Genomic DNA, 56438 nt, shown 5'->3' with positions numbered 1-56438 from the left:
TTCAAGGTCGGGGACCAGGTACAGCTGACCGACCCCAAGGGTCGCCACTACACGTTCACGCTCGAAGCCGGGAAGAATTTCCACACCCACAAGGGCTCCTTCCCGCACGACGAACTGATCGGCGCTCCCGAGGGCAGCGTTGTCCGCACCACCGGCAACGTCGCCTACCTCGCGCTGCGCCCCCTGCTCCCCGACTACGTCCTGTCCATGCCCCGCGGGGCAGCCGTCGTCTACCCCAAGGACGCGGGGCAGATCCTCGCCTTCGCCGACATCTTCCCCGGCGCACGCGTCGTGGAGGCGGGAGTCGGCTCCGGCTCGCTCAGCAGCTTCCTCCTGCGGGCCATCGGCGACCAGGGCATGCTGCACTCCTACGAGCGCCGCGAGGACTTCGCCGAGATCGCGCAGCAGAACGTCGAGCGCTACTTCGGCGGCCCGCACCCGGCCTGGCAGCTCACCGTCGGCGACCTCCAGGACAACCTGTCCGACACCGACGTCGACCGCGTCATCCTCGACATGCTGGCTCCCTGGGAGTGCCTGGAGGCCGTCTCCAAGGCCCTCGTCCCGGGCGGCATCCTGTGCTGCTACGTGGCCACCACCACCCAGCTCGCCCGGACCGTGGAGTCCATCCGCGAGATCGGCTCCTTCAACGAGCCGACCGCCTGGGAGACCATGATCCGCAACTGGCACATCGAGGGTCTGGCCGTGCGCCCCGACCACCGGATGATCGGCCACACCGGCTTCCTGCTCACCGCCCGTCGCCTCGCCGACGGCGTCGAGCCGCCCATGCGCCGCCGCCGTCCCGCCAAGGGCGCCTACGGCGAGGACTACGCCGGCCCCAACGCCGACGGCGGCAGCGGCCGCTGACGGGCACGCACGCGTACAACGCGACAGCGCCGTGGTCGAGTTCCCCACCGTTGGCGGGGAACTCGGCCACGGCGCTCGCCCGTTGACCGGACACCCGGAACCCCACCTCCACGACCGGCGTCGCCGGGCGGCCCCCGCGGGCGGGGCGGCTGCACGAGCGGAGCGGCTGCACCAGCAGCCCGCACGAGCGGGGCGGCCTGCGAAAACCCCGCCCCCCGCCGTTCCCCCCGCACTGTGACGTGTGGCACCATGCTGGCCACCCACCGGCACAGCCCTCGCAGGAGACACTCCTAGTGCAGCAATCCGCCGTCCCGGAGCTCGCCCACACCCGGACCCGGCCCATCCACTGGGTCGCCACCGCCACCGCCATCGCGGGCGTCGTGGCCCTCTCCTCCGTCGTCCAGCCCGGATCGGCCACCGCGGCCCAGGCCGCCGCCGGCACCCGGTCCCAGTCGGCCCCCGTGTCCGCCGCACCGCCCGGCACGACCGGCGTGCACTTCCCGCTCGACTGCGGACCCGTGAAGGCACTCGTGGTCAAGAAGGCCACCGGTGACCTGGACGGCGACGGCCGGCCCGAAGCCGTCGCCGTCGTGCACTGCGACGCCCCCATGGGCACCCCGCCGGACGGCGTCTACGTCCTCACCCGGCCCGCCGACGGCGGCACACCGCGCGTGGTCGCCACCCTCGTGAACCCCAAGGACCGATCCACCGTCACCGACTTCGCGATACGCGCGCGCACGGTCACCGCCACCCTGCTCGGCTACTCCTCGGACGACGTGCCCAGTTGCTGCCCCGACGTGAAAACCCCGGCCAAGTGGCGGTGGAACGGCAAGGCGTTCGTCCGCACCACCCCGGCCGGGGCCCACAGCGTCTGAGACCCGGCTACTGCGCCTCGGGCCCGTACACCTCGACCTGGTCCTGGACCCGGCGGACATGGATGCACTCGCCGGGACACTCCTTCGCCGAGTCCACCACGTCCGTGAGCAGCGGCAACGGCACCGGCGCCGTCGCCCCACGGTCCACCAGCAGCACGTCGTCCGCGCCCTTCACATAGGCCAGCCCGTCGATGTCCAGCTCGAACACCTCGGGCGCGTACTGGGCACAGATCCCGTCGCCGGTACACAGGTCCTGGTCGATCCAGACCTCCAGCGCCTCGCCGCCCGGGGCCTCCTGCTGCACGGTCACCTCTCCTGCCTTCGGTTCGCCGCCCGGCCCCGCCGGCACGCAAGCCGGCCAGGTCCGCGTCAGCGGCTGTTGAACACACCCGACCCTACCTCCGCACGGATTCCGGCCGTCTTCCCCCGCCACCGGGTTTCCACCCCTGCCGCCTCGGGTACGAGCGCCCGACCAGGGCAGGGGAGCCCCGGCACCGGACCCGGCCGCTTCCGGCCGGACCCACGGTGACACCGACCGCCCGAACCGTCGCTCTGCGTGAAGACCGCGCGAGCGCTCCCCGTGCTGCCCGCGCGCTGTCGACATCCCGACGCGACGCAGGCCGAGCGGACGCGGAACGGACAACTCCGGCCAGTACTGAAGGGTCTTGACCAGACCGCGCACGGAACAAGCTGCTTCCACATCACGTTGAGTGGGTATCCCCTCCGTGCGAGGGAGAGCGCACCGGGTGACCGACGACACACCTTGACAGTCTTTGTGATCTAGGGGTTTCAATCGACACCCACCCAGGTAGGGTCTGGAAGCGTCCAGCTCCCCTTGGAGGAGGTGAGGACCGTGGCAGCCCACGACGACGACATGAACCGCGGCATCCGCCCGGGACGAGGGTCCGACGACCCGGCCGGGCAGATCGCCTACCTTGAGCAGGAGATCGCCGTCCTGCGACGTAAGCTCGCCGACTCTCCGCGACACACGAGGATTCTCGAAGAGCGGATCGTCGAGCTGCAGACGAACCTGGCCGGCGTGTCCGCCCAGAACGAAAGACTGGCCAACACCCTTCGCGAGGCCCGCGACCAGATCGTGGCCCTCAAGGAAGAAGTCGACCGGCTCGCCCAGCCGCCGGCCGGCTTCGGAGTCTTCCTGCAGGCGAACGAGGACGGCACCGCCGACATCTTCACCGGCGGCCGCAAGCTCCGGGTGAACGTCAGCCCCAGCGTCGATCTCGACGACCTGCGCCGCGGCCAGGAAGTCATGCTCAACGAAGCGCTCAACGTGGTCGACGCCATGGAGTACGAGCGCGTCGGCGACATCGTCACCCTCAAGGAGATCCTCGAGGACGGCGAGCGAGCCCTCGTGCTGGGGCACACCGACGAGGAACGAGTGGTCCGGCTCGCCGAGCCACTCCTGGACGTCACCATCCGCCCCGGCGACGCCCTCCTGCTCGAACCGCGCTCCGGATACGTCTACGAGGTCGTGCCCAAGAGCGAGGTCGAGGAACTCGTCCTCGAAGAGGTCCCCGACATCGGCTACGAGCAGATCGGCGGCCTCGGCAACCAGATCGAGGCCATCCGCGACGCGGTCGAGCTGCCGTACCTCTACCCCGACCTGTTCCGCGAGCACGAGCTGCGCCCGCCCAAGGGCGTCCTGCTCTACGGCCCCCCCGGCTGCGGCAAGACACTCATCGCCAAGGCCGTCGCGAACTCACTGGCCAAAAAGGTCGCCGAGGTCACCGGCCAGGCCGCGGGCAAGAGCTTCTTCCTCAACATCAAGGGCCCCGAGCTCCTCAACAAGTACGTCGGCGAGACCGAGCGGCAGATCCGCCTCGTCTTCCAGCGTGCCCGCGAGAAGGCCAGCGAAGGCACTCCCGTCATCGTCTTCTTCGACGAGATGGAGTCCCTCTTCCGCACCCGAGGCTCCGGCGTCAGCTCCGACGTGGAGAACACCATCGTCCCGCAGCTGCTCGCCGAGATCGACGGCGTGGAAGGCCTGCAGAACGTGGTCGTCATCGGCGCCTCAAACCGTGAGGACATGATCGACCCCGCCATCCTGCGCCCCGGCCGGCTCGACGTGAAGATCAAGATCGAGCGTCCCGACGCCGAGGCCGCCAAGGACATCTTCGGCAAGTACCTCACCGAACGGCTCCCGCTGCACACCGACGACCTCGGCGAGCACGGCGGCGACAGGACGACCACCGTCCAGAGCATGATCCAGACGGCGGTCGAGCAGATGTACGCCGAATCCGAGGAGAACCGCTTCCTGGAAGTCACCTACGCCAACGGCGACAAGGAAGTCCTCTACTTCAAGGACTTCAACTCCGGCGCCATGATCGAGAACATCGTGGGCCGCGCCAAGAAGATGGCGATCAAGGACTTCCTGGAGAAGACCCAGAAGGGCCTGCGCGTCTCCCACCTCCTCCAGGCCTGCGTGGACGAGTTCAAGGAGAACGAGGACCTGCCCAACACCACCAACCCCGACGACTGGGCCCGCATCTCCGGAAAGAAGGGCGAACGGATCGTCTACATCCGCACCCTCATCACCGGAAAGCAGGGCGCGGACACCGGACGCTCCATCGACACGGTGGCGAACACCGGTCAGTACCTGTAACGGCAGGGCGGCTGCGGGTGCCCTCACCGGGTACCCGCAGCCGACTGTTTTTCCGGCCACGACCGGAGCAGCCAATGACGCAAATGATCTCCCCACCAGCGCAAAGGCGTTCTAGGCTCGTTCCTGCCGCCTAGTCGCGCAGTGCGGGGACGGGCACCGCACACGCAACGGAGCGCCAGCGGTACTTGAGCAGCGCCCACGACCGAGGGTGCCGCCGGGCAAGGAGGGCCGCATGACCGTACGGCGAGTAATGGGCATCGAGACGGAGTACGGGATCTCCGTCCCCGGTCACCCCAACGCCAATGCCATGCTCACCTCGTCCCAGATCGTCAACGCCTACGCGGCGGCGATGCACCGGGCCCGCCGGGCCCGCTGGGACTTCGAGGAGGAGAACCCGCTGCGGGACGCGCGAGGCTTCGACCTCGCCCGGGAGGCCGCCGACTCCAGCCAGCTCACCGACGAGGACATCGGCCTCGCCAACGTCATCCTCACCAACGGCGCACGCCTCTACGTCGACCACGCCCACCCCGAGTACAGCGCTCCCGAGGTCACCAATCCCCGCGACGCCGTCCTGTGGGACAAGGCGGGCGAACGCATCATGGCCGAGGCCGCCGAACGGGCCGCACAGCTCCCCGGCGCCCAGCCCATCCACCTCTACAAGAACAACACCGACAACAAGGGCGCCTCCTACGGCACGCACGAGAACTACCTGATGAAGCGGGAGACCCCCTTCTCGGACATCGTGCGCCATCTGACGCCCTTCTTCGTCTCCCGCCAGGTCTTCGCCGGCGCCGGTCGCGTCGGCATCGGGCAGGACGGGCACGAACACGGCTTCCAGCTCAGTCAGCGCGCCGACTACTTCGAGGTCGAGGTCGGCCTGGAGACGACGCTGAAACGCCCCATCATCAACACCCGCGACGAACCCCACGCCGACGCCGAGAAGTACCGCCGCCTCCACGTGATCATCGGCGACGCGAACCTCTCCGAGATCTCGACGTACCTCAAACTGGGCACCACCGCACTGGTCCTGTCCATGATCGAGGACGGGTTCATCGCCGTCGACCTCGCGGTCGACCAGCCGGTCCGCACGCTGCACCAGGTCTCCCACGACCCCGGCCTCAAGCGCCTGGTGACCCTCCGCAGCGGCCGCACACTCACCGCCGTCCAGTTGCAGATGGAGTACTACGAGCTGGCCCGCAAATACGTCGAGGAGCGGTACGGCGCCGACGCCGACGACCAGACCAAGGACGTGCTCAGCCGCTGGGAGGACACCCTCGGACGGCTGGAGAACGACCCCATGAGCCTCGCCGGCGAACTGGACTGGGTCGCCAAGCGGGAGCTGATGGAGGGCTACCGCCGCCGCGACGACCTCGACTGGGACGCCGCCCGGCTGCACCTGGTCGACCTCCAGTACGCCGACGTACGAGCCGAGAAGGGGCTCTACAACCGGCTGGCCGCCCGCGGACGCGTCAAGCGCCTGCTGGACGAGTCCGAGGTCGAGCGGGCCCGGACACAGCCGCCGGAGGACACCCGGGCCTATTTCCGGGGCCGCTGCCTGGAGCAGTACGCGGACGACGTCGCGGCCGCCTCCTGGGATTCGGTCATCTTCGACCTCCCCGGCCGGGATTCGCTGCAGCGCGTTCCAACCCTGGAACCGCTACGCGGAACGCGAAATCACGTCAAGGAGCTGCTGGACCGCTGTCGTACGGCGGAAGACCTGGTCAGGGTTCTGTCCGGCAACTGAGCACGATCAGCGGGCGTACCAGCGGGTACTCGACCCGCCTCGGGCGGACGGGGTGGAAATCCCGCCGCCCGGGAATCATCGAGGTGGCCCCCACAGGTTCTTTCGGAACCGCGGGGCCGATGTCGGACCCGGCTTGTAGGGTCTGATCATCACCGATCGGCAGGCGAATCGAGCGGGGTGAGGTTAATGGCGACCAAGGACACCGGCGGCGGCCAGCAGAAGGCGACGCATTCCACCGAACAGGCCGAGGAGCAGACGCAGGAAGCGCAGGCTTCGGAGGACCTCAAGGAACGGCACGAGAAGCTGAGCGACGACGTCGACTCGGTTCTGGACGAAATCGACGATGTCCTCGAGGAGAACGCCGAGGACTTCGTGCGCTCATTCGTTCAGAAGGGCGGGCAGTAGGTCGCCTTTGCCTTCGAATCTGAGGTTCGCGGGCTCGGGGGTGAGGGTGAGCGAGAAGCAGGGAACGAAGCGTTGCTCGCGGTGCGGGAAGGTCGTGCCGCGAGCGGCCTTCGCTCGTGACGAGCCGGTGCGCGACGGATCGCAGTCCTACTGCCGGGAAACGGCCTCGGACGGTCTCTCCGGCAGCCGGCGCGACGGCCTGATCGCCTCTCCAGGGGGCGTCTGCCGGGTATGTCCGGCGGTCCCGGACGCACATGTGGATCACTGCCATGAGACGGGTAGGGTCCGTGGCGTACCGTGCCTCAGCCGCAACGCGGCGCTGGGGCAGTTCAAGGATCAGCCCGAGGCCATCAGGCGGGCTGCTGCATACGTGGAAGGAAACGCGTGGAAGCCAACACTCGTAGCACCGGGCGTCTGCCAGCTGCCTTCCTGACGCCAGGATCCTCCTCCTTCATGGACTTCCTCTCCGGGCACCAGCCGGAGCTGCTGCCCGGCAACCGGCAGTTGCCGCCCACCCAGGGGGTGATCGAGGTGCCGCACGGCACGACCATCGTGGCCGTGACGTTCGCCGGGGGTGTGGTGCTGGCCGGTGATCGCAGGGCGACCATGGGCAACGTGATCGCCCAGCGGGACATCGAGAAGGTGTTCCCGACGGACGAGTACTCGGCCGTGGGCATCGCCGGTGCCGCCGGTCTCGCCGTGGAGATGGTCAAGCTCTTCCAGCTGGAGCTGGAGCACTTCGAGAAGGTCGAGGGTGCCCAGCTGTCGCTGGAGGGCAAGGCGAACCGGCTGTCGACGATGATCCGGTCCAACCTCGGCATGGCCATGCAGGGGCTGGCGGTGGTGCCCCTGTTCGCCGGGTACGACGTGGATCGGGAGAGGGGCCGGATCTTCTCCTACGACGTCACGGGCGGCCGTTCCGAGGAGCACAACTTCGCGGCGACGGGCTCCGGCTCGATCTTCGCGCGTGGTGCGATGAAGAAGCTGTTCCGTGAGGAGCTGACCGAGGAGCAGGCGGCCACGCTGGTGGTCCAGGCGCTCTATGACGCGGCAGACGACGACTCGGCGACCGGTGGTCCCGATGTCGCCCGCCGGATCTACCCGATCATCACCGTGATCACCGAGGACGGTTTCCGCCGGCTCACCGAGGAGGAGACGTCCGAGCTGTCGCGTTCGGTGCTCCAGCGGCGTCTGGAGGAGCCGGACGGCCCGAAGGCCGCCCTGCTCTGAGCGCGGGCCCGGTTCTTATCAAGGTGATCCAGTGACCATGACAGAAAGGGACGGATAACCGGTGTCGACGCCGTTCTATGTCTCACCTCAGCAGGCCATGGCCGACCGGGCGGAGTACGCCCGCAAGGGCATCGCCCGTGGCCGCAGCCTGGTCGTGCTGCAGTACGCCGACGGCATCGTGTTCGTCGGCGAGAACCCGTCCCGCGCGCTGCACAAGTTCAGCGAGATCTATGACCGCATCGGCTTCGCGGCGGCCGGCAAGTACAACGAGTACGAGAACCTGCGCATCGGCGGTGTCCGCTACGCCGACCTGCGGGGTTACACCTACGACCGGGACGACGTCACCGCGCGCGGTCTGGCGAACGTCTACGCCCAGACGCTGGGCACGATCTTCTCGTCGGCGGCCGAGAAGCCGTACGAGGTGGAGCTGGTGGTGGCCGAGGTGGGGGAGACCCCCGAGGGCGACCAGATCTACCGGCTGCCGCACGACGGTTCCATCGTGGACGAGCACGGTTCGGTCGCGGTGGGCGGCAACGCCGAGCAGATCGGCACGTTCCTGGACCAGCGGCACCGTGACGGCATGAGCCTCGCGGAGGCGCTCGAGCTGGCCGTGCAGGCTCTGTCGCGGGACACCAACGGCAGCGAGCGGGAGATCCCCGCCGAGCGCCTGGAGGTCGCGGTGCTGGACCGGACGCGGCCGCAGAAGCGGAAGTTCAAGCGCATCGTCGGCCGTCAGCTGGGGCGCCTGCTGGAGGCGGGCGGGGCGTCCACGGAGGCGGAGAGCTCCGAGGAGGAGTAGTCGGCGGGGGAGCGGTCCCGGCAGGGTGTGCCGGCGCCGCTCCCGTCGTGTGTGCCCCGGCCGGTCTCCGGTCGGGGCACACGGCGTTCACCGGGCCGGTGGGGGCGCCGTGGAGCCTCGTACGACCAGGTGGACGGGGATGTCGTCGCCCTCGGGCGGGCGGCCCTCCAGGACGGCGAGGAGGGCGTGCATGCCGCGTTCTCCGAACAGTTCGGCGTCCAGTCGCACGGTGGTCAGTTCCGGGTCCAGGGCGGTGGCGAGGGCGAGGTCGTCCAGGCCGGTGACGGAGACGTCGTCGGGGACGCGCAGGCCGAGCCGGCGCAGGGCCTTGTAGGCACCGGCGGCGAGTTTGTCGTCGTCGCAGATCACGGCGGTCGGGCGGGGGCCGGGCGCGGTGAGGGCGGCTTCCGTGGCGGCGAGGGCGCCGTCGATCGAGATCGGCGCGGGGGCGGTGGTGATCCGGGTGCCGGGTACGGCGGACAACCGGGCGGCCAGTTCGCGTGCGCGGACCTCGAACGTCCAGGAGGGTACGTCGGCCGCGAGGTGGAGGACGTGGCGGTGGCCGAGGTCCAGCAGGTGCCGGGCGACCTGGCGGACGCCGTCGGCGATGTCGAGGTTGACGGTGGCGGCGCCGAGGCTGCCCGCGGGGTCGCTGTCGAGCATGACGAGGGGGAGTTGGTCGCCGCGGATGGCGGTGAGGGCGTCGGCGGCCATGGAGGAGGCGAGGACGCCGTCCAGGGCGGCCTGGGCGGAGGCGAAGGGGTCGCGGGCGGGGCCGATGCCTTCGGGGGAGGGGTAGAGGACGACGCCGAAGCCGTGTTCGGCGGCGACCCGGGCGGCGCCGGTGTAGACGCCGGCGAAGAACTCGGTGGTGAGGGCGGGCACGACGAGCAGGACGGTGCGGGTGCGGCCGAGGCGGAGGTTGCGGGCGGCGAGGTTGGGGCGGTAGCCGAGGTCGCGGGCGGCTTCCCGGACGCGCAGGGCGGTGGCCTCGGAGACCCGGCCGCGCCATTTGTCGCCGAGGACGAGGGAGACGGCGGCCTGGGAGACTCCGGCCGCGTGGGCGACGTCACGGCTGGTCGGGCGCGTGCTGCTGCGTGCCACCGCGGGCGTGCTCCTCATTCGTGTGGTCCGTCCGGCTCCGGTCGCCTGGACGTGTGAACAGCGCACATGGTACGTATGGGAGAGGACGTTATACGTAACACTTCTGGTCGTCGAGGCGCCGGGGGCGAGTCACTGGAGGACTGGGGATGGCCACGGGGTACCTGGAGATCCTGCGGGCGAGGTACGCGCTGCGGCTGCTCACCGGCACCCTGGTGGGCCGGTTGCCCAACGCCACGGCGGCGATCGCCCTGGTGCTGTTCGTGCGTGCCGAGGGTGGCACCTACAGCCTCGCGGGCGCCCTGGCGGCCGTGTACGGCGTCGCCAACGCGGTGGGCCAGCCGGTGCTGGGCCGGCTGGTGGACCTGTACGGCCAGCCGCGGGTGCAGCTGCCGGCCTCGGTCCTCGCGGCGCTGGCCATGACGGTCTTCGCGGTCTCGGGCACCGATCCGCTGCCGCTCGCCTACGCGGCCGTCGCGGCGGCCGGTCTGTTCACCCCGCCGCTGGAGGGCGGTCTGCGGGCCCTGTGGCCGTCGGTACTGCGCCGGGAGGAGCAGGTGCACACCGCGTACGCCATGGACGCGGTCGCGCAGGAGATCATGTTCACGGTCGGGCCGCTGCTGGTGACCCTGTGCGCGGCCGTGTGGGACGAGCGGGCGGCGCTGCTGGTGCTGAACCTGCTGGGCGTGCTGGGCGCTCTCTCGGTCGTCCTCTCGCCGCCCTCGCGCGCGTGGCGGTCGGCTCCGCGCGAGGCGCACTGGCTGGGTGCGCTGCGCTCGCCGGGTCTGCTGGCGCTGCTGGCGGCCTTCCTGTTCGTCGGGATCGCGCTGGGTTCCATCACGGTCGCCTCGGTGTCGTACGCCGACGGGCACGGTGGTGACGCGGTGTACGGCTGGCTGATGGCCGGTCTGGGGCTCGGGGCGCTGGCCGGTGGCACGGTGTACGGGGCGCGCCGGTGGGAGGGTGTGCCCGAGCGGCGACTGCGGGTGCTGGTGGCGCTTCTGGCGGTGTGTTACCTGCCGCTGACGCTGGTGCCGGGGGTGGTGGCCATGGTGGCGCTCAGTGTGGTGTCCGGGGTGTTCCTGGCCCCGTGCATCGCGTGCGCGTTCATCATCGTCGACCGGCACGCGCCCGCCGGGACGGTCACGGAGGCCTTCTCCTGGCTGGTGACGACGTTCACGGTGGGTGCGTCGGTGGGAACGGGCCTGGCGGGACCGGTGGTCCAGGCCGGTGGCACGGTGTGGGGTTTCGCGCTGCCGGGCGCGGCGGGGGCCGTGTCCCTGCTGGTCCTGCTGGCTACCGGAGGGGTCCTCGCAGCTCCCGCGCGCGGGGCGGTCGTTGCGGCTTCATCGGAAAATGATCCAAATCGTGCTGCCGAACCCCGTTTCAGCGCAGGGGATCGGGCGTAATGTTCAGTCATGGACCGCCGCATTTTCGGGCTGGAGAACGAGTACGGCGTCACGTGCACGTTCAGGGGACAGCGCCGCCTGTCTCCTGACGAGGTGGCGCGGTACCTCTTCCGCCGTGTCGTGTCATGGGGCCGCAGCAGCAATGTCTTTCTGCGAAACGGCGCCCGGCTCTATCTCGACGTGGGCTCACATCCGGAATACGCGACACCCGAATGTGACAACGTGACCGAACTGGTCACCCACGACAAGGCCGGCGAGCGCATTCTCGAGGGACTCCTGGTGGACGCGGAGCGACGCCTGCACGAGGAGGGAATCGCAGGCGATGTCTACCTTTTCAAGAACAACACCGATTCGGCGGGCAACTCCTACGGCTGCCACGAGAACTATCTGGTGGCACGGCACGGGGAGTTCTCCCGGCTCGCGGACATCCTCATCCCCTTCCTGGTGACCCGGCAGCTGCTGTGCGGCGCGGGCAAGGTGCTGCAGACACCGCGCGGCGCGGTGTACTGCGTGAGCCAGCGCGCGGAGCACATCTGGGAGGGCGTGTCCTCGGCGACGACGCGCTCCCGGCCCATCATCAACACCCGGGACGAGCCTCACGCGGACGCGGAGCGTTACCGTCGGCTGCATGTCATCGTCGGTGACTCGAACATGTCCGAGACGACGATGCTGCTGAAGGTCGGTGCCACCGATCTGGTGCTGCGCATGATCGAGGCGGGCACGGTGATGCGGGACCTCACGCTGGAGAACCCGATCCGGGCGATCCGTGAGGTCAGTCACGACATCACCGGGCGGCGCAAGGTGCGTCTGGCCAGTGGCCGGGAGGCGTCGGCGCTGGAGGTGCAGCGCGAGTACTTCGACAAGGCGGTGGACTTCTGTGACCGCCGCGGCATCCGCACGGGTACGGTCGCGCAGGTCCTGGAGCTGTGGGGCCGCACCCTGGAGGCGATCGAGACCGAGGAGCTGGACCGGATCGGGACCGAGATCGACTGGGTGATGAAGTACAAGCTCATCGAGCGGTACCGGGCCAAGCACAACATGACGATGTCGCATCCGCGGGTCGCTCAGATAGACCTCGCCTACCACGACATCCACCGTCGTCGCGGTCTGTACTACCTGCTGGAGAAGAAGGGTCAGGCCACTCGGATCTGCAATGACTTGAAGATCTTCGAGGGCAAGTCGGTTCCGCCGCAGACCACTCGCGCCCGGTTGCGCGGCGACTTCATCCGGCGGGCACAGGAACAGCGCAGGGACTTCACCGTCGACTGGGTGCACCTGAAGCTCAACGACCAGGCGCAGCGCACCGTGTTGTGCAAGGACCCGTTCCGGTCGGTGGACGACCGGGTGGAGAAGCTGATCGCGGGAATGTAGCGAAAAGCGGACGAGTCAAGCGTTTGGGCGCCGAAATGCCGGAACGCCACACGGGCGCCGTACGTTTCCCGTACGGCGCCCTTCGCACGCCGTAGAGTTGCGCGCACGCCATCCACAAGATCGACCGATTACGAGGCTCTTCCGTGCGCCGACGCTCACTCCTCCTCGCCGCCCTTCCCGCCGGACTGGTCACCCTCGCCGGATGCGGAGACGACAAGTCCGGTTCCAGCAGGGCCAGTGCCTCGCCGTCGCCGTCGAGCTCGCCGCCGCCGAAGATCGTCGACGGACCGCTGCCGCCGGTCACGGCGGGGGTGAAGTTCGGTGAGAAGCCGACCGTGGCCAAGGGGAGCGGCGAGCCGTCGAAGAACCTGGCGGTGAAGACGCTGATCGCGGGCAGCGGGCGCCCGGTCGCGGAGAACGAGTTCATCCAGGCGAACTACCTGGGGCAGATCTGGGACACGGGCAAGGTCTTCGACAACTCCTACGACCGGGGCAGCCCGCTGCTCATGCAGCTGGCCCAGGGCACCATCATCGACGGCTGGCGGTACGCGCTGCTGGGCAAGAAGATCGGCAGCCGGATCGAGATCGCCGTGCCGCCGGCCTACGGCTACGGCAAGGCGGGCCAGCCGCAGGCGGGCATCAAGGGCACCGACACGCTGGTGTTCGTCATCGACGTGGTCAGTTCGTTCAACTCGGGGAGCTCCGCCAAGGGCAAGGCGGTCCCGCAGAACGACGCCGCGCTGCCGAAGGTGGCCGTCAACACCGACGGCAAGGTGCCAAAGGTCACCGTCCCGAAGACGGACCCGCCGAAGAAGCTGGTGTCGGAGTACGTGCTGGAGGGCGACGGCCCGAAGCTCAAGGCCGAGCAGACGGTCCTGTGCCAGTTCCAGGGCCTGGTCTGGGAGAGCGGCAAGACCTTCCAGCAGACGTACGGCACGGGCCGGCTCAGCCAGTTCTCGATCGAGCAGATGCAGCAGACGGTCAAGGGTCTGGCGCAGGGGCTGACCGGCAAGAAGGTCGGTAGCCGGGTCCTGATCGTGGTGCCGCCGGAGCTGGGCTACGGGGACAAGCCGCCGAGCGGTGGGCTGATCAAGAAGGGGTCCACGCTGGTGTTCACGGTGGACATCCTCGCCGCGATGTAGTGCCGGGGTCCCGTTGGCGGGCGGGAGAGCCGCGGGGATGAAAGACTGTCGCCGTTTCGTGTCGTACACAAGCAGGAGCTTTTGACGTGAGCATCGAGAAGCCCGAGATCGACTTCCCCGAGGGTGACGCCCCGAAGGACCTTGAGATCAAGGACATCTGGGAGGGTGATGGGCCGGTCGCGCAGGCGGGCCAGACCGTCACCGTGCACTACGTGGGCGTCGCGTTCAGCACCGGCGAGGAGTTCGACGCCAGCTGGAACCGCAATTCCCCGTTCCGCTTCCCGCTGGGCGGTGGCCGGGTCATCAAGGGCTGGGACCAGGGCGTGCAGGGCATGAAGGTCGGCGGCCGCCGTCAGCTGACCATTCCCGCGCACCTCGCCTACGGCGACCAGAGCCCGACCCCGGCGATCAAGCCCGGTGAGACCCTGATCTTCGTGGTGGACCTGCTCGGGGTCTGATCCATTCGGCCAGGTCCGACCGGATCTGATCACCTGGGGCCCATGCCTGTTAGGGCATGGGCCCTCGGCTTTTGTCTCGCCACCGAGGAGCGGTACGGTCATCGGTCAGAAGCACCATAGGGAAGGCGAAGGGCGTCGATGGCCATTGCCAAGGCCGAGCGGCTGATGAACCTCGCGCTGTGTCTGCTCGGCACGCGGCGGCCGCTCAGCAAGCGCGAGCTGCGCGACTCGATCGAGGCTTACGTCGAGGCCGCCAGGCCGGACAGGGGTGCGGCCGCCAGGCCGGACAGGGGTGCGGCCGGGGCCGACGACTCCTTCAACCGGATGTTCGAGCGGGACAAGGACGACCTGCGCGAGCTGGGCCTGGTCATCGAGACCGTGGAGAACCTCGACGGCGAGGTCGGCTATCTGGCCCGCCGCGACAGCAACCGGCTGCCGCCGATCACTCTGGACGCCGAGGAGGCCGCCGCCCTGGGCCTGGCCGCCAAGGTCTGGCAGCAGGCCCGGCTGGCGGGCGCGGCCAGTGGCGCGCTGCAGAAGCTGCGCGCCGCGGGTCTGCCCGAGGGTGTCGACCCGTACGAGGCGCACGGCGCGCTGGAGCCGCGTATCCCGGTGCACGAGGCCGCCTTCGAGCCGCTGATGCTGGCCTGCCGCGACCGCCGTCCGGTCGTCTTCGACTACCGCAAGGCGTCCGCCGCGCATCCCGAGCCCCGCCATGTCGAGCCGTGGGCGCTGGAGTGCTGGCGTGGCCACTGGTATCTGGCGGGGTTCGACCGGGACCGGGGCGCCGAGCGTGTCTTCCGGCTGTCCCGGATCACCGGCCGGGTCCGCTCCCGTGGCACGGGGTTCACCGCGCCCGTGCCGGACGTGGTGACCGTGCGGGAGACCGTGGCGGGGTGGGCCGGTGAGATCGCCGACCGCTCGGCGCGGATCCGGCTGCGTTCCGGCTCCGGTTACCCCCTTCGGGCGAAGGCCACCGCGGTCCGGGAACTCGGCGACGGCTGGGACGAGTTGGAGATTCCGTACGGGCACGGTCTGGACGCCTGGCTGGTGGAGTTCGGGCCGGACGTGGTGGTCCTGGAGCCGGCCGAGCTGCGCGCGGACGTGCTGGACCGGCTGCGCGCCGTGGCCAAGGGCTGAGGGGGAGCAGGACTGTGGCAGGCAAACCGGTCAGGCCCGTGAACGCCATCGACCAGACCCGTCGGATGCTGTCCCTGGTGACCTATCTGCGGGAGCGCCCCGGCGCCCGGATCGCCGACGTCGCGCGCGCCTTCGGGATCACCGAGGACGAGCTGGTCGCCGATCTCGATCTGCTGCCCATGTGCGGCACCAGTTTCCGGGGCGGTGACCTGCTGGACATCGACACGGACGGCGAGCGCATCTGGTGGCACAACCCGGCCGCGCTCGGCGAGGAGGCCGCGGAGCCGCTGCGGCTGGCCGCGGACGAGGCGACCGCGTTGCTGGTGGCCGCCCGGGCGGTCTCCACTCTTCCCGGTCTGCGGGAGGGGGACCGCCAGGCGCTGCTGCGGGCCACCGCCAAGGTGGAGACGGCGGCCGGTGAGGCGGCCGGCGCCAGTTCGCGGCTGTCGGTGACCTTCGAGTCCGAGGGCGGGGTCTTCGCCGACGTCGACCGGGCGATCTCCGAGCGTCGGCGGCTGTGGATCCGCTACTACTCCCCGGCCCGTGACGAGGTGACCGAGCGCGAGATCGATCCGATCCGGTTGGTCAGCGTCGGCCACACCTATGTCGAGGCCTGGTGCCGCCGCTCCGAGGCGCGGCGCACGTTTCGGCTGGACCGGGTCGCGGAGATCAGGATCCTCGACGAGCCGTCGGCGCCGCCCGAGATAGAGCTGCGCGACCTGTCCGAGGGACTGGTGCAGCCGGCCGCGGAGGATCCGGAGGTGGTCGTCGAGGTCGGCCCCGGTGGCCGCTGGGTCGCCGAGTACTACCCGCACGACAGCGCCGATGAGCTTCCCGACGGGGGGCTGCGTATCACCCTGCGGACACCGGAGCCGGCGTCCCTGCGCAGGCTGGCGCTGCGGCTCGGCCGTGACGGCCGGATCGTCTCGCCGGCCGCGCTGGCCGACAGCGCCCGCCGGGCGGCCCGTGAGGCGCTGGCGGCCTACGACAGCGCGCCGGACGCGGTGCGGGGCGTGGGTGACGGGCAGGACGAAGGACGGGAGCCGGTGCTTTGAGCGAGTCCGCGGTGTCCGGTGCGGGTGAGATGACGGTGGCGGCCGCGTTCGCGGGGATGCGGCGCGTGGTCCCCGTGGTGTTCAGAGCCGGCTGCCCGGACTGCCGGGGCCGTTTCGAGCTGGCCGCGGGTGCCCTGCGCCTGGCGATCGGGGCGAGCAGCCGGACGACGTTCTACTCCTTCACCTGCCCCGAGTGCGGTGCTTCGGTCCGCAAGCCGGCCGGTGAGCGGGTCGTGGAGCTGCTCACCGGTGGGGGTGTCCGCACCCTGCGGCTGCATCCCACGGCGTAGGCGGCCGCGTCCGGCGCCCGGGACGGTCTAGGCTCGGCGTCATGTTCTGGCCGATGTTCGCGGTAGCCGTGGGTTTTCTGAGTCTCGCCGTGCTGGGGGTGCTCGCCGTCCGGGTGTTCCTGGAGGCGCGGCGGCTCGGGCGGCAGGTCGAGGTGGCCGCGAGCCGTATCGGCAGGGCGGCGGAGAACCTGGAGCGGGCGGCGGTGAGCGCGGCCCGCGCGGCGGACACGCTGTGACCGTGGGTCCGGATGACCTGGGAGTCTCGGACGCGCGTGCGCCGTGGGTCACTTCGCCCTGTCACCTTGCCCACCCGGCCAGGTACGCTGCTGGTCGCGGCCCGAGAATGAGGCGCGGTCCGCGGAGTGAGAGTACGCCGGGGGATTGTTCCGCGTTCATCCCCAGGCGTTACGATCGCAGCCAGCATGAGATTCGGACGAGTGTCCGGCCTGTCGGACATGCCCGCCTCGCTGAGAAGGTGAAGATTTATGTTCCGCAACGGACTTGAGCCGTGGCACCTGCTGATCCTTGTTGTGGTGATCCTCCTCGTGTTCGGTTCCAAGAAGCTGCCGGACATGGCGCGCTCGCTCGGCAAGTCCGCCCGCATCCTGAAGAGCGAGGCGAAGGCGATGAAGGACGACGGCAAGCAGCCCGCCGACACCGCCCACCCCGCCGAGGACCCGGCCGCCGCTCAGCGCACGATCCAGGCCGCGCCCGGCGACGTGACCAGCGCCCGCCCGGTCAACGAGCCGACGGACACCACCCAGCGCTGACGCGAGGACCGGGGCATCCGGTCCTCTGTACGAGATGAGGATGTGGGTTGCTCAAGTCTGCCCGCAAAAAGGAGAGGGATTCCGAGGGGCGGATGCCGCTCGGAGATCACTTGCGTGAGCTGCGCAACCGGCTCGCGAAGGGTGTCCTGGCGATCCTTGTCGTCACGATCGTCGCGGCCTTCTTCTACCGGGACATCATCGACGTCATCACCCGGCCGATGCTCGACGAGATCGGCTGCCACCAGTCCTTCGGGGAGCTGGCCGACGTCAAGAACGCCAGGTGTGCGCATCTGATCGTCAGTGGCCTCATCGCGCCGTTCACCCTGGCCCTGAAGGTCGCGCTGACGGCCGGTGTCGTGCTCGCGTCGCCGGTCTGGCTCTACCAGCTGTGGGCGTTCGTCGCTCCGGGCCTGCACCGCGCGGAGAAGAAGTACGCCTACGGGTTCGTCGGCTTCGGCTTCCCGCTCTTCCTCGGCGGCGGCTACCTCGCGTTCCACGTGCTGCCGACGACCGCGAAGGTCATGATCGGCCTCACGCCCGCCGGCGCCGAGAACCTGTTGCCGCTGGACGATCTGCTGGACCTCATCACCCGCATGATCGTCGTGTTCGGCCTCGCCTTCGAGATGCCGCTGCTGCTGGTCATGCTCAACCTCACCGGGGTGCTGTCCGGGCGGCGCATGCTGGGCTGGTGGCGCGGCATGGTCGTCGGTATCACCATCTTCGCCGCCGTGGCCACGCCGAGCCCCGACCCGATGACGATGCTGGCGCTGGCGGCACCGATCTGGGCGCTGTACTTCATCGCCGTGGCCATCGGGCTGCTGAACGACCGGCGCCGGGCACGCCGCGAGGCCGAGGGCCCCGGCGACGACGAGGCGTCCGAGCTGGACCTCACGCCCGAGGACATCGGCGCCGTCGAGCCCGTCCCGGCGGCCCGGGCGCTGCCCGAGCAGGCGAGCGGCGAGCGGATCAACGGCTACGACGACGTGACCTGAGTCCTCACCGAGCCTTGCCGTGACGCCCCCGTCCCGTGGTGGACGGGGGCGTCCGTCTTCCTGCCGACGGGCGATCCGGATAATGATCGTCACGTTGTCAGTGGCGCCCGGTACGCTCGAAAGTACGATGACAGAGGACCTCTCACCGGCCGAGCGGTACGCGGCAGCCCGTCTGCGGGCTGCCGAGCAGGCCACCGCGCTCGCGTCCTTCCGCGAGATGTACGACTTCGGCCTCGACCCCTTCCAGATCGAGGCCTGCCAGGCACTCGAGGCCGGCAAGGGCGTCCTGGTGGCCGCCCCGACCGGCTCGGGCAAGACGATCGTGGGCGAGTTCGCCGTTCACCTCGCCCTCCAGCAGGGCAAGAAGTGCTTCTACACGACGCCCATCAAGGCGCTGTCGAACCAGAAGTACGCCGATCTGTGCCGCCGCTACGGCGCCGACAAGGTCGGGCTGCTGACCGGCGACAACAGCGTGAACTCCGACGCCCCCGTGGTGGTGATGACCACCGAGGTCCTGCGGAACATGCTGTACGCCGGCTCGCAGACCCTCCTCGGCCTCGGGTATGTGGTCATGGACGAGGTGCACTACCTCTCCGACCGCTTCCGTGGTGCCGTCTGGGAAGAGGTGATCATCCACCTGCCCGAGTCGGTGACCCTGGTGTCGCTCTCGGCGACCGTGTCCAACGCGGAGGAGTTCGGCGACTGGCTGGACACCGTCCGCGGTGACACCGAGGTGATCGTCTCCGAGCACCGGCCCGTGCCGCTCTTCCAGCACGTGCTCGCCGGGCGCCGGATGTACGACCTGTTCGAGGAGGGCGAGGGCCACAAGAAGGCCGTCAACCCCGACCTCGTCCGGCTGGCCCGGATGGAGGCCACCCGGCCGTCGTACCAGGACCGCCGGCGCGGCCGGGGGATGCGTGAGGCCGACCGGGAGCGGGAGCGCAGGCAGCGTTCGCGGGTGTGGACACCCGGCCGTCCCGAGGTCATCGAGCGCCTGGACTCCGAGGGCCTGCTGCCCGCCATCACCTTCATCTTCAGCCGTGCCGCCTGTGAGGCGGCCGTCCAGCAGTGCCTGTTCGCGGGCCTCCGGCTCAACGACGAGGAGGCGCGCGAGCAGGTCCGCGCCCTGGTCGAGGAGCGCACCGCCGCCATCCCGACGGAGGACCTGCACGTCCTTGGCTACTACGAGTGGCTGGAGGGTCTGGAGCGCGGTATCGCCGCCCACCACGCGGGCATGCTGCCGACCTTCAAGGAGGTCGTGGAGGAGCTGTTCGTGCGCGGCCTGGTGAAGGCGGTGTTCGCGACCGAGACCCTGGCGCTCGGCATCAACATGCCCGCGCGCTCGGTGGTGCTGGAGAAGCTCGTCAAGTGGAACGGCGAGCAGCACGCCGACATCACGCCGGGGGAGTACACCCAGCTGACCGGTCGTGCGGGCCGCCGGGGCATCGACGTCGAGGGTCACGCGGTCGTGCTCTGGCAGCGCGGTATGAGCCCCGAGCACCTGGCCGGTCTCGCCGGCACCCGTACGTATCCGCTGCGCTCCAGCTTCAAGCCGTCGTACAACATGGCGGTCAACCTGGTCGAGCAGTTCGGCCGGCACCGTTCGCGCGAGCTGCTGGAGACCTCCTTCGCGCAGTTCCAGGCCGACAAGTCGGTCGTCGGGATCTCCCGGCAGGTGCAGCGCAACGAGGAGGGCCTGGACGGCTACAAGGCCTCCATGACCTGCCATCTCGGTGACTTCGAGGAGTACGCGCGGCTGCGCCGTGAGCTGAAGGACCGGGAGACCGAGCTGGCCCGGCAGGGCGCCGGTGAGCGGCGGGCCGAGGCGGCCGTGGCCCTGGAGAAGCTCAAGCCGGGTGACGTCATCCATGTGCCGACGGGGAAGTACGCGGGGCTGGCCCTGGTGCTGGACCCGGGTCTGCCCGCGGGCCGGTCCAACGGCCACCGCGGTTATGACCACCACGACGGCCCGCGTCCGCTGGTGCTGACCGCCGAGCGGCAGGTGAAGCGGCTGGCGTCCATGGACTTCCCGGTGCCGGTGGAGCCGCTGGACCGGATGCGGATCCCGAAATCCTTCAACGCCCGTTCGCCGCAGTCCCGTCGGGACCTGGCCTCGGCGCTGCGGGCCAAGGCCGGGCACATCCCGCCGGAGCGGGCCCGCAAGAAGCGTTCGCAGGCCGCCGACGACCGGGAGATCGCCCGGCTGCGCACCGCCATCAGGGCCCATCCCTGCCATGGCTGCGACGACCGCGAGGACCACGCGCGCTGGGCCGAGCGCTACCACCGGCTGCTGCGGGACACCTCGCAGCTGGAGCGCCGGATCGAGGGCCGTACGAACACGATCGCGCGGACCTTCGACCGGATCGTGGCGCTGCTGACCGAGATGGACTACCTGCGCGGTGACGAGGTCACCGAGCACGGCAAGCGGCTCGCCCGGCTCTACGGCGAACTCGACCTGCTGGCCAGCGAATGCCTGCGGGACGGCGTCTGGGAGGGTCTGGCACCCGCCGAACTCGCCGCGTGCGTCTCGGCGTTGGTGTACGAGTCACGGGCCGGTGACGACGCGATGGCGCCCAAGGTGCCCTCGGGCAAGGCGAAGGCCGCGCTCGACGAGATGGTCCGGATCTGGGGCCGGCTCGACGCGCTGGAGGAGGATTTCCGGATCAACCAGGCCGAGGGCGTCGGGCAGCGGCAGCCGGATCTCGGGTTCGCCTGGGCCGCGTACATGTGGGCGTCGGGCAAGGGACTGGACGAGGTGCTGCGGGAGGCGGAGATGCCGGCCGGTGACTTCGTGCGGTGGTCCAAGCAGGTCATCGATGTGCTCGGGCAGATCGCGGCGGCCGCGCCCACCGAGGGGTCGAGCGTGACGAAGGCGGCGCGCAAGGCCGTGGACCAGTTGCTGCGGGGAGTCGTCGCCTACTCGTCGGTGGGATGACCCCGCCGGTGGGATGAACCGACCGAGGGGCCCCGTCCGGGTTGCGGACGGGGCCCCTCGCCGTCCCCGGATCCGCCGTACGGGCGAGGCGGGCGGCCGCGCGGGTTGACGCGCCGCCGCGCTCGCGCGGGACCGCGCACCCCGCGGATCCCGATCGCGTTCACTCTTCACGGTGAGTGAGATTCGCATGCTCGTGCACCGTGACCGAACGTGTGCGAATGGAGACGGCCCGTGTAAATGGGGCCGAGAGTACTCCTGCCCGGCAAGCGATTTCAGGTGCTTGCCGAATATGACACGGCGATGATCCGGTCGGACTAAGCTCGCCCGCGACGCACCGAGTTGAACAGAATTCGTGCGCTTGTTCCCAAACGTCCGGAAGATCCGGTCAGTTCCATGAATCTTCCCCCCGGAAGCTCCCCCGACACCCAGCCGATTCGTCTCAGAAGGCATCCATGGTGAGTGTTCAGAAACCTCACGGTCGCCGTGAACGTCCCTATGCCCGCGTCCTGTTGCCGCCGGCCATAGTGATGGCCGCCGCCGGCGGAGTCGCCGTGGCCCTGGTGCCGGCGTCGGCCCGGCTCGCCGTCGCTCTGTGCGGGGCGCTGGCGGTGCTGCTGATCCTCGTCACCGGCGCGGAGGCCGCCCGGCGCGGCCGCGCGCTGCGCGAGGCGCAGTCCGAACACGCCCGTCACTGCGCGTATCTGGAACACCGGCTCGCCGCCCAGCACGAGCTGATCACCCGGTTCGCCGCCGACATCCTGCCCACCGGGCTGTACCGGCTGCGCGCCGGGGAGCCGCTGCGGGACGTGCTGAGCAACGTCTACGACAGCGACCCGGAGCTGCGCGGCCTGCACGAGTCGTACCGCGAGCTGTTCCGGGTGGCGCTGCGCGGCGCCGACCACGAGATCTCGATGCGCGACGCGACCGAGCGCTCGTTCGTGAGCATCGCCCGCCGCGTCCAGGCCATCGTCCACCAACAGGCCAAGGAACTGCGGGAGATGGAGGAGGACCACGGCCGCAACCCGGAGGTCTTCGATGACCTGCTCCGGCTCGACCACGGCACCTCGCTGATCGGCCGGCTCGCCGACACCATCTCCGTCCTCGGCGGCGGTCGGCCGGGCCGTCAGTGGCCGTTGCCGGTCTCGCTCTACAGCGTGCTGCGCGGTGCCATGTCGCGCATCCTGGAATACCGCCGTATCGAGCTGAGCTCCATCGTCAACATCAACATCAAGGGCACCGCCGTCGAGCCGGTCATCCACGCCGCCGCCGAGCTCCTCGACAACGCCACCCGCTACTCGCCGCCCTCGAACAAGGTGCACGTCACCGCCTCCGAGGTGCAGGCCGGCATCGCCATCGAGATCGAGGACGCCGGCGTCAGCCTGAGCGAGGAGTCCCGGGCCCGTATCGAGCAGATGATCGAGGACGCCAAGAACGGCGACGACGCGCAGAACCTCGGTGAGAACCCGCGCCTCGGCCTCGCGGTCGTCGGCCGTCTGTGCAAGCACTTCGACATGGAGGTCTCGCTGCGCGCCTCGGCCTACGGCGGCGTCCGCGCGATCCTCATCGTCCCGCGCGTCATGACCACCACCGAGCCCGGCGTCGGCGCCGCGCACGGTATCGGCGCCACCGGTGTGCCCCAGCCCGAGCTGGGTGCCGTCGAGGGCCCCAAGCGCCCGCCCAAGAGGCGCCGCCCCACCAGCCCGAAGATCCCCGCCGGGATCTCCATGGAGGACGACGTCCCCGAGGTCACCGAGTGGACCGCGGGCGGCCTGCCCCAGCGCCGCAGCCGCGTGAAGACCCCGCTCAGCCAGCGGATCGCCGAACAGGCGGCCATCGAACGCGCCGAGCGCGAGGGCAGGCCGACCGTCTGGTCCCAGACCAGGACCGAACCGGAGCCCGAGCCCGAGATCGACCCCGAGCGCAAGAAGCTCATGGAGCGGCCGCCGGGCATGTGGGTCGACGCCTTCTGGGACGGCCTGAAGAAGGGCATGCCCGAGGGCGCCACGGCCTCCGAACTGACCGACTTCACGCGGAACCCGACCGCGTACCTGCACCTGATCGACGATGCGGCCACCGACGACGCCACGGCCGACGACGAGGGGAACCTCAAGTGATCCAGCAGCGAGCGAACCTGGACTGGATGCTCAAGCAGCTCAACGACGGTGTGCCGGGCATCGAGATGATCGTGGTGCTGTCCGCCGACGGGCTGCGTATCGCCCGCTACGGCGGCGACCCCGACGCCGCCGACCGCGTGGCCGCCGCCTGTGCGGGCATGCAGAGCCTGGCCGGTGCCGTCATCCAGGAGATCCCCGGCGCCGGCGACATGAAGCTGGTGGTCATCGAGATCGACGGCGGCTACTTCTACCTGATGTCCGCCGGTGCCAACGCCTACCTCGCCGTGCTCGCCGACGTCACCTGTGAGCCGGGCCGGATGAGCGGCATGATGCGCGACCTCGTCGTCCGGATCGGCGCCCACCTGACCAGTCCGCCCCGGAGGAACGGGCAGACCGTATGACTCCTCCACGACGCCAACGGCGCCCGCCGCGGCACCTGCCACCCCCGCCGCCGCAGGCGGCCAAGCCGCAGAGCGGCGGGGAGCCGCCGCCCAAGAACCCCGAACGGCTCTACACCATCGCCGGATCGGGCGAGGGCGGCCGGGCCGAACTCGACCTCGTGACGCTGGTCGTGGCGCGCTCCGCGCCGCCACCGGCCGCCTCGCCCGAGCAGACGGCGGTGCTCCGGCTGTGTACCGCCCCCCTCTCCGTGGCCGAACTCTCGGCCTATCTGCGGCTGCCGTTCAGCGCGATGACCGTAGTGATCACCGAGCTGATCGCGGCCGAACAGGTGCAGGCGCGCGCCCCGATCGTCCGCCAGGCGCTCCCCGACCGTTCACTCCTCGAAGCGGTGATGCATGGACTTCAACGGCTCTGAGATCCTCCCCGGCCCGCGCACCGAGGAGTATCTGCCGCACACGACCCAGGCCGCGGTGAAGATCGTGATCGTGGGCGGCTTCGGCGTCGGCAAGACCACGATGGTCGGTTCGGTCAGCGAGATCCGGCCGCTGACCACCGAGGAGACGATGACGCAGGCCGGGATCGGGGTCGACGACAACTACGGCTCCGACTCCAAGACGGCCACCACCGTGGCGATGGACTTCGGGCGCATCGGCATCACCGACAAGCTGGTGCTCTACCTCTTCGGCACCCCCGGCCAGGAGCGCTTCTGGTTCCTGTGGAACGGCCTGTTCGAGGGCGCGCTCGGCGCGGTCGTCCTGGTCGACACCCGGCGGCTGGAGGTCAGCTTCGACGTCATGGGGCGGCTGGAGGAGCGCGGTGTGCCCTTCGTCGTCGCGGTCAACACCTTTCCCGACGCGCCCCGCTACCCGGTCGAGGAGCTGCGTACCGCGCTCGACCTGTCCCCGGACATCCCGATCATCGACTGCGATGTGCGCCGCCGGGCCTCCAGCCGGGACGTCCTGATGACGCTCATGCGCTTCCTGCACTCCCTCGCCCTGTCCGGCGCCCTGACCTGAACACCCGAAGCCCAGCAGACCGACCCCACTCCATCCGTTCCGGAGCGATCACCGTGACGCCTGAACCCTCGTCTCTCACCGGCACCGACCCCCTCTCCGGCCCCCCGCCGGGCTGCCCGGCACACGGCCTCGGCCCCGGGGGGCTGCACCGGCTCTACGGCCCCGAAGCGGACGACCTCGGCAGCCTGTACGAGCGTCTGCGCGAGCAGCACGGCTCCGTGGCCCCCGTCCTGCTCCACGACGACGTGCCGATGTGGGTGGTGCTCGGGCACGCCGAGAACCTGCAACTGGTGCGCAGCCCCTCGCAGTACACGCGCGACAGCCGGATCTGGACGCCGCTGCTGGAGGGCACGGTCAAGCCCGACCACCCGTTGATGCCGCACATCGCCTGGCAGCCGATCTGCTCGCACGCCGAAGGCGACGAACACCAGCGGCTGCGCGCCGCGGTCACCGCGGCCATGTCGACCATCGACCACCGCAGCGTCCGCCGCCATATCGGCCGCTCCACCCAGGCCCTGGTCAACGGCATCTGCGAGCGGGGCCGGGCCGACCTGGTCTCGCAGTTCGCCGAGCATCTGCCGATGGCCGTGATGTGCGAGATCCTCGGCATGCCCGAGGAGTACGACGACCGGATGGTGCACGCCGCCCGCGATGCCCTGAAGGGCACCGAGACCGCCATCCAGAGCCACACCTACGTCATGGACGCGTTGAGCCGGCTCACCACCCGGCGCCGCGCCCGGCCCGAGGACGACTTCACCAGTCACCTCATCACCCACCCGGCCGCCCTCACCGACGACGAGGTCCGCGAACACCTGCGGCTGGTGCTGTTCGCCGCCTACGAGGCCACCGCCAACCTCCTCGCCAACGCGCTGCGCATGGTCCTCACCGAGCCGGGCTTCCGCGCCCAGCTCAACGGCGGCCAGATGACGGTGCCGGAGGCGATCGAGCAGTCCCTGTGGGACGAGCCGCCGTTCAGCACCGTCTTCGGCTACTACGCCAAGCAGGACACCGAGCTGGGCGGCCGGCACATCCGCAAGGGCGACGGGCTGCTGTTCGCCCCGGCGCCGGGCAACCTGGATCCGCGGATCCGCCCCGACCTGTCGGCCGGCATGCAGGGCAACCGCTCCCACCTCGCCTTCGGTGGCGGCCCGCACGAGTGCCCGGGCCAGGACATCGGCCGCGCCATCGCCGACGTCGGCGTCGACGCGCTGCTGACGCGTCTGCCGGACATCCAACTGGACTGTCCGGAGGAGGAGTTGAGTTGGCGGGCGTCCATCGCCGCCCGGCACCTGGTGAGCCTGCCGGTACGTTTCGAGCCCAAGCCGCAGCAGGACGTCGACCTGCCGCCGCGGGCCATGCCGCTGCCCGCGCAGCGCGGCACCTGGCAGGTGGGCGGCCCGGGCGGCGACCCGGCGCCGAGCACCGCGGCACGGCCGGCGGCTGCGCTGTCCGCGCCCGAACGCGAGCCGGTCCGGCCCGGCGGCCTTTGGCAGCGCCTGCTGCACTGGTGGCGCGGCGAATGACCGCGGGACGGGGAGTCCCGCGGCAAGGCCCTAGCGGCCGGTCGCCCACGCCTCGTGGGCCGACCAGGCCCGCAGTTCGCGCCCGCTGACGAAGGAGTGCCGTGCCCCGGTGACCGGATCGGTGAACTCCAGCCCCCGTGCCAGCAGTTGCAGCGGGCGCCGGAAGTCGTCCGCCGGCACCGGGGCGGTGACGTCCGGATACAGCGGATCGCCGAGGATGGGTACGCCGAGCGCGTTCAGATGCACTCGCAGCTGATGGGTCTGGCCGGTCTTCGGCACGAGCCGGTAGCGGCCCAGCGCGCCCCGGTGGGCGATGAGCTGCACCCGGGTCTCGGCGTTCGGTTCGCCCTCGACCTCCCGTGCGGCCTGCACCCCGCGCTCCTTGACGATCCTGCTGCGCACGGTCCGGGGCAGGCCGAGCGCGGGGTCGTACGGGGCGATCGCCTCGTACTCCTTGTGCACGCGCCGGTCGGCGAACAGGGTCTGATAGGCGCCGCGTTCCTCGGGGCGTACCGTGAACAGCACCAGTCCGGCCGTCAGCCGGTCCAGGCGGTGCGCGGCCGTCAGCGCGGGGATGCCCAGCTCGCGCCGGAGCCGGGCCAGCGCGGTCTCGGCCACATGGCTGCCGCGCGGGGTCGTGGCGAGGAAGTGCGGCTTGTCCGCCACCACGATGTGCGCGTCCCGGTGGACCACGGTCACCGGGAACGGCACCGCCACCTCGGCGGGCAGCTCGCGGTGGAACCACACGAACGTGCCCGGCCGGTAGGGCGCGTCGGGTGCCACCGGCCGTCCGTCGACGTCGACGACCAGGCCCGCGTCGAACATCGCCTCGACCGCTCCGGGGCCGGCCCCCGTCAGCCGCTGCACCAGGTGTTCGCACACGGTGGCCCACTCGCCGGCCGGCAGCCGCACCCGCACGGGGTCCACGCCCTCGCGCTGGGGGAGCGGGGCGGGCGGTGGCGGGGTGCGGCGTCTCATCGGGACAAGGGTACGAGGCCGAAAACGGGTGGGGCGCCGGCCGTGCGGTCGGCAGGATATGGATCATGCCGTTCCTCATCAGCCCGGTGCTGACCCCCGGAGCCCTCGCCCGTACCCCGCAGCCGGTCCTTGCGACCGGTGACGGTCTGCTGCTGCGCCCCTGGCGGGCGGAGGACGCGCCCGCCGTCCACGCCGCCTTCCAGGATCCGGTGCTGCGGCAGTGGCACCTGAGGTCCTGTGACTCCGAGGAGGAGGCCGCGGGCTGGATCGCGCAGTGGCGCGAAGTGTGGGAGGGCGAGTGCGGGGCCCAGTGGGCGGTGGTGGCCGAGGGGACGGACGAACTGGTGGGCCGGGTCGCGCTGCGTCAGATCCTGCTCGCCGACGGCATCGCGGAGGTGGCGTACTGGACGGTTCGGTCCGCGCGCGGCCGGGGTGTCGCGGTCCGGGCGGCCAGGACCGTGACCCGCTGGGCCCTGGAGGAGATCGGCTTCCACCGGCTCGAACTCTTCCACGCCACCGCCAACGAGGCCTCCTGCCGGGTGGCCACCAAGGCCGGCTTCCGGGCGGAGGGCACCAAGCGCAGCGCGCTGCTGCACCCGGACGGCTGGCACGACATGCATGTGCACGCGCGCGTGCACGGCGACTGAGCGGTCGCGCCCGCGTGGTGCGGCCGCCGGCGGGGTGTGGCGGCCGCGGGGGCGCGACGGCACCCGCCGCCGGACGCACGAGAGCGGCGGCACCCGCCGGGTGCCGCCGCTCCGGGTTCGCTCACGCGGCCGCCGGGCGGCCTTCCTGCTCGGCCTCGATACGGGCGTTCCACTCCCGCTTGGAGGCCTGCCAGCCGTCCTCGTCGTGGCCGAGGCGCCAGTAGCCGGAGATGGAGAGGTCCTCGCGCGGGATCTGCAGCTCGACGCGGAGCATCCGGCGCAGTTCCTTCACGAAGCCCGCCTCGCCGTGCACGAACGCGTGCAGCCGGCCCTCGGGGAACTCCAGCGACCGTACGGCCTCCAGGAGGGCCTCGCCGACCGGTCGGTCGCCGCGGTGCAGCCAGCCGACCTGCACCTCGGAGTCGATCTTCTGCTCCTCCTCGGGGCCCGAGATCTCGACGAAGGCGTGGGCGCGGGCGGCGGCGGGCAGCGTCTCCAGGGCGCGGGCGATCGCGGGCAGCGCGCTCTCGTCGCCGACGAGCAGATGCCAGTCGGCGTCCGGGTCGGGGGTGTAGGCGCCGCCGGGGCCCATGAAGTGGATCGTTTCGCCGGGCCGGGCGTGGATGGCCCACGGTCCGGCCAGGCCCTCGTCGCCGTGGATCACGAAGTCCAGGGTGAGTTCGCGGTGTTCGGGGTCCCAGGCGCGCACGGTGTAGGTCCGGGTCACCGGCCACTGCTCGCGCGGATACTCCGCCCGGATCCGCTCCAGGTCGAAGGGGGTCGGGTAGGTGACGCCAGGGGGGCCGAACAGCAGCTTCACATAGTGGTCGGTGCAGGTGTCCGCCGCGAATCCGGCGAGGCCCGTCCCGCTGAGCACCACGCGCTGCATGTGCGGGGTGAGCCGCTCGGTACGCACCACCTGGGCGGTATGGACCTTGCGCGGCTTTCGTCCCGGACGCTCTGCCATCACGGCCTCCTGCGAAATTGGTTAGGTTTACCTAAGTTAGCATCCCACTTCGCCTCGGCACCCCACTCGTCGGGATCGATGTCAGCCTTTCGCCGCCATGTTCCGGCCAAGATCACTTCTCCAGCGTGCTCAGCAACCGCTGCAGGGAGCCGCCGAGCCCCCACCGCTTCGCCAACTCCTCCAGCGCCGCCGGGTCGCGCGGTGTGTGCGGCAGGGCGGTGTCGACGTCCGGGAGCGGCACGTCGTCGGCCACCCGCACCACCTTCGGCGCGACCGCGACATACGGCCGGGCCTCGGTGAGCCGCTTGCGCTGCGACGGCGTGAGCCTCGACCTCGGGTCCTCGACCGCCGTCATGATCCCGGCCAGGTCGCCGAACTCGGCCAGCAGCTTGGCGGCCGTCTTCTCGCCGATGCCGGGCACGCCCGGCAGGCCGTCGCTCGGGTCGCCGCGCAGCAGCGCCAGATCCACGTACCCAGCCCCGTCGACGCCATACTTCTCGCGCAGGACCGACTCGTCCGTCAGCTGCAGCGTGCCCACGCCCTTGAGCGGGTACAGCACGCGCACCCCGCGGGCGTCGTCCACCAGCTGGTACAGGTCGCGGTCGCCGGTGACGATGTCCACCGGGCCGTCCGCGCGCGCCGTGAACGTCCCGATCACGTCGTCCGCCTCGTAGCCGGCGACCCCGACGCGCGCGATCCCGAGCGCGTCCAGCACGTCCTCGATCACCGGTACCTGCGGGGAGAGCGTGTCCGGCACCTCCTCCTCGTCCGGTGCGCCCTCGTGCGCCTCGGCGACCCGGTGGGCCTTGTAGGTGGGGATGAGATCGACCCGCCATTGCGGCCGCCAGTCGGCGTCCATACAGGCCACCAGCCGGTCCGGCCGGTGGTCCTTGACCAGCCGGTCGATGAAGTCCAGCAGTCCGCGCACGGCGTTGACGGGCGCGCCGTCCGGCGCCTTCACGGAGTCCGGCACGCCGAAATAGGCGCGGAAGTACAGCGAGGCGGCATCGAGAAGCATGAGTCGTCCGGTCACGCTCGCATCATGCCGTACCGCCGAAGCCGGGTGACTTGATCGGCCCCGGACCGCCTGCCGAGGGGCCGGTGACGCCGACGCCGATGGGTGTAAGGACCGTCCTCCCCTCGTGGCGTCCGCACACGGAGCCAATTCGGCCAAACACCGTGCGTGACGAACCATGGCCTGGAGCGGGGTCACAGGCCCAGCTGGTCGGCATATTCATCCTCATGGGGGACCATGTGCCCCACGGGTACGCGCCCCGGCGGACTGGCGTGAACCGTGGGGTGGCGGCCCGTGGGCATGTCAGGGATATGGCCGTCGAGTGAAACCGTTCGCCGAACATGCGTAGGGTGCAGAGAAGTCATCGGACGAGCTGTGCCTCCGCGAGGACAGGGCGAGCGGAAGTCATCGGGAGAGGTGTGCCTCCCGAGGGGCACCCGGACAGAGGCACGACGAGCGAGGGAGGGAGCCGGAGCGATGGGCGACCACAAAGACCAGCAGCCCGTACGGGTGGGCGCGGCCGTCCGGCGGCGCCGCCGTGCGCTGGAGCTGACTCTCGCGGCCGTCGCCGAGCGCACCGGTCTGTCGGTGCCCTTCCTCAGCCAGGTCGAGAACGACCGGGCCCGCCCCAGCAGCGGCTCCCTGGAGAAGCTGGCCGACGCCCTGCGCACCACGGCCGTCGAACTCCTCGCCGCCGCCGACCCGGCCGCCAGCGTGGACGTCGTCCGTGCCGAGCCGGTCGCCGAGGGCGACTTCGACGCCCGGACCCGATCCCTGGTGCGCGGCCACCATCAGCTGCACGCCTCCGAGTTCACCGGTGACCATGACGCCGGGCGCGAGTTCCAGCACCGCAACGACGAGTTGATGTACGTCGCCGACGGCGCCGTGGAGATCGAGGCCGAGGGCCGCGCCTACCGTCTCGGCCGCGGCGACACCCTGTATCTGACCGGCGGTGTCCGACACCGCTGGCGGGCCACGGTCCCGGACACCCGGGTCGTGGTGGTCGCGGTCGCGGAGCACATCGAGGCGGTCCAGGACCGCACCCGCTGATGCGGGTCGTCTCGCTGGTGCCGTCGCTGACGGAGGCGGTGGCCGAGACGCTTCCCGGGGTCCTGGTGGGCGCCACCGACTGGTGCGCCCGTCCGGTGGACCTGGACGTCACCCGGATCGGCGGCACGAAGAACCCGCGGGTGGACCGGATCGTGGCGCTCGCCCCCGACCTCGTGATCGCCAACGAGGAGGAGAACCGCGCGCCCGACCTCGACGCCCTGCGCGCCGCCGGCCTGGACGTGCTGGTCACCGAGGTGCGCACCGTGCCACAGGCCTGGACGGAGCTGGACCGGGTCCTGACCGCCTGCGGTGCGCGCGGCCGCCCACGCTGGCTGGACGAGGCGGAGGCGGCCTGGGCCTCGCCGCCCGGCGTCGGGGGCCGCGCGAGGGCCGTCGTGCCGATCTGGCGCCGCCCCTGGATGGTCCTCGGCCGGGACACCTTCGCCGGTGACGTCCTGGCAAGGCTGGGTGTCGGTCAGCTCTGCGCCGCCCACACCGAGCGCTACCCCCGCGTCCCCCTGGAGGAACTCCGCGCGGCCGCCCCGGACCTGGTGGTCCTCCCCGACGAGCCCTACCGCTTCACCGCCGACGACGGCCCCGAGGCCTTCCCCGGGCTGCCCTGCGCGCTGGTCAGCGGACGCCATCTGACCTGGTACGGCCCCTCGCTGGCGCGAGCGCCGCGGGTGCTGGCCGAGGCCCTGCGAGCAGCTCGCCGCTGAGCAGACCGCGCAGGGTGCCGCCGGCGGCCGCGACCCAGGCCGCGACGAGCACCGCGTACAGCGCGACGGCCAAGGCCTCGTATCCGGCCAGCGCGGTGTGCCGGGCCAGCGCCGCGGCACCGGTGACACACGTGCCCACCGGGAAGGTGAACGCCCACCAGGTCATCGCGAACCCCATGCCCCGGCGCCGGGCCCGCACCACGTGCGCGGTCGCCAGCGCCAGCCACAGCAGCGCGAAGCCCATGACCGGCACCCCGTACAGCACGGCGAACACCCTCAGGCCGGTGTCGTAGGGGGCGGGGACGACACCGGGAGCGGCGTCCGCGATCTGCCCGAGGGCGGTGGTGGACTGGCCGAGCGGGCCGAGGACCAGGAACAGGGTCGGGGTGAGCGCGAGCGGCAGCGCACCGTGCACGATCAGCCGGCCGAAGACGAGCGGCAGCATCAGCAGCACGGCGAACAGGCTCAGCCCGAACAGCGCCAGAGAGCCCAGCAGCATGGTCTCGCGGGGCTGACCCGGCGGCAGATGCGGCACGAGCAGGGGGCCGAGCGAGGCCGACACCATGGGCGCGACCAGCGGCAGCAGCCACACCGGGGTGGCCTGGGAGGGCTCGATCCGGTGCCGTACGGCCATCAGATACGGCACGGCGACGGCGGCCGCGAGCCCGACGGCCGTACCGGCGGTGAACAGCACGCCGTCCAGAGCGACGGCCGCCCTCGTGCCGAGCAGGGGCCGGCCGGCGGTCATGGCGCCGCCGCCCACCGCCAGCAGGGCCATGGCCAGACAGCCGTGGAAGGGCGCCATGGCGGGGTCGAGGAGCTGGGCACGGGCCTGCTCGCCGTGGCGGTTCCAGTGCAGGGCCCGGGCGGCCAGCAGGGCTGTGAGCGCCAGCAGCGACAGGGCCCAGAACCCCGCGAGGACACCGCGCGGTCCGGGCCCGTCCCAGGGCAGCGCGGTGCCGGCCGAGCCGACGACGGCGGTGCCCATGACGGCGGCGTACCAGTTGGGGCCGAGGTGCCGGAGCCGGGCGGCGGGGGCGACGACGGGCACGGACACGGGGTGGGCTGCGGTGACCATGGCTCAACCCTTCCGGCGATGTGCTGCCCTGACCAGGGAGTTCATTGCTATGAGGGCATAAGCTGTCCTTATGAGTGAGATGGAGGGGCGGCGCGAGCGCACTCGGTCACTGGCCCACCGGGTGCCGGACCTGGCCGCGTTGGAACTGCTGCTCGCGGTGGCCCGGCTGGGCAGCCTCGGTGCCGCGGCGCGGGAGGTCGGCGTCACCCAGCCCGCCGCGAGCGCCCGGCTGCGCTCGATGGAACGCCAGCTGGGCGTGGCCCTGGTGGACCGCTCGCCCCGCGGTTCCCGGCTCACCGACGCGGGGGCGCTGGTGACGGACTGGGCCCGGCGGGTCGTGGAGGCGGCGGCGGCCTTCGACGCGGGCGCGCGGGCCCTGCGGGACACCCGCGACTCCCGGCTGCGGGTCGCGGCCAGCATGACCATCGCCGAGTACCTGCTGCCCGGCTGGCTCCTGGCGCTGCACGCCGCGCGCCCCGACACGGCCGTCTCGCTGCTCGCGGGCAACTCGGCGAAGGTCGCCGAGCTGCTGCTCTCCGGTGAGGCGGACCTCGGCTTCGTGGAGGGGCTGTCGGTGCCGACCGGCCTGGACTCCACGGTGATCGCCCACGACCGGCTGATCGTCGTCACCGCCCCCGGGCACCCCTGGGCCCGCCGCAGGCGCCCGGTGACGGCGGAGGAGCTCGCGGCGACCCCGCTCATCCTGCGCGAGCGGGGCTCCGGCACCCGGCAGGTCCTGGACGCGGCGCTCGGCGGACTGGCCCGCCCCCTGATCGAGCTGTCCTCGACCACGGCGGTCAAGGCGTCGGCGGTCAGCGGCGCGGGCCCCTCGGTGCTCAGCGAACTGGCGGTGGGGGAGGAGCTGGCGATGCGGCGCCTGGTGAGCGTGCCGGTGGAGGGCATCGCCCTGCGCCGCGCCCTGCGCGCGGTCTGGCCGACCGGGCACCGGCCCACGGGACCCGCCCGGGAACTGCTGTCGCTGACACGGGGGTAGGGAGGGGGCCAGGGGGACGCGGATGTCCGGGGCGATCCCCGTGTGCCCGCGCGGCGAACGCGCCGGTCCGGCTCAGGAGGCGGCTGTGACCAGGGCCCGCATCACCCGCAGGTCCTCGCCCATCTCCGGGTGCCACTGCACCCCCAGCGCCCAGCCCCGCTCCGCGGGCAGCTCGACCGCCTCCACGGTGCCGTCCGCGGCGTAGGCGGAGGGCACCAGCCGATCGCCGAGCCGCTCCACCGCCTGATGGTGGTACGTCGGCACCATCAGCTCCTCCGGGACGATCCCGGCGTAGCGCGTCCCGGGTACCGGCTTCACCGGGTGCCCGCCGAACACGCCGACCGTCTCCGCGTGCCCGTCCAGGTGCTGGACCAGGGTGCCGCCGAGGGCGACGTTGAGCAGCTGCATGCCCCGGCAGACCCCCAGCAGCGGCACCCGGGCCGCCAGGGCCGCCTCGATCAGGGCCAGCTCCCAGGCGTCCCGCTCCGGTGCCGGCGGGCCCGTACGCGGCGAGCGCTCGGCGCCGTACCGGGCCGGATCGACGTCCGGGCCGCCCGCGATCACCAGCGCGTCGAGCCGGGCGACGGTGGCCTCCGCGTGCCGCGGCGCGTCCGGCGGCAGCATCGCCGCGAGCCCCCCGGCCCCCTGCACCAGCCGGGGATAGGCGGCCGGCAGCAGCGCCGCCGCCAGCTCCCACACGCCCCAGCGCGCGCCGGTCTCCAGATACGTGCTCACACCGATCAGTGGTCGTACGGCCATGCCGCCCTCCCTGGAAGTCAAAGGTGCACCTCCATACCTTTGCAGAACCCGGGCTAGGCCAGGAAGCCCCGCAGCAGGGCCGCCGTACCCGCGCAGTGCTCGCGCATCATCTCCCGGGCCCCGTCGGCGTCCCCGTCCAGCACCGCCTCCACCAGCGCGGTGTGCTGCCGCTGGGAGTGCTCGAGGTTGCGCACCAGCAGCGGGATGCAGTCGAGCAGGTCGTTGACCGTGGCCCGGACCGCCGCGTACTGCGCGGTCAGCGTCGGCGAACCGCACAGCTCGGCGAGCGTCAGATGCAGCAGCGTGTCGAGCCGGCGGTAGTCGGCGAGCGGGGCCTCGTGGGTGCGGTCCAGCGCCTCCCGCAGCCGGCCGGCCTGCTCCTCGGTCAGCCCGTGCGCCGCGCACAGCCCGGCCGCCCCCACCTCCAGCACCTCACGGAAACGCAGCACGTCCTCGATGTCGACCGCGCTGATCCGCCGGCGCAGCTCGTCCTCGCCGCCCGCGTCCGCGCGGGGCCGCACGAACGTTCCGCCGTACCGTCCGCGCCGCGCCTCCACCAGTCCCTGGTCCTGGAGCACCTTCAGCACCTCGCGCAGGGTCACCCGGCTGATGCCCAGCCGCTCCGCCAGCTCCCGCTCGGCAGGCAGCCGCTCGCCGCCCGGCACCAGGCCGAGCCGGACGACCTGGAGGATCTGCTCCAGCGCCTCCTCGAAGCCGTTGCCCGCCCGCACCGGCCGCAGCACCGGAGCGAGCCGGTCGTCCAGCCCCCGCGCGTGCGCCTGTTGCCACTCCGTCTCCCGCGACATTCGCCCTACCCCCTTCCCAAGCAATGGTTCTCCGCAATACCTTATGGCTGCCGGCCCGGCCGAAAAAAGCGCGAAAGCGCCGAAGGAGGCTCTCCCGTGGCAGACCGCACCGCCCCGCTCAGCGTCGAGGAACTGCACGCCCTCGTCGCGAGCGGTGAGATCGACACTGTCGTCCTGGCCTTCCCCGACATGCAAGGGCGCCTCCAGGGGAAGCGGTTCGCCGCGCGCTTCTTCCTCGACGAGGTCCTGCGCCACGGCACCGAGGGCTGCAACTACCTGCTCGCCGTCGACACCGAGATGAACACGGTCGACGGCTACGCCATGTCCTCCTGGGACCGCGGCTACGGCGACTTCGCCATGCGCCCCGACACCGCCACCCTGCGCCGCGTCCCCTGGCACCCCGGCACCGCCCTGCTCGTCGCCGACCTCGCCTGGAACGACGGCGCCCCGGTCGTCGCCGCCCCGCGCCAGATCCTGCGCCGCCAGCTGGACCGGCTCGCCGAACTCGGCTACACCGCCCAGGCCGGCACCGAGCTGGAGTTCATCGTCTTCAAGGACAGCTACGAGCAGGCCTGGGACGCGAACTACCGGAACCTGACCCCGGCCAACCAGTACAACGTCGACTACTCCATCCTCGGCACCGGCCGCATCGAACCCCTGCTGCGCCGCCTGCGCAACGACATGGCCGGCGCCGGCCTCACCGTGGAGTCGGCCAAGGGCGAGTGCAACCCCGGCCAGCACGAGATCGCCTTCCGCTACGACGAGGCCCTGCGCACCTGCGACCAGCACGCCCTGTACAAGACCGGGGCCAAGGAGATCGCCGCCCAGGAAGGCGTCTCGATCACCTTCATGGCCAAGTACAACGAGCGCGAGGGCAACTCCTGCCACATCCACCTCTCGCTCGCCGACGCCGACGGCACCAACGCGATGGCGGGCCCCGACGGGATGTCCGACCTGATGCGGCACTTCCTCGCCGGACAGCTCGCCGCCCTGCGCGACTTCTCCCTCCTCTACGCCCCGAACATCAACTCCTACAAGCGGTTCCAGCCCGGCTCCTTCGCCCCCACCGCCGTCGCCTGGGGCCACGACAACCGCACCTGCGCCCTGCGCGTGGTCGGCCACGGCCCCTCGATGCGCTTCGAGAACCGTCTGCCCGGCGGCGACGTGAACCCCTACCTCGCCGTGGCCGGGCTGGTCGCCGCCGGCCTGCACGGCGTCGAGCAGAAGCTGGAACTGCCCGAGCCGTGCTCCGGCAACGCCTACAGCGCCGGTTACGACCACGTGCCGACCACCCTGCGCGAGGCCGCCGAGCTGTGGGAGAACAGCCCCATCGCCCGGGCCGCCTTCGGCGACGAGGTGGTCGCCCACTACCGGAACATGGCCCGCGTCGAGCTGGAGGCCTTCGACGCGGCGGTCACCGACTGGGAGCTGCGCCGCTCCTTCGAACGCCTGTGAAAGGTCACCACGTGTCCGACCCGCACGAGCTGACGGTCCTCGACCCCGCCACGGGACAGGTCGTCGCCATCGTCCCCGCCGCCACCGCCGAGGACGTGGCCACCGCCGTCGCACGGGCCGCGCGCGCCCAGACCCGGTGGGCCGCCCTCGCCCCCGCCGACCGGGCCCGGCTGCTGCGCCGCTTCGCCGATGCCGTCGACGCCCACCGCGAGGAACTCGCCCAGCTGGAGGTCAGGGAGGCCGGCCACACCGTCGGCAACGCCCGCTGGGAGGCCGGCAACGCCCGCGACCTGCTGCTGTACGCCGCCGGCGGCACCGAGCGCCTCCTCGGCCGGCAGATCCCGGCCCCCGGCGGCTGGAACGTCACCTTCCACGAACCCCTCGGCGTCGTCGGCGTGATCGCCCCCTGGAACTTCCCGATGCCCATCGCCGCCTGGGGCTCCTTCCCGGCGCTCGCCGCCGGCAACGCGGTCGTCCTCAAGCCCGCCGAGACCACCCCGCTCACCGCGCTCCGCCTCGCCGAACTCGCCCTGGAGGCAGGCCTGCCCGAGCACCTCTTCCAGGTGCTGCCCGGCTACGGCCACACCACCGGACGCGCTCTGGTCGACCACCCGGACGTCGCCAAGATCGTGTTCACCGGCTCCACCGGCACCGGACGCGAGGTCATGGAGCGCTGCGCCCGCCTGGTCAAGCCGGTCACCCTCGAACTGGGCGGCAAGAGCCCGAGTGTCGTCTTCGCCGACGCCGACCTCGAAGCCGCCCTCGACCCGTTCTCCTTCCTGGACAACGCCGGGCAGGACTGCTGCGCCCGCACCCGCATCCTCGTCCAGGAGTCCGTGTACGAGGAGGCCCGCGCCTTCCTCGCCGACGCCCTCGCCGCCGTCGTCGTCGGCGACCCGGCCGACGAGAAGACCCAGATGGGCCCGCTGATCTCCGCCCGGCAACTGGAGCGCGTACGGTCCTACGTCCCCGAGGACGCACCGGCCCTGCGCGGCAGCGCCCCCGACGGACCCGGCTTCTGGTTCCCGCCGACCGTCCTCACCGGGGAGCCCCACGACGGCCGGGCGGCCCGCGAGGAGATCTTCGGGCCCGTCGCCGTCCTGCTGCCCTTCACCGACGAACAGGACGCCGTACGCCTGGCCAACGACACCCCCTACGGGCTGTCCGGCTCGATCTGGACCCGGGACGTCGGCCGCGCGCTGCGCGTCTCCCAGGCCGTCCGCGCCGGCAACCTGTCCGTGAACTCCCACTCCAGCGTCCGCTACTGGACCCCCTTCGGCGGCTTCAAACAGTCCGGCCTCGGCCGCGAACTGGGCCCCGACGCCCTGACCGCCTTCACCGAAACCAAGAACGTCTTCATCAGCACGGAGGGCCCCGCACAGTGACCGACACCCACGTTTGCCGCCGTCTGCCCGGCCGTACCGCCGTCGTCACCGGTGCCGGCAGCGGCATCGGCCTCGCCACCGCCCGCCGGCTCGCCGCCGAGGGCGCCCAGGTGGTCTGCGCGGACATCGGCGAGAGGGCGGGCAAGGCCGCCGCCGAGGAGGTCGGCGGACTCTTCGTACAGGTCGACGTCACCGACCCCGAGCAGGTCGAGGCGCTGTTCAAGACGGCCTACGACACCTACGGCAGCGTCGACATCGCCTTCAACAACGCCGGCATCTCCCCGCCCGACGACGACTCCATCCTGGAGACCGGCCTGGAGGCCTGGAAGCGCGTCCAGGAGGTCAACCTCACCTCCGTCTACCTGTGCTGCAAGGCGGCCATCCCCTACATGCGCCGCCAGGGCAAGGGCTCCATCATCAACACCGCGTCCTTCGTGGCCCGGATGGGCGCGGCCACCTCCCAGATCTCCTACACGGCCTCCAAGGGCGGCGTGCTCGCCATGTCCCGCGAACTGGGCGTGCAGTTCGCGAGGGAGGGCATCCGGGTCAACGCCCTGTGCCCGGGCCCGGTCGACACCCCCCTGCTGCGGGAGCTGTTCGCCAAGGACCCGGAGCGGGCCGCCCGGCGCCTGGTGCACATCCCGGTCGGACGGTTCGCCCAGGCCGAGGAGATCGCCGCCGCCGTCGCCTTCCTGGCCAGCGACGACTCCTCCTTCGTCAACGCCACCGACTTCCTGGTGGACGGCGGGATCTCCGGCGCGTACGTCACGCCCCTGTAGAACCCGAGGTGTACGGTCCCCGTCGTATGCGACAGCTTTCCGCGTGGACCTTGGCGGCGGCCGCCGTCCTGGCGGCCGCGCCCCCCGCGACCGCGGTGCCCGGTACCACCCCGTCGGCCGACTGCCCCCGCCTGGGCGGCGGTTGGTACGGCGACAACCGCGCCCGTCTGCAACAGGTGATCGACGCCCGCGGTACCTGCTCCGGGCACCGGGGCGCGGTGGCCGCGTTCGACTGGGACAACACGATCACCAAGAACGACGTCACCGACGCCACCCTTTCCTGGGCCCTGCGCCACGACCGCCTGCTGCGCCCGGCCCGCTGGAAGGACACCGGCGCCTGGCTGACGGACGCCGCGGACCGGGCCCTCACCACCGCCTGCGGCACCGGCGCCGCCGGGACGCCCCTGCCCACCTCCGCCCGCCCGCGCTGCACCGACGAGATCGTCGAGATCCGCGAGAACGCCACGACCATGAGCGGGGCCGCCGCCTTCGCGGGCCACTGGAACCACCGGCGCACCGTGCCGCAGTACGCCTGGGTGCCCCAGCTCTTCGCCGGCCGCACCCCCGCGGAGGTCGCCTCCTACGCCCGCGCCGCCCGCCGCGAGGCCCTCGCCGCGCCGCTCGGCGCGACCCGCACCCTCGGCACCCACACGGTCCCCGCCTCCGTGCGCTACTACGACCAGCAGCGCGACCTCGTCCGCACGCTCAGGCAGGCCGGGTTCCGCGTCTACATCGTCTCGGCCGGCTCAAAACCCATCACCGAGGTCTGGTCCCGGGCGATCGGTGTCGACGCGGCCCACACCATCGCCATCCGCTCGGTCCTCGACGGCCGAGGACGCATCACCACCCGCAACGAGGGCTGCGGAGGCGTCCCCGCCTCCCGGGGCGCCGCCATCCCCTACATCGACGGCAAGCGCTGCTGGATCAACCAGGAGATCTACGGCGTCCACGGCGCCCGGGCCTGGCGCCGGCAACCCTGGAAGCTGCGGCCGGCCCTGGCGGGCGGCGACGCGGACACCGACGTCACCTTCGTCGCCGACGCCACCGGAGCCCACCTCGTCGTCAACCGGAACAAGCCGGAACTGATGTGCCGGGCCTACGACGACGCCGACGGACGCTGGGTGGTCAACCCCATGTTCATCGATCCGCTGCCGCGCAGGATGCGGCCGTACCCGTGCGCCACGACGGCCTACACCGCGCCCGACGGCACCCCGGGGCCGGTCCGGCGCGCCGACGGCACCGTGGTGCCGGACCAGGCCGACACGGTCTTCTGACGGCGGCCCCGGCAGGATCCGAAGGAAGGACCCCGGGCGGGCCGCTCACAGGAAGGTGTGTCCCTCGCCCCGATAGGTGGGCACGGTCGCCGTCACCGAGTCCCCCTCGACGAGGTGCAGGGCGTCGAACCGCTCGCACAGTTCCCCCGCCTTGGCGTGCCGGAACCACACCTTGTCCCCGATCAGCAGGTCGTCGGCGGGCGAGCCCAGCAACGGGGTCTGCACCTCGCCGGGGCCTTCCTGCGGGTCGTAGGCGAGCCCGCGCGGCAGGTACGGCACCGGCAGCCGGTCACGACCGGCGGCCCCGGACGCCGGATAGCCGCCACCGAGCACGGTGACGACACCGACACCCGGGCGCCGCACCACCGGCAGCGCGAAGAGGGCGGCCGGACGGCCCGTGAAGGACGTGTAGTTGTCGAACAGACGCGGCACGTACAGCCCCGAACCGGCCGCTATCTCCGTCACCGCGTCCTCGGCGGCGGTGTGCTGCACACTGCCCGTGCCCCCGCCGTTGACGAACTCCAGGCCGGGGGCGACCGCGCGCACCGCGCGCACCACGGCCGCCCGCCGCTCGGCCAGCTCCCGCCGGGCCGCGGCCTGCATCAGCCGGACCGCCCGCGAGCGCAGCGGCCGCCCGGCCACCGCGTCACCGACCCCGGCGATGTGCCCCTCGTACGCCATGATCCCCACCAGCCGGAAACCCGGACGCCGCACCACCGACCGTGCCAGCTCGGCGAGTTGAGCGGGCGAGCGGAGCGGGGAGCGCCGTGCGCCCACCCGCACCCGGCCGCCGAGCAGCCGCAGCGAGGTGTCCAACTCCAGGCAGACCCGCACCACTTCACGACCCCCGGCCCGGGCCGCGTCGATCAGGTCGAGCTGGGCGGGGTCGTCCACGAGTACGGTGACGGCACCGGCGAGCTTGGGATCGGCGGCCAGTTCCGCGAACCCGGCGCGGTCGGCGGACGGATAGGCCAGCAGGATGTCGTCGAACCCCGAACGCGCGAGCCACAGCGACTCGGCCAGGGTGAAGGACATGATGCCCTGGAAGCCGTCCCTGGCCAGCACGCGCTCCAGCAGGGCACGGCAGCGAACCGACTTGCTGGCGACCCGGACCGGCTTGCCGCCGGCCCGGCGGAGCAGATCGTCCGCGTTGGCGTCGAAGGCGTCCAGGTCCACGATCGCGACAGGCGCGTCGAGGTGGGCGGTGGCCCGGTCGTAACGGGCCCTGTCGGCGGCGAGCGCAGTCATGACGGAAGCCTGCCAGACGGGATTACCCCGGGGTAGGGGGACGTACCGGGCAGATGCCCCGACGCCCCGGACTGGTTCTCCGTCACCCCCGGACAACCCGTAGAGTGACGCGCACGTACGGCGGACCCGCCCGGCGCGCCGGCTGAACCGGGAAGCCGGTCCGGCCGTACGGGTATGCGTGCCCGGCGGCGAGCTTCCACCGGGCGAGGCCGAGGAGCAGCGCGGTCCGCGTACGGGAGACGGCCCGGGCGCGAGGAAACGGGGGGTGCATGAGCTCGGAAGCGCGCCACGCCCCCATCCCGCCCCGCCCCTCGACCCCACCCCCGGCCCGTACCCCGGCCCCGGCCCGTCCGCACGAGACACCGGGCGTCGCCCGCGCGGGCGCACCGATGTCCGCGAAGGGGCCGCGTCCCGACGCCCGCTTCGGCCGTCCCGGGTCCGCGCGCCCGGTCGGTGCCGCCTCGGACGCCGACCCGGACGACGAGCCCTCCGTGTTCACCCCCCGCGAGCCCCGGACCGCCGCCGGTTACGGGACGGGCGGCGGCGCGGACTTCGTCGCCGACGACAGCGGTCAGCGCCGTACGGCTGTCTTCGGACACCTCGCCGTGCCCGAGGTCGCCGATCCGGTGAGCCCGCCTCCGCCGCCCGCCTCCGCCCGTTTTCCCGACGCCCCGCCGAACGCGGGCCGGGACGCGCGCCGCGCCGATGCCGGTCCGGCCGACCCCGGCCGGACCACCACCCGGCTGCGCCCGCCCGTGGCCCCCCGGCCGGACGCGCCCGCGCAGGCCTCCTCGGAGACGACCACCCGGCTCCGGCCGCCCGCCCCGGCACCGGACGCCCGGTATCCGGGCCGCACCCCCGACCGCCCCACGACCCCGCCCGCCCCGGGACCGGACGCCCGGAATGCCGGCCGCACCCCCGACCGCCCCACGACCCCGCCCGCCCCGGGACCGGACGTACGGCATCCGGGCCGCACCCCCGACCGCCCCGCGACCCCGCCCGTCCCGGGACCGGACGCCCGGCATCCGGGCCGCACCCCCGACCGCCCCGCGACCCCGCCCGTCCCGGGACCGGACGCCCGGCATCCCGGCCGCACTCCCGACCGCCCCGCGACCCCGCCCGCCCCGGCCGGACCGGGCGGTGACCGGCGTACTCGCGTCACGCCCGCGCCCACGGCCGGCGCCCGGGTGGGCGGTGCGCCGAACGCGGCCGGGGACGGTGCCCGGGGCGGCTCCGGCGCGGGCACCGGGCGCCTCGAATCCCGGCCCGGGCCGGGCGCCTGGAGCCCGCCGGCCCCCGCCCGCCCCGTCGGCCCCCCGTCACCGGCCTCCTCGGCCGCCCCGGACCCGGCGCTGTCCTGGAGCGCCGGCCGGCCGGCCGTGTCGTTCGGGGAGCCGGAGGCGTTCGGCGAGCGGACGCGCCCGCGGGTGCGTCCGCGCACCGCCGCTGCCGCCGCCTGCCTCGTGCTCGGCCTCGGGCTCATCGGCGGTGCCGTCACCGGGAGTTGGCTCACCGGCGACGGGGAGGACCGCCCCTCGGCCGGCGAGTACGCCGGCGCCGGGACGCTCTGGCACAGCACGCCCGTCGACACGTTGTTCCCGGCCACCGTCGAGGGCACCGGTGCCGGACCCGGCGGCGCCGACCGCACCTGGACCCGGATCGCCGTCGCCCCGGACAGCGGCTGCGCCCACGCCTTCGACCCGCTGCTCCTCAAGGCCCTCGCCCCGGTCGGCTGCCGGCGGCTCCTGCGCGCCACCTACACCGACGCCACCCAGACCTACGTCACCACCGTCGGCCTGTTGTTCACCAAGGCCGACCCGGCCGCCATGTCCGCGCTCGCCGGACGCTTCCGCGGCCAACACTTGGACCGGCGCGCCGATCTGATGCCCCGGCCTTACGCGGCCAAGGGCACCGCGGCGGCCGGCTTCGGCGATCGACAGCGCGCCACCTGGACCGTGTCCGTCCTCACCGACGCCCCCGTCGTCGCCTACGCGGTCTCCGGCTGGGCCGACGGCCGCACGGTCGACTCGCCCCAGCCGGCCGCGGACGCCGTCCGCTCCGGCGCCACCTCGGCACCGGCCCAGGCCGGCCTCGGCAACGAGGCGCAGGGCCTGGCCGACCGCGTCGAACGGCGCCTGCGCCAGATCGTCGGCCCGGCCACGGAGAAACCCTCATGAGGCGTCCGATCCGCGGCCACCGCGACCGCCCGGGTCCGCGGGGAGCGGGCACGAGCCTGCTGCTCGCCGGCGCGCTCGTCCTGCTGCCGGCCACCGCCGCGCACGCCGACGGCATCCGCGGACAGCAGTGGGGACTGTCCGCGCTGCGTCTGTCCGAGGCCTGGCGGACCACCAAGGGCAGCGGGGTCACGGTCGCCGTCCTCGACACCGGAGTCGAGGCCGACCACCCCGACCTCGCCGGCAACGTCCTGCCCGCCAAGGACATGATCGGCTTCGGTGCCGGACCGGGTGACCGCGCCTGGGCCCGGCACGGCACCGCCATGGCCGGCATCATCGCCGGTCACGGCCACGGCCCCGGTGACACCGAGGGCGTACTCGGTGTCGCCCCGCAGGCGAGGATCCTTCCGGTCCGCGTGATCCTGGAGGACGGCGACCCCGCCCGTGCCAAGGCCCGCACCACCCGTGGCGACGCCCTCGCCGAAGGCATCCGCTGGGCCGCCGACCACGGTGCCGACGTCATCAACCTCTCCCTCGGCGACGACTCCGACTCCGCCCACCCCGAGCCGAGCGAGGACGAGGCCGTGCAGTACGCCCTGAAGAAGGGCGTCGTCGTGGTGGCCTCGGCGGGCAACGGCGGCGACAAGGGCGACCACGTCTCCTACCCGGCCGCCTACCCGGGCGTCATCGCCGCCACGGCCGTGGACAAGTACGGCACCCGCGCCGCGTTCTCCACCCGCCGGTGGTACGCCGCGGTCAGCGCGCCCGGGGTGAACGTCGTCATCGCGGATCCCGACCACAAGTACTACGAGGGCTGGGGCACGAGCGCGGCCTCCGCCTTCGTCTCCGGCGCGGCGGCCCTGATCAAGGCCGCCCACCCCCGGCTGGCCCCGGCCCAGGTCAAGAGGCTGCTGGAGGACACGGCCCGGGACGCCCCGGTGGGCGGCCGCGACGACTCCCGCGGCTTCGGCATGATCGACCCGGCGGCGGCCCTGGCGGCGGCCGCCCGCCTGAAGCCCCAAGACCTGCGCCCGGCGTCCTACGGCGACCGGTACTTCGGCCCCGGCCCGGACACTCCCAAGGCCCTGGACGCCGCCTCCGACTGGGCGGGCCTCCTGGCGGGCGGCCTGGGCGCAGTCCTGCTGGTGGCCGGCGTGGTCCTGTGGAGAAGCCGCAGGGAAACCCCCTGAAGGGCCGCGCCCCACGCCGCCCCGGGCCTGCCTCGCCCGCCACGCCTAAGCCCCCGCCCTGAAGCCCCTCACCGCCGCCCTAAGCCCCCGCCCTGAAGCCCCTCACCGTCGCCCGTGCGGCCGCTTCCACCAGGGTGACGCCCCGGGCCCGGCTCACCGTGCCCTTCGAGAGGACCGCCAGCAGATAGCCGCTCCCGCCCACCGTCACCCGGCCGACGCTGTTCACGTCCCACAGTCCGGTCGTGCCGCGCGCCAGCCAGCCGTTCTTCAGTGCCCACGAGGAGCCGTCGGCGGCGGCCGAGACCCCCCACACCTGATCGGCCCGCACCCCCGTCATCAGGCCCCGCACATACGCCCGCGACGCGGTGCTCAGCTCCGACCGTTCACCGAACACCTGCCGCAGCACCACCAGTTGGTCCGCGGCCGTCGTCTGCGTCAGCCCCCACAGCTCCCCGGAGCCACCCGAGGTGCCCGTCAGCCCGAACCGTTCGTTCGCCGCGTCCAGCCCGGCAGCCCGCCCGATCGTGTGCCACAGCCGTGTCGCGCAGTCGTTGTCGCTGACCTCGATCATCCGCGTGGCGTACGCCTTCTCGGCCGTCGTCAGCCGCCGGCCCGCGTCCTGCGCCTGGAGCAGCAGCGCGGCCAGGATGTCGACCTTGACGATGCTCGCCGTGTCGAAGGCCGCGTCCCCGTACACCGCGCTCTCCCCGGAGCCGAGTTCCAGCACCGCCGCCGACACCAGCGCGCCCGAGGGCACGGTCACCGCCGCCATCGCCCGCGACAGCGACGCCTCGCGGCCGACCACCGGGGCCGACGGCTCCGTCACGGGTTCCACCGACGCCTCCTCGTGCGCTCCGGCCCGGGAGGTGGCCGAGCGCAACGCCGCCGACGATACGGCCGAGGGCGCCGGGTGCGCACCTGTGCGCGGGCCACCGCCGAGAGTCCGGTGAGGGCGGTGCCGGCCGGTGCGCCCGGCCCCGTACGAGCCCCGGGGCATCTCCCCTATAGGGTCGGTGACCGTGGCGAACAAGAACATTCCCGACCCCGGCTTCTCCGACGACGACGGCTCCGCCGACCCCCGGCTGAGCGCGGCGCTCGCCGCCTGGGCCGAGGACCGTGCGGCCCTGGAACCCGTCCTCGAGGCCCTCAAGGGCGCCCGGCTGCTGGTCCCCGTCGTCGCCGTGCTCGGCGAGGTCGAGGAGGATGGGAACGGGCTGCGCCGCGAGAAGACCAGCGACATGGCCGTCCCCACGCTGAGGGCCGGAGCGCGCACCGCCCTGCCCGCCTTCACCTCCACCGACTCCCTCGCCCGCTGGGACCCCGCGGCCCGCCCGGTCGCCGTACCGCTGCGCCAGGCGCTGGAGGCCGCCGCGCACGAGAAGGCCGACACGGTCGTGCTCGACCTCGCCGGACCGGTGCCGTTCGAGCTGACCGGCCCGGTGCTGCTCGCCCTCGCCGAGGGGCGCACCAGCGTCGATCCGCTCACGGACCCGGCCGTGGTCGAGGCCGTGCGGGCGGCCGTGGCGGCGGAGCCCGCCGTGCTGCGCGCCCACCTCGGCCCCGGGCAGTCCGACGGCACCCTCGCCCTCGTCCTCGACCCGGCCGCCGCGCCCGCCGAGGCCGCCCGGGCGGTCGCCGGGCGGCTCGCGGCCGACGAGACACTGCGGGCCCGCCTGGTGCGCGGTCTCGACCTGGCTCTGCTGCCGGCCGGCACCACCCCACCGGGCGAGCCCTTGTACGTACGCGGCTGACTCGTGCGCTCGCCGCGGCTCCGCGCCGGCTAGCCGTAGACGGGGCCGGTGTACTTCTCGCCGGGGCCCTGGCCCGGCTCGTCCCGGACGACGGACGCCTCGCGGAAGGCCAGCTGGAGCGACTTCAGGCCGTCGCGCAGGGGCGCCGCGTGGAAGGAGCTGATCTCGGTCGTGCTCGCGTCCAGCAGGCCGGCGAGGGCGGTGATCAGCTTGCGGGCCTCGTCGAGGTCCTTGTACTTCTCGCCCTCCTCGCTGAGCCCGAGCTTCACGGCGGAGGCGCTCATCAGGTTGACGGCGACCGTCACGATCACCTCGACGGCGGGGACCTCGGCGATGTCGCGGGTCATCGCGTCGAAGTCGGGAGATTCGGGAGGGGTGTCACTCATGCCCCACACGATAGGTGCTGCGGACCGGCGGCCTTCAATTAGCCCTCGTCAAGCGATCCTGCTAACCTGGTGGAAGACCGGCCGGTCATGTCATGTGAGAACAGGGCAACCGGCCCACAAGTGGAGGCTCCGATTCTCCCACCCGACCGTCCCCAGGGATGGCGGGTCTCCGGTCAGGCGGCCACCATCGTTCCGTACGGACGATGGAGTCGCCCGAATGTGCGCCCCGCGGTCACCGCGGCGGTGCTCCGGTAGTCATTGGAGCCCGCCCGCCTGTGATCGTCCGGGGCATTTTTTGTGTCTCGGCGCGGTTAGGTCTCACGAACAGAGACGTTACGCGGCTGTCCGCCAGACCGTCGCGTGGTGCTACCGAGGAGGATCCATCAGCGCCGAGCCCCGCATCAACGACCGGATTCGCGTTCCAGAGGTGCGACTTGTCGGTCCCAGTGGCGAGCAGGTGGGCATCGTCCCCCTGGCCAAGGCACTGGAGCTTGCGCAGGAGTACGACCTGGACCTGGTCGAGGTGGCGGCGACCGCCCGTCCGCCTGTGTGCAAGCTCATGGACTACGGGAAGTTCAAGTACGAGTCGGCCATGAAGGCCCGTGAGGCGCGCAAGAACCAGGCGCACACGGTCATCAAGGAGATGAAGCTCCGGCCGAAGATCGACCCGCACGACTATGACACCAAGAAGGGTCACGTCGTCCGGTTCCTCAAGCAGGGCGACAAGGTCAAGATCACGATCATGTTCCGTGGTCGCGAGCAGTCCCGGCCCGAGCTGGGCTACCGACTGCTGCAGCGTCTCGCGGAGGACGTCCAGGACCTCGGGTTCGTCGAGTCGAACCCGAAGCAGGACGGCCGAAACATGATCATGGTTCTCGGTCCGCACAAGAAGAAGACCGAGGCGATGGCCGAGGCCCGTCAGGCGCAGGAGGCCCGCAAGGCCGAGGCGAAGGCGAACCCCGGCAAGTCGCAGAACCCTGCCGAGGCAGAGGCGTCCTCCGAGGAGTCCGCCGAGGTTCCGTTCGAGGAGTCCGCCGAGACTCCGTTCGAGGAGTCCGCCGAGACTCCGTTCGAGGAGCATGCCGAGGCGTGATCCCGGGGGACACCCGTCCCCAAGGATCCAACCGAAACAAGAGCGACGCTCCATCGTGCCCGGTTTCACGACCGGGCACCGGAGCGCCACCGACGAGGAGAGAACGGCGCTATGCCGAAGAACAAGTCGCACAGCGGTGCCAGCAAGCGCTTCAAGATCACCGGCTCCGGCAAGGTGCTCCGCGAGCGCGCCGGCAAGCGCCACCTGCTCGAGCACAAGTCGTCCCGCGTCACGCGTCGCCTCACCGGCAACGCCGAGATGGCCCCGGGCGACGCCGCGAAGATCAAGAAGCTTCTCGGCAAGTGACGCACCGGCGCTCACCATTCGCCGAGCGCCGTACGTCAGGACCGGGACCCAGTCGTTTCCGGGTCGTGTGAGCACCCACCACGACCCCGCTACAAGGAGTTAACAAGTGGCACGCGTCAAGCGGGCAGTCAACGCCCACAAGAAGCGCCGGGCGATCCTCGAGGCGGCCTCCGGCTACCGCGGTCAGCGCTCGCGCCTGTACCGCAAGGCCAAGGAGCAGGTCACCCACTCGCTGGTCTACAACTACAACGACCGCAAGAAGCGCAAGGGCGACTTCCGTCAGCTGTGGATCCAGCGCATCAACGCCGCTGCCCGCGCCAACGGCATCACCTACAACCGCTTCATCCAGGGTCTGAAGGCCGCGAACGTCGAGGTCGACCGCAAGATCCTGGCCGAGCTGGCCGTCAACGACGCGAACGCCTTCGCGGCGCTCGTCGAGGTCGCGCAGAAGGCGCTGCCTTCGGACGTCAACGCGCCGAAGGCCGCGTGACGCCGCGCTGGCTCTAGCCGACGCTCACTGGACCCGCAGGCTGTCATGGCTTGCGGGTCCTGCTGTTGGGCCCCTCGGCGCGTTCCCCGGCCGCGGGCCCGTCGTGGTCGCCCGCGCGGTTCCCCCGCGCCCCCTCGGGGGCGTCACCCGTTTGCGAAAGTATGAGGATGCCCTCCGTCTCCCCTGAGCTGATCTCGCCCCGGTCCGCCCGCGTCCTTGCCGCGCGCCGGCTCGCCAAGCGGAACTTCCGGGGAAAGGACCGGCTGTTCCTCGCGGAGGGACCCCAGGCCGTACGGGAGGCCGCCGGGCACCGGACCGGGGCGCAGGCGACGCTCGTCGAGCTGTTCACCACCCTCGAGGCCGCCGAGCGGTACGCCGACATCGTCGCGGCGGCCCGCGCCGCGGGCGCCCAGGTGCACCTGGCCGCCGACGAGGTCATCGCCGACATCTCCACCACGGTCACCCCGCAGGGCCTGGTCGGGGTCTGCCGGTTCCTGGACACCGCGTTCGAGGACATCCTCGCCGCGCGCCCCCGGCTCGTGGCCGTCCTCGCCCACGTGCGCGACCCGGGCAACGCCGGCACCGTGCTGCGCTGCGCCGACGCCGCCGGCGCCGAGGCCGTCGTCCTCACCGACGCCTCCGTCGACCTGTACAACCCCAAGGCCGTCCGGGCCTCGGTCGGCTCGCACTTCCATCTGCCCGTCGCCGTCGGGGTCCCCGTCGAACGGGCCGTCGAGGGGCTGAAGGACGCCGGCGTACGCATCCTCGCCGCCGACGGCGCGGGCGACCGCGACCTCGACGAGGAACTGGACAGGGGCGCCATGGGCGGCCCGACCGCCTGGGTCTTCGGGAACGAGGCCTGGGGGTTGCCCGAGGAGACGCGCGCGCTCGCCGACGCCGTCGTCCGCGTCCCCATCCACGGCAAGGCGGAGAGCCTGAACCTCGCCACCGCCGCGGCCGTATGTCTCTACGCGTCGGCCCGGGCACAGCGCGCCTCCGGAGGGTGCCGCTTCGTCACCCAGAGCTAGTAGGGTGACCAGCTCGGGGCCCTGCGGCGTCTGAGAGGTGGGGTACGGGGATGAGTGTGGCCGGCACGAGCACTGCGCCGGAGGGCCGCGACGGGCGGCGCCCACCCGTGCCGCGGCAGGGCGCCGGCGACACGGCCGGCCTCGGTGTCGATCCCGACCAGCTGCCCGACGGACTCGTCGTCGCCGACGAACAGGGCCGGGTCGTCCGCTTCAACGCCGCCGCCGCACGCGTCACCGCGGTACCGGCCGCCGAGGCCCTCGGCCGGCCTCTGGAGCAGGCGCTGCCCCTGGAGGACCTGGAAGGGCGGCGCTGGTGGCAGCTCACCGACCCCTACGGCGGTCTCGCCATCCGGGTCCGCCAGCCCGAACGCAACCTGCTGCTGCCCGGCGGACGCGAGGTGCTGGTCTCCGCCCGGTACGTGCGCGACGAACCCCTCGGCCCCGTGCGGCAGGTGATCGTCTGCCTGCGGGACACCGAGGCCCGCCGCCGCACCGAGCGCAGCCACGCCGAGCTGATCGCCACCGTCGCCCATGAGCTGCGGTCCCCGCTGACCTCGGTGAAGGGCTTCACCGCCACGCTGCTCGCCAAGTGGGAGCGGTTCACCGACGACCAGAAGCGGCTCATGCTGGAGACGGTCGACGCCGACGCCGACCGCGTCACCCGGCTCATCGCCGAACTGCTGGACATCTCCCGGATCGACAGCGGCCGGCTGGAGGTGCGCCGGCAGCCCGTCGACATAGGAGCCGCCGTCTCCCGGCACATCCAGGCCTATGTCGCCGCCGGCCAGCGCGCCGACCGCTTCCTGCTCCGCATCGAGCAGCCGCTGCCCGCGTTGTGGGCCGACCCCGACAAGGTCGACCAGGTGCTGAGCAACCTGCTGGAAAATGCCGTGCGGCACGGCGAGGGAACCGTCACCATTGACGTCACGCCCTCGGTGTCCCCACGCGAGGGCGAGGAAACCGGCACATCGGTCACGGTGAGCGACGAGGGGCCCGGCATCCCGGAGGAGTCCATGAACCGCGTCTTTACCCGCTTCTGGCGGGGCAGCAAGCGCGGCGGCACGGGCCTCGGGCTGTACATCGTCAAAGGCATCGTCGAGGCCCACGGCGGCACGATCACGGTCGGCCGCGCACCGGGCGGCGGGGCCGAGTTCCGATTTACGCTGCCCGTGGCGGTCCCGGCCTATCTGGCCTGACGCCCCGCGGGCGCATTCGCACACCGTCACCCCGTTAGACTCGGCCTTTGGCACCTTTGTGTCCTGCACGCGGCCCTCGCGAGTCGGTGACGGGGACCATCCGCCAGCAATCGGAAGCACGGGAAGAGATGTCGGCACCCAATAAGTCGTACGACCCTGTCGAGGTCGAGGCGTTGAAACCGGAAGAGATCGAGCGCATGCGGGACGAGGCGCTCGCCGCCTTCGCCGCCGCGGACTCCCTCGACGCGCTCCACGAGGCGAAGGTCGCCCACACCGGCCCCGCCTCGCCGCTGGCCCTCGCCAACCGCGAGATCGGCGCCCTGCCCCCGCACGCCAAGGCCGAGGCCGGCAAGCGCGTCGGCATGGCCCGCGGCGCCGTCAACAAGGCGCTCGCCGCCCGCCAGGTGGAACTGGAGGCCGAGCGGGACGCCCGCGTACTGGTCGAGGAGGACGTCGACGTCACGCTGCCGTACGACCGCGTCCCGGCCGGCGCCCGGCACCCGCTCACCACGCTCTCGGAGCGCATCGAGGACATCTTCGTGGCCATGGGCTACGAGGTCGCCGAGGGCCCCGAGGTCGAGGCCGAGTGGTTCAACTTCGACGCCCTCAACATCGGCCCGGACCACCCGGCCCGCGGTGAGGCCGACACCTTCTTCGTGCGGGGCGAGGACGGCGGCACCGAGTCCGGTGTCGTACTGCGCACCCACACCTCGCCCGTCCAGATCCGCTCGCTGCTCGACCGTGAGCTGCCGGTGTACGTGATCTGCCCGGGCCGGGTGTACCGCACGGACGAGCTGGACGCCACGCACACCCCGGTCTTCCACCAGGTCGAGCTGCTCGCGGTGGACGAGGGCCTGACCATGGCCGACCTGAAGGGCACCCTGGACCACATGGTCCAGTCCCTGTTCGGCGAGGGCATGAAGACCCGGCTGCGGCCGAACTTCTTCCCGTTCACCGAGCCGTCCGCCGAGATGGACATGGTGTGCTACGTCTGCCGCGGCGAGTCGGTCGGCAACCCCGACCGCCCCTGCCGCACCTGCTCGTCCGAGGGCTGGATCGAGCTGGGCGGCTGCGGCATGGTCAATCCGCGGGTGCTGGCCGCCTGCGGCGTGGACCCGGAGAAGTACAGCGGCTTCGCCTTCGGGTTCGGCATCGAGCGGATGCTGATGTTCCGACACAACGTCGAAGACATGCGAGACATGGTCGAGGGTGACGTCCGGTTCACCCGGCCGTTCGGGATGGAGATCTGATGCGGGTCCCGCTTTCTTGGCTGCGGGAGTACGTCGACCTGCCGGCGACCGAGACCGGCCGTGACGTCCAGGCCAAGCTCATCGCGGCCGGCCTGGAGGTCGAGACCGTCGAGCAGCTCGGCGCCGACCTCAAGGGGCCGCTGGTCGTCGGCCAGGTGCTGACCATCGAGGAGCTGGAGGGCTTCAAGAAGCCCATCCGCTTCTGCACCGTCGACGTCGGCCAGGCCAACGGCACCGGCGAGCCGCAGGAGATCGTCTGCGGCGCCCGCAACTTCGCCGTCGGCGACAAGGTCGTCGTGGTCCTGCCCGGGGCCACGCTGCCCGGCGGCTTCTCCATCGCCGCCCGCAAGACCTACGGCAAGACGTCCCACGGCATGATCTGCTCCGGCGACGAGCTGGGCATGGGCGACGACGGCAGCCACGGCATCATCGTGCTGCCGCCGGAGACCGAGGTCGGCAAGGACGCCATCGAGCTGCTCGAACTCGTCGACGAGGTCCTGGACATCGCCGTCACCGCCAACCGCGGCGACTGCCTGTCCATCCGCGGCGTCGCCCGCGAGACCGCCATCGCCTACGGCCTGCCGCTGCGCGACCCGGCCCTGCTGGACGTGCCGGCCCCGAACGCCTACGGCTACCCGGCCAAGGTCACCGACCCCGCCGGCTGCGACCGCTTCACCGTCCGCACGGTCACCGGCCTGAGCCCCGAGGCACGCTCCCCGATCTGGCTGCAGCGCCGTCTGCAGAAGGTCGGCATGCGTCCGATCTCGCTCGCCGTGGACGTCACGAACTATGTGATGACGGAGCTGGGCCAGCCCCTGCACGCCTACGACCGCACCCTGGTCCAGGGCACCATCGGGGTCCGCCGCGCGGCGGAGGGCGAGAAGCTCGTCACCCTCGACGGCGTCGAGCGCGAGCTGCACGCCGAGGACCTGGTCATCACCGACGAGCGCGGCCCGATCGGTCTCGCCGGTGTCATGGGCGGCGCCAACACCGAGATCGCCGACCACGACGACCTCGACAACGCCACGACCGACGTGGTCATCGAGGCGGCCCACTTCAACCCCGTCTCGATCGCCCGCACGGCCCGCCGGCACAAGCTGTCCTCGGAGGCGTCCCGCCGCTTCGAGCGCGGCGTCGACCCGCAGGCCGCCGCTGCCGCCGCGCAGCGGACCGTGGACCTGCTGGTGCTGCTCGCGGGCGGCACCGCCGAGGCCGGCGTCACCGAGATCGTCGCGCCGTCCGCGCCGCGCACGATCACCACCCCGGCCGACCACCCCGACCGGGTCGCAGGCGTCGTCTACGGCCGCGAGACCGTGGTCCGCCGGCTGCAGGAGATCGGCTGCGACGTCTACGGGCAGGACGAGCTGATCGTCACCGTCCCGTCCTGGCGGCCCGACCTCACCGAGGCGAACGACCTGGCGGAGGAGGTCATCCGGCTGGAGGGTTACGAGAACCTGCCCTCCACCCTGCCCAGGCCGACCTCCGGCCGCGGGCTGACCCGCCGCCAACGGCTGCACCGCCGCGTCGGCCGCGCGCTGGCCGGGGCCGGCTATGTCGAGGCGCCGAACTATCCGTTCGTCGCCGAGCGGGTCTTCGACCAGCTCAGCCTGGAGGCCGACGACCCGGCGCGCCGCGTGGTGCGGCTCGCCAACCCGCTCAACGACGAGGAGCCCGCGCTCCGTACGACGCTGCTGCCCGGTCTGTTGGCCGCGCTGCGCCGCAACGAGGGCCGCGGTTCGCACGATACGGCGCTGTTCGAGACCGGTCTGGTCTTCCTGCCGCGCGACGAGCGGCCCGCCGGGGTGCACCTGCCCGTCGACCGGCGCCCGACCGCCGAGGAGATCGCGTTGCTGGACGCCGCGCTGCCCGAGCAGCCGCGGCACGTGGCGGTCGTCCTCGCGGGCGCTCGCGAGCAGGCCGGCTGGTGGGGCAAGGGCCGCCCGGCCGACTGGGCGGACGCCGTCGAGGCGGCCCGTACCGTCGCCCGGGAGACCGGTGCCGACCTGGTCGTCCGCAAGGGCCGGTACGGTCCCTGGCACCCCGGCCGCTGCGCCGAGCTGGTGGTCGTCGCCGACGGCACCGAGCGGGTCGTGGGCCACGCCGGAGAGCTGCACCCGCGGGTCCTGAAGGCCCTGGGCCTGCCCGAGCGCACCTGCGCGATGGAGCTGGACCTCGACGCCGTGGCCGCGGTGGGCGACGGCGTGCCGAAGGCGCCCCGCATCTCGGCGTTCCCGGTCGCCACGCAGGATGTCGCCCTGGTCGTGGACAAGCCGATCCCGGCCGCTGAGGTCGAGGCCGCGCTGCGTGCCGGTGCGGGCGAGCTGCTGGAGTCCATCCGGCTGTTCGACGTCTACGAGAACGCGGAGCAGCTGGGCGACGGCCGCAAGTCGCTGGCCTACGCCCTCCGCTTCCGGGCGGCCGACCGGACGCTGACCGTGGACGAGGCCTCGGCCGCCCGGGACGCCGCGGTCGCCCTCGCGGGCGAGCGCACGGGAGCCGTCCTGCGCGGCTGACCGACACGAGGAGTGCCGTTACGCGGCCGGCCACGGAACATCCGTGGCCGGCCGCGCCGTATGCCCGCCGCCGAGCGGGTTTGCCGCCCCGCCGGCCGCATAAATGCAGGTAGGCCGTCGGGGGCCTCACTCGTTCGGGTGGTGATCCGGGGTGATCCGCCCCGGGTGGGCCATGCCGGTGGACAGAATCGGACCGGCCTTTCGGGGCCGGTCCGTCTGCTCTGTCAGGGCCCGGTTGGGGGACCACAGGCATGATCCGTATCAAGGCACGGGCGCCCACCGCACGGGGAGCCGTTCTGCCCACGGCGTGGGGAGCCGCGGCGGTCGTCTACAAGTTCGGCTGCCCACTGGCCGAACAGGACACGTTCGGCGCGCGGGTCGTCACCAGCGCCGTGTTCTTCGCCGTCGGCACGGGGCTGATTTGCCACGTCCGTCGCGGACTGCTGCGCGAGCTGAGGCAGGCCCGCCGGGTCGCCGGTGCCGCCCAGAGCGTGCTGCTGCGCCCTCCGCCACCGCGGCTCGACGGGCTGAGCGCGGCGGCGGCCCAGCTGTCCGCAGACCGGGGCGCGTCGGTCGGCGGGGATCTCTACGAGGCCGTCGTCACCGAGCACGGTGTCCGCGTGGTCATGGGCGACGTACGCGGGCACGGTCTCGGCGCCCTCGGTACCGTCGCCGCCCTGCTCGGCAGCTTCCGCGAGGCCGCCCACGACGAGGCGGAACTCGGCCAGGTGCTGCGGCGGCTGGAGCGGGCCCACGCCCGTCATCTGCGCGAGCGCTCCCGCCGGGACCATCCGGCCGGCGGCCGCGATCCCGGCCCCCCGGTCGCCGAGGAGTTCGTCACCGTCCTGCTGCTGGAGATCGGCAGGGACGGTGAGCTGAAGGCCCTCAACTGCGGTCACCCCTGGCCGTACCTTCTCAGCGGCGCCACGGTGGAGCCCCTGACCCGCGCCGATCCGCTGCCGCCGCTGGGGCCGTTCCCGCTGCCGGAGCAGCTGCCGGCCCAGCCCTGCGGGCGGCTGCTCCGGCACGAGTCCCTGGTGCTGTTCACGGACGGCGCCGAGGACGCCCGCGACGCCCGGGGCCGGTTCTTCCCGCTGGCGGACGTGCTGCGCGAGGCGGTCCACGACCATCCGGTGTCCCCGCAGACGATCCTGCGCAGGGTGTTCACGGCCCTGCTGCGGCACAGCACCGGCCGGCCCGCCGACGACGTGGCGGTCCTCGTCCTGCGCAACGAGCGGGGGCGGCCCGGCGTGTCCCGCCCGGGGGCACGGGAGGGTGACACCTGCGGTTCCGCCGCCTAGCCGGGCCGCCGCTGTCTCGAGGGGGGAGCCGGCGGCCCGGCCAACCTCTTGCGAGGCATCTCAGTGAACCGAACCGACCCGCTGCGCGTCAGCGCGCGCACCGCCCGGACGCACGTGTTCCGTTCACACCCCGTGTGAGCGCGGACGCACTACGCTGACCGCACCAGGCCACCCAGGCCACTTGGGGGGGCATTCCATGCAGCCCAACACTCTGCTCGACGCCATCCTGGACGAGGCGGGGATCTCGCACGCCGGTCTCGCCGCCCATGTGAACCAGGCGGGCCGGCGCCGGGGTCTCGCGCTCCGGTACGAACACACCGCCGTGGCCCGGTGGTTGAAGGGTCAGCGGCC

General features: G+C 72.1%; 55 protein-coding genes (2 of these 55 running past the window's edge). 44 read left to right on the top strand and 11 right to left on the bottom strand.

Annotated elements, in window-relative coordinates:
• Nucleotides 1-864 carry the 3' portion of a tRNA (adenine-N1)-methyltransferase gene (locus ACIBA9_RS21230; protein ID WP_085208270.1) on the top strand. The gene continues 39 nt to the left of window position 1, outside the view, so 864 of the gene's 903 nt are visible here — the last part of the coding sequence; the start codon falls outside the window, past its left edge; it ends in the stop codon at nt 862-864.
• Nucleotides 865-1157: 293 nt separating this feature from the next.
• Nucleotides 1158-1739 (top strand): hypothetical protein, encoded by a 582-nt coding sequence (locus ACIBA9_RS21225; protein ID WP_399365040.1) that lies wholly within the window; start codon nt 1158-1160, stop codon nt 1737-1739.
• 7 nt (nt 1740-1746) lie between these two features.
• On the opposite strand, the gene ACIBA9_RS21220 is transcribed toward ACIBA9_RS21225, so the two are convergent.
• Nucleotides 1747-2049 carry a ferredoxin gene (locus tag ACIBA9_RS21220; RefSeq protein WP_399365038.1) on the bottom strand — a complete coding sequence of 101 codons (303 nt, stop codon included), beginning with the start codon at nt 2047-2049 and terminating at the stop codon, nt 1747-1749.
• Nucleotides 2050-2592: 543 nt separating this feature from the next.
• Between ACIBA9_RS21220 and arc the strand changes: the two genes are divergently transcribed.
• The 6 genes from arc to prcA all read left to right on the top strand — a co-directional run bounded on the left by arc (nt 2593) and on the right by prcA (nt 8537).
• Nucleotides 2593-4359, top strand: a complete 1767-nt coding sequence (arc, locus tag ACIBA9_RS21215; protein WP_362160224.1) for a proteasome ATPase — start codon at nt 2593-2595, stop codon at nt 4357-4359.
• Between the two features lie 232 nt (nt 4360-4591).
• Nucleotides 4592-6103: a depupylase/deamidase Dop gene (dop, locus tag ACIBA9_RS21210; protein WP_362160221.1), complete on the top strand. Its 1512-nt coding sequence runs from the start codon at nt 4592-4594 to the stop codon at nt 6101-6103.
• 186 nt (nt 6104-6289) lie between these two features.
• Entirely contained in the window at nt 6290-6508 is a 219-nt protein-coding gene (locus ACIBA9_RS21205) for a ubiquitin-like protein Pup (protein ID WP_360841292.1), read from the top strand.
• Nucleotides 6447-6941, top strand: a complete 495-nt coding sequence (locus ACIBA9_RS21200; RefSeq protein WP_399365035.1) for an endonuclease VII domain-containing protein — start codon at nt 6447-6449, stop codon at nt 6939-6941. The genes ACIBA9_RS21205 and ACIBA9_RS21200 overlap by 62 nt, the downstream gene beginning before the upstream one ends.
• The gene (gene prcB / locus ACIBA9_RS21195; RefSeq protein ID WP_362160216.1) at nt 6893-7738 is read left to right on the top strand and encodes a proteasome subunit beta; all 846 of its coding nucleotides are present in this window, start codon (nt 6893-6895) and stop codon (nt 7736-7738) included. Before ACIBA9_RS21200 ends, prcB begins: the two co-directional genes overlap by 49 nt.
• Before the next feature lie 61 nt (nt 7739-7799).
• On the top strand, nt 7800-8537 hold the full coding sequence (gene prcA, locus ACIBA9_RS21190; protein ID WP_362160214.1) for a proteasome subunit alpha: 738 nt from the start codon (nt 7800-7802) through the stop codon (nt 8535-8537).
• Between the two features lie 87 nt (nt 8538-8624).
• Here prcA and ACIBA9_RS21185 read toward each other — a convergent pair whose 3' ends face one another.
• On the bottom strand, nt 8625-9641 hold the full coding sequence (locus ACIBA9_RS21185) for a LacI family DNA-binding transcriptional regulator (protein ID WP_399365032.1): 1017 nt from the start codon (nt 9639-9641) through the stop codon (nt 8625-8627).
• Nucleotides 9642-9787: 146 nt separating this feature from the next.
• Here ACIBA9_RS21185 and ACIBA9_RS21180 point away from each other — a divergent pair, with 146 nt between their 5' ends.
• The 16 genes from ACIBA9_RS21180 (at nt 9788) to ACIBA9_RS21105 (ending at nt 26255) form a co-directional block, all read left to right on the top strand.
• Nucleotides 9788-11047: an MFS transporter gene (locus ACIBA9_RS21180; RefSeq protein WP_399365030.1), complete on the top strand. Its 1260-nt coding sequence runs from the start codon at nt 9788-9790 to the stop codon at nt 11045-11047.
• A 9-nt stretch (nt 11048-11056) separates the two neighbouring features.
• The gene (gene pafA, locus ACIBA9_RS21175) at nt 11057-12418 is read left to right on the top strand and encodes a Pup--protein ligase (protein ID WP_399365028.1); all 1362 of its coding nucleotides are present in this window, start codon (nt 11057-11059) and stop codon (nt 12416-12418) included.
• 143 nt (nt 12419-12561) lie between these two features.
• Entirely contained in the window at nt 12562-13560 is a 999-nt protein-coding gene (locus tag ACIBA9_RS21170) for an FKBP-type peptidyl-prolyl cis-trans isomerase (protein WP_399365026.1), read from the top strand.
• An 86-nt stretch (nt 13561-13646) separates the two neighbouring features.
• The gene (locus tag ACIBA9_RS21165) at nt 13647-14018 is read left to right on the top strand and encodes an FKBP-type peptidyl-prolyl cis-trans isomerase (protein ID WP_362160199.1); all 372 of its coding nucleotides are present in this window, start codon (nt 13647-13649) and stop codon (nt 14016-14018) included.
• A 138-nt stretch (nt 14019-14156) separates the two neighbouring features.
• The gene (locus ACIBA9_RS21160) at nt 14157-15158 is read left to right on the top strand and encodes a helix-turn-helix transcriptional regulator (protein WP_399365024.1); all 1002 of its coding nucleotides are present in this window, start codon (nt 14157-14159) and stop codon (nt 15156-15158) included.
• Between the two features lie 14 nt (nt 15159-15172).
• Entirely contained in the window at nt 15173-16213 is a 1041-nt protein-coding gene (locus tag ACIBA9_RS21155) for a helix-turn-helix transcriptional regulator (RefSeq protein WP_399365022.1), read from the top strand.
• Nucleotides 16210-16503 carry a hypothetical protein gene (locus ACIBA9_RS21150; protein WP_362160194.1) on the top strand — a complete coding sequence of 98 codons (294 nt, stop codon included), beginning with the start codon at nt 16210-16212 and terminating at the stop codon, nt 16501-16503. The genes ACIBA9_RS21155 and ACIBA9_RS21150 overlap by 4 nt, the downstream gene beginning before the upstream one ends.
• Nucleotides 16504-16544: 41 nt before the next feature.
• The gene (locus ACIBA9_RS21145) at nt 16545-16739 is read left to right on the top strand and encodes a hypothetical protein (RefSeq protein WP_362160191.1); all 195 of its coding nucleotides are present in this window, start codon (nt 16545-16547) and stop codon (nt 16737-16739) included.
• Nucleotides 16740-16988: 249 nt separating this feature from the next.
• Entirely contained in the window at nt 16989-17273 is a 285-nt protein-coding gene (gene tatA, locus ACIBA9_RS21140; RefSeq protein WP_362160188.1) for a Sec-independent protein translocase subunit TatA, read from the top strand.
• 47 nt (nt 17274-17320) lie between these two features.
• Nucleotides 17321-18265, top strand: a complete 945-nt coding sequence (gene tatC, locus ACIBA9_RS21135; RefSeq protein WP_399365019.1) for a twin-arginine translocase subunit TatC — start codon at nt 17321-17323, stop codon at nt 18263-18265.
• An 82-nt stretch (nt 18266-18347) separates the two neighbouring features.
• Nucleotides 18348-21200 (top strand): DEAD/DEAH box helicase, encoded by a 2853-nt coding sequence (locus ACIBA9_RS21130; protein WP_399365017.1) that lies wholly within the window; start codon nt 18348-18350, stop codon nt 21198-21200.
• 452 nt (nt 21201-21652) lie between these two features.
• Entirely contained in the window at nt 21653-23314 is a 1662-nt protein-coding gene (locus ACIBA9_RS21125) for a sensor histidine kinase (RefSeq protein ID WP_399365015.1), read from the top strand.
• Nucleotides 23311-23715, top strand: coding sequence for a roadblock/LC7 domain-containing protein (locus ACIBA9_RS21120; protein ID WP_362160178.1), 405 nt, complete (start codon nt 23311-23313; stop codon nt 23713-23715). Before ACIBA9_RS21125 ends, ACIBA9_RS21120 begins: the two co-directional genes overlap by 4 nt.
• Entirely contained in the window at nt 23712-24131 is a 420-nt protein-coding gene (locus tag ACIBA9_RS21115; protein ID WP_399365011.1) for a DUF742 domain-containing protein, read from the top strand. The genes ACIBA9_RS21120 and ACIBA9_RS21115 overlap by 4 nt, the downstream gene beginning before the upstream one ends.
• Nucleotides 24112-24732: an ATP/GTP-binding protein gene (locus ACIBA9_RS21110; protein ID WP_362160174.1), complete on the top strand. Its 621-nt coding sequence runs from the start codon at nt 24112-24114 to the stop codon at nt 24730-24732. Before ACIBA9_RS21115 ends, ACIBA9_RS21110 begins: the two co-directional genes overlap by 20 nt.
• Nucleotides 24733-24785: 53 nt before the next feature.
• Entirely contained in the window at nt 24786-26255 is a 1470-nt protein-coding gene (locus ACIBA9_RS21105) for a cytochrome P450 (protein ID WP_399365008.1), read from the top strand.
• A 30-nt stretch (nt 26256-26285) separates the two neighbouring features.
• On the opposite strand, the gene ACIBA9_RS21100 is transcribed toward ACIBA9_RS21105, so the two are convergent.
• A complete protein-coding gene (locus ACIBA9_RS21100) occupies nt 26286-27233 on the bottom strand; it encodes an RluA family pseudouridine synthase (protein ID WP_399365006.1) in 948 nt (315 codons plus the stop codon).
• Nucleotides 27234-27298: 65 nt separating this feature from the next.
• Between ACIBA9_RS21100 and ACIBA9_RS21095 the strand changes: the two genes are divergently transcribed.
• Nucleotides 27299-27880 (top strand): GNAT family N-acetyltransferase, encoded by a 582-nt coding sequence (locus ACIBA9_RS21095; protein WP_399365003.1) that lies wholly within the window; start codon nt 27299-27301, stop codon nt 27878-27880.
• 121 nt (nt 27881-28001) lie between these two features.
• On the opposite strand, the gene ACIBA9_RS21090 is transcribed toward ACIBA9_RS21095, so the two are convergent.
• Both ACIBA9_RS21090 and ACIBA9_RS21085 read right to left on the bottom strand, forming a co-directional pair.
• Entirely contained in the window at nt 28002-28847 is an 846-nt protein-coding gene (locus ACIBA9_RS21090) for a siderophore-interacting protein (RefSeq protein WP_399365001.1), read from the bottom strand.
• A gap of 112 nt (nt 28848-28959) precedes the next feature.
• Nucleotides 28960-29880, bottom strand: a complete 921-nt coding sequence (locus tag ACIBA9_RS21085; RefSeq protein ID WP_399364998.1) for a 5'-3' exonuclease H3TH domain-containing protein — start codon at nt 29878-29880, stop codon at nt 28960-28962.
• A 459-nt stretch (nt 29881-30339) separates the two neighbouring features.
• Between ACIBA9_RS21085 and ACIBA9_RS21080 the strand changes: the two genes are divergently transcribed.
• Together ACIBA9_RS21080 and ACIBA9_RS21075 are read left to right on the top strand one after the other, a co-directional pair.
• On the top strand, nt 30340-30912 hold the full coding sequence (locus ACIBA9_RS21080; protein ID WP_362160158.1) for an XRE family transcriptional regulator: 573 nt from the start codon (nt 30340-30342) through the stop codon (nt 30910-30912).
• Nucleotides 30912-31631, top strand: coding sequence for a helical backbone metal receptor (locus ACIBA9_RS21075; RefSeq protein WP_399364994.1), 720 nt, complete (start codon nt 30912-30914; stop codon nt 31629-31631). Before ACIBA9_RS21080 ends, ACIBA9_RS21075 begins: the two co-directional genes overlap by 1 nt.
• Here ACIBA9_RS21075 and ACIBA9_RS21070 read toward each other — a convergent pair.
• Nucleotides 31543-32709 carry a TDT family transporter gene (locus tag ACIBA9_RS21070; RefSeq protein WP_399364992.1) on the bottom strand — a complete coding sequence of 389 codons (1167 nt, stop codon included), beginning with the start codon at nt 32707-32709 and terminating at the stop codon, nt 31543-31545. The two genes, ACIBA9_RS21075 and ACIBA9_RS21070, sit on opposite strands and share 89 nt — an antisense overlap.
• Nucleotides 32710-32779: 70 nt before the next feature.
• Here ACIBA9_RS21070 and ACIBA9_RS21065 point away from each other — a divergent pair, with 70 nt between their 5' ends.
• Nucleotides 32780-33703: a LysR family transcriptional regulator gene (locus ACIBA9_RS21065; protein WP_399364990.1), complete on the top strand. Its 924-nt coding sequence runs from the start codon at nt 32780-32782 to the stop codon at nt 33701-33703.
• 72 nt (nt 33704-33775) lie between these two features.
• Here the strand turns inward: ACIBA9_RS21065 and ACIBA9_RS21060 are convergent, their stop codons facing one another.
• On the bottom strand, nt 33776-34462 hold the full coding sequence (locus ACIBA9_RS21060; RefSeq protein WP_399364988.1) for a gamma-glutamyl-gamma-aminobutyrate hydrolase family protein: 687 nt from the start codon (nt 34460-34462) through the stop codon (nt 33776-33778).
• Nucleotides 34463-34515: 53 nt separating this feature from the next.
• On the bottom strand, nt 34516-35268 hold the full coding sequence (locus tag ACIBA9_RS21055; protein ID WP_362160146.1) for an FCD domain-containing protein: 753 nt from the start codon (nt 35266-35268) through the stop codon (nt 34516-34518).
• Between the two features lie 96 nt (nt 35269-35364).
• Here ACIBA9_RS21055 and ACIBA9_RS21050 point away from each other — a divergent pair, with 96 nt between their 5' ends.
• From ACIBA9_RS21050 to ACIBA9_RS21035, 4 genes are read left to right on the top strand one after another with little or no spacing between them, the layout of a single operon-like run.
• Complete coding sequence (locus tag ACIBA9_RS21050; protein WP_399364986.1) at nt 35365-36723, top strand: glutamine synthetase family protein; 1359 nt, start codon at nt 35365-35367, stop codon at nt 36721-36723.
• Between the two features lie 11 nt (nt 36724-36734).
• Nucleotides 36735-38108: an aldehyde dehydrogenase family protein gene (locus ACIBA9_RS21045; RefSeq protein WP_399364984.1), complete on the top strand. Its 1374-nt coding sequence runs from the start codon at nt 36735-36737 to the stop codon at nt 38106-38108.
• The gene (locus ACIBA9_RS21040; RefSeq protein WP_399364982.1) at nt 38105-38887 is read left to right on the top strand and encodes a 3-oxoacyl-ACP reductase; all 783 of its coding nucleotides are present in this window, start codon (nt 38105-38107) and stop codon (nt 38885-38887) included. Before ACIBA9_RS21045 ends, ACIBA9_RS21040 begins: the two co-directional genes overlap by 4 nt.
• A gap of 26 nt (nt 38888-38913) precedes the next feature.
• On the top strand, nt 38914-40161 hold the full coding sequence (locus tag ACIBA9_RS21035) for a haloacid dehalogenase-like hydrolase (protein ID WP_399364979.1): 1248 nt from the start codon (nt 38914-38916) through the stop codon (nt 40159-40161).
• A 45-nt stretch (nt 40162-40206) separates the two neighbouring features.
• On the opposite strand, the gene ACIBA9_RS21030 is transcribed toward ACIBA9_RS21035, so the two are convergent.
• Nucleotides 40207-41409 (bottom strand): amino acid deaminase/aldolase, encoded by a 1203-nt coding sequence (locus ACIBA9_RS21030; RefSeq protein WP_399364976.1) that lies wholly within the window; start codon nt 41407-41409, stop codon nt 40207-40209.
• A gap of 269 nt (nt 41410-41678) precedes the next feature.
• Here ACIBA9_RS21030 and ACIBA9_RS21025 point away from each other — a divergent pair, with 269 nt between their 5' ends.
• The gene (locus tag ACIBA9_RS21025; RefSeq protein WP_399364973.1) at nt 41679-43586 is read left to right on the top strand and encodes a hypothetical protein; all 1908 of its coding nucleotides are present in this window, start codon (nt 41679-41681) and stop codon (nt 43584-43586) included.
• Nucleotides 43583-44773 (top strand): type VII secretion-associated serine protease mycosin, encoded by a 1191-nt coding sequence (mycP, locus tag ACIBA9_RS21020; protein ID WP_399364971.1) that lies wholly within the window; start codon nt 43583-43585, stop codon nt 44771-44773. The genes ACIBA9_RS21025 and mycP overlap by 4 nt, the downstream gene beginning before the upstream one ends.
• A gap of 79 nt (nt 44774-44852) precedes the next feature.
• Here mycP and ACIBA9_RS21015 read toward each other — a convergent pair whose 3' ends face one another.
• Nucleotides 44853-45770 carry a hypothetical protein gene (locus ACIBA9_RS21015; protein ID WP_399365069.1) on the bottom strand — a complete coding sequence of 306 codons (918 nt, stop codon included), beginning with the start codon at nt 45768-45770 and terminating at the stop codon, nt 44853-44855.
• A 22-nt stretch (nt 45771-45792) separates the two neighbouring features.
• Between ACIBA9_RS21015 and ACIBA9_RS21010 the strand changes: the two genes are divergently transcribed.
• A complete protein-coding gene (locus ACIBA9_RS21010; RefSeq protein WP_362160124.1) occupies nt 45793-46524 on the top strand; it encodes an SseB family protein in 732 nt (243 codons plus the stop codon).
• 29 nt (nt 46525-46553) lie between these two features.
• Here ACIBA9_RS21010 and ACIBA9_RS21005 read toward each other — a convergent pair whose 3' ends face one another.
• Nucleotides 46554-46910 (bottom strand): DUF1844 domain-containing protein, encoded by a 357-nt coding sequence (locus ACIBA9_RS21005; protein WP_362160121.1) that lies wholly within the window; start codon nt 46908-46910, stop codon nt 46554-46556.
• Nucleotides 46911-47292: 382 nt separating this feature from the next.
• Between ACIBA9_RS21005 and infC the strand changes: the two genes are divergently transcribed.
• From infC to ACIBA9_RS20960, 9 genes are all read left to right on the top strand, one after another.
• The gene (gene infC, locus ACIBA9_RS21000; RefSeq protein WP_399365067.1) at nt 47293-48003 is read left to right on the top strand and encodes a translation initiation factor IF-3; all 711 of its coding nucleotides are present in this window, start codon (nt 47293-47295) and stop codon (nt 48001-48003) included.
• Nucleotides 48004-48114: 111 nt separating this feature from the next.
• Nucleotides 48115-48309: a 50S ribosomal protein L35 gene (gene rpmI / locus ACIBA9_RS20995; protein ID WP_003977225.1), complete on the top strand. Its 195-nt coding sequence runs from the start codon at nt 48115-48117 to the stop codon at nt 48307-48309.
• Between the two features lie 106 nt (nt 48310-48415).
• Nucleotides 48416-48799 carry a 50S ribosomal protein L20 gene (rplT, locus tag ACIBA9_RS20990; protein WP_020938960.1) on the top strand — a complete coding sequence of 128 codons (384 nt, stop codon included), beginning with the start codon at nt 48416-48418 and terminating at the stop codon, nt 48797-48799.
• 167 nt (nt 48800-48966) lie between these two features.
• Nucleotides 48967-49827, top strand: coding sequence for a TrmH family RNA methyltransferase (locus ACIBA9_RS20985; RefSeq protein ID WP_399364967.1), 861 nt, complete (start codon nt 48967-48969; stop codon nt 49825-49827).
• 50 nt (nt 49828-49877) lie between these two features.
• On the top strand, nt 49878-51023 hold the full coding sequence (locus tag ACIBA9_RS20980; RefSeq protein WP_399364965.1) for an ATP-binding protein: 1146 nt from the start codon (nt 49878-49880) through the stop codon (nt 51021-51023).
• 128 nt (nt 51024-51151) lie between these two features.
• Nucleotides 51152-52273 (top strand): phenylalanine--tRNA ligase subunit alpha, encoded by a 1122-nt coding sequence (gene pheS / locus ACIBA9_RS20975; RefSeq protein WP_393899028.1) that lies wholly within the window; start codon nt 51152-51154, stop codon nt 52271-52273.
• Nucleotides 52273-54786, top strand: a complete 2514-nt coding sequence (pheT, locus tag ACIBA9_RS20970) for a phenylalanine--tRNA ligase subunit beta (RefSeq protein WP_399364962.1) — start codon at nt 52273-52275, stop codon at nt 54784-54786. The genes pheS and pheT overlap by 1 nt, the downstream gene beginning before the upstream one ends.
• Nucleotides 54787-55037: 251 nt before the next feature.
• A complete protein-coding gene (locus ACIBA9_RS20965; protein WP_399364960.1) occupies nt 55038-56087 on the top strand; it encodes a PP2C family protein-serine/threonine phosphatase in 1050 nt (349 codons plus the stop codon).
• A 196-nt stretch (nt 56088-56283) separates the two neighbouring features.
• A protein-coding gene (locus ACIBA9_RS20960) for a transcriptional regulator (RefSeq protein WP_399364958.1) crosses the window boundary here: on the top strand, nt 56284-56438 show its 5' end (the start). The gene runs 1186 nt beyond the window's last position; the window shows 155 of its 1341 coding nt (coding positions 1-155); its start codon is at nt 56284-56286; its stop codon lies beyond the right edge, outside the window.

Source organism: Streptomyces sp. NPDC051452, assembly GCF_044454765.1.
Lineage (GTDB): Bacteria > Actinomycetota > Actinomycetes > Streptomycetales > Streptomycetaceae > Streptomyces.
This window is presented reverse-complemented; position numbering and strand designations above follow the sequence as displayed.

What these genes read in the sequence shown, in the direction of transcription:
- ACIBA9_RS21100 (WP_399365006.1), bottom strand. Translation starts at nt 27,233, where the DNA reads ATGAGACGCCGCACCCCGCCACCGCCCGCCCCGCTCCCCCAGCGCGAG.
- ACIBA9_RS21065 (WP_399364990.1), top strand. Translation starts at nt 32,780, where the DNA reads ATGAGTGAGATGGAGGGGCGGCGCGAGCGCACTCGGTCACTGGCCCAC.
- ACIBA9_RS21015 (WP_399365069.1), bottom strand. Translation starts at nt 45,770, where the DNA reads ATGCCCCGGGGCTCGTACGGGGCCGGGCGCACCGGCCGGCACCGCCCT.
- ACIBA9_RS20965 (WP_399364960.1), top strand. Translation starts at nt 55,038, where the DNA reads ATGATCCGTATCAAGGCACGGGCGCCCACCGCACGGGGAGCCGTTCTG.
- ACIBA9_RS21125 (WP_399365015.1), top strand. Translation starts at nt 21,653, where the DNA reads ATGGTGAGTGTTCAGAAACCTCACGGTCGCCGTGAACGTCCCTATGCC.
- ACIBA9_RS21115 (WP_399365011.1), top strand. Translation starts at nt 23,712, where the DNA reads ATGACTCCTCCACGACGCCAACGGCGCCCGCCGCGGCACCTGCCACCC.
- pheS (WP_393899028.1), top strand. Translation starts at nt 51,152, where the DNA reads ATGTCGGCACCCAATAAGTCGTACGACCCTGTCGAGGTCGAGGCGTTG.
- ACIBA9_RS21055 (WP_362160146.1), bottom strand. Translation starts at nt 35,268, where the DNA reads ATGTCGCGGGAGACGGAGTGGCAACAGGCGCACGCGCGGGGGCTGGAC.
- ACIBA9_RS21095 (WP_399365003.1), top strand. Translation starts at nt 27,299, where the DNA reads ATGCCGTTCCTCATCAGCCCGGTGCTGACCCCCGGAGCCCTCGCCCGT.
- ACIBA9_RS21200 (WP_399365035.1), top strand. Translation starts at nt 6,447, where the DNA reads ATGTCCTCGAGGAGAACGCCGAGGACTTCGTGCGCTCATTCGTTCAGA.
- pheT (WP_399364962.1), top strand. Translation starts at nt 52,273, where the DNA reads ATGCGGGTCCCGCTTTCTTGGCTGCGGGAGTACGTCGACCTGCCGGCG.
- pafA (WP_399365028.1), top strand. Translation starts at nt 11,057, where the DNA reads ATGGACCGCCGCATTTTCGGGCTGGAGAACGAGTACGGCGTCACGTGC.
- ACIBA9_RS21025 (WP_399364973.1), top strand. Translation starts at nt 41,679, where the DNA reads ATGAGCTCGGAAGCGCGCCACGCCCCCATCCCGCCCCGCCCCTCGACC.
- ACIBA9_RS21205 (WP_360841292.1), top strand. Translation starts at nt 6,290, where the DNA reads ATGGCGACCAAGGACACCGGCGGCGGCCAGCAGAAGGCGACGCATTCC.
- ACIBA9_RS21005 (WP_362160121.1), bottom strand. Translation starts at nt 46,910, where the DNA reads ATGAGTGACACCCCTCCCGAATCTCCCGACTTCGACGCGATGACCCGC.
- ACIBA9_RS21080 (WP_362160158.1), top strand. Translation starts at nt 30,340, where the DNA reads ATGGGCGACCACAAAGACCAGCAGCCCGTACGGGTGGGCGCGGCCGTC.
- ACIBA9_RS20985 (WP_399364967.1), top strand. Translation starts at nt 48,967, where the DNA reads ATGCCCTCCGTCTCCCCTGAGCTGATCTCGCCCCGGTCCGCCCGCGTC.
- ACIBA9_RS21075 (WP_399364994.1), top strand. Translation starts at nt 30,912, where the DNA reads ATGCGGGTCGTCTCGCTGGTGCCGTCGCTGACGGAGGCGGTGGCCGAG.
- ACIBA9_RS21145 (WP_362160191.1), top strand. Translation starts at nt 16,545, where the DNA reads ATGTTCTGGCCGATGTTCGCGGTAGCCGTGGGTTTTCTGAGTCTCGCC.
- ACIBA9_RS21180 (WP_399365030.1), top strand. Translation starts at nt 9,788, where the DNA reads ATGGCCACGGGGTACCTGGAGATCCTGCGGGCGAGGTACGCGCTGCGG.
- ACIBA9_RS21060 (WP_399364988.1), bottom strand. Translation starts at nt 34,462, where the DNA reads ATGGCCGTACGACCACTGATCGGTGTGAGCACGTATCTGGAGACCGGC.
- ACIBA9_RS21030 (WP_399364976.1), bottom strand. Translation starts at nt 41,409, where the DNA reads ATGACTGCGCTCGCCGCCGACAGGGCCCGTTACGACCGGGCCACCGCC.
- tatA (WP_362160188.1), top strand. Translation starts at nt 16,989, where the DNA reads ATGTTCCGCAACGGACTTGAGCCGTGGCACCTGCTGATCCTTGTTGTG.
- ACIBA9_RS20980 (WP_399364965.1), top strand. Translation starts at nt 49,878, where the DNA reads ATGAGTGTGGCCGGCACGAGCACTGCGCCGGAGGGCCGCGACGGGCGG.
- ACIBA9_RS21070 (WP_399364992.1), bottom strand. Translation starts at nt 32,709, where the DNA reads ATGGTCACCGCAGCCCACCCCGTGTCCGTGCCCGTCGTCGCCCCCGCC.
- mycP (WP_399364971.1), top strand. Translation starts at nt 43,583, where the DNA reads ATGAGGCGTCCGATCCGCGGCCACCGCGACCGCCCGGGTCCGCGGGGA.
- ACIBA9_RS21160 (WP_399365024.1), top strand. Translation starts at nt 14,157, where the DNA reads ATGGCCATTGCCAAGGCCGAGCGGCTGATGAACCTCGCGCTGTGTCTG.
- ACIBA9_RS21090 (WP_399365001.1), bottom strand. Translation starts at nt 28,847, where the DNA reads ATGGCAGAGCGTCCGGGACGAAAGCCGCGCAAGGTCCATACCGCCCAG.
- ACIBA9_RS21035 (WP_399364979.1), top strand. Translation starts at nt 38,914, where the DNA reads ATGCGACAGCTTTCCGCGTGGACCTTGGCGGCGGCCGCCGTCCTGGCG.
- rpmI (WP_003977225.1), top strand. Translation starts at nt 48,115, where the DNA reads ATGCCGAAGAACAAGTCGCACAGCGGTGCCAGCAAGCGCTTCAAGATC.
- dop (WP_362160221.1), top strand. Translation starts at nt 4,592, where the DNA reads ATGACCGTACGGCGAGTAATGGGCATCGAGACGGAGTACGGGATCTCC.
- ACIBA9_RS21110 (WP_362160174.1), top strand. Translation starts at nt 24,112, where the DNA reads ATGGACTTCAACGGCTCTGAGATCCTCCCCGGCCCGCGCACCGAGGAG.
- ACIBA9_RS21130 (WP_399365017.1), top strand. Translation starts at nt 18,348, where the DNA reads ATGATCGTCACGTTGTCAGTGGCGCCCGGTACGCTCGAAAGTACGATG.